General features: G+C 71.1%; 56 protein-coding genes, 1 tRNA gene and 1 pseudogene (2 of these 58 running past the window's edge). 39 read left to right on the top strand and 19 right to left on the bottom strand.

Features of this window, described 5'->3' with window-relative positions; translation table 11 throughout:
- Window positions 1–243: the 3' portion of a sensor histidine kinase gene (locus tag O7608_RS24920; RefSeq protein WP_421361258.1), read on the top strand. 1161 nt of this gene lie to the left of the window's left edge; 243 of the gene's 1404 nt are visible here — the last part of the coding sequence; the start codon falls outside the window, past its left edge; its stop codon occupies window positions 241–243.
- A 1805-nt stretch (window positions 244–2048) separates the two neighbouring features.
- Here O7608_RS24920 and O7608_RS24915 read toward each other — a convergent pair.
- Both O7608_RS24915 and O7608_RS24910 read right to left on the bottom strand, forming a co-directional pair.
- Window positions 2049–2888, bottom strand: a pseudogene (locus O7608_RS24915) (tetratricopeptide repeat protein); the annotation flags it as partial.
- Window positions 2889–2946: 58 nt separating this feature from the next.
- Window positions 2947–3420 carry a MarR family winged helix-turn-helix transcriptional regulator gene (locus O7608_RS24910; protein WP_289211018.1) on the bottom strand — a complete coding sequence of 158 codons (474 nt, stop codon included), beginning with the start codon at window positions 3418–3420 and terminating at the stop codon, window positions 2947–2949.
- Window positions 3421–3470: 50 nt separating this feature from the next.
- Here O7608_RS24910 and O7608_RS24905 point away from each other — a divergent pair, with 50 nt between their 5' ends.
- Both O7608_RS24905 and O7608_RS24900 read left to right on the top strand, forming a co-directional pair.
- A complete protein-coding gene (locus O7608_RS24905) occupies window positions 3471–3992 on the top strand; it encodes a VOC family protein (protein ID WP_289206884.1) in 522 nt (173 codons plus the stop codon).
- A gap of 47 nt (window positions 3993–4039) precedes the next feature.
- Window positions 4040–5017: a hypothetical protein gene (locus tag O7608_RS24900; RefSeq protein WP_289206883.1), complete on the top strand. Its 978-nt coding sequence runs from the start codon at window positions 4040–4042 to the stop codon at window positions 5015–5017.
- Here the strand turns inward: O7608_RS24900 and O7608_RS24895 are convergent.
- The 5 genes from O7608_RS24895 to O7608_RS24875 form a co-directional block, all read right to left on the bottom strand.
- The gene (locus O7608_RS24895) at window positions 4971–5537 is read right to left on the bottom strand and encodes a potassium channel family protein (protein ID WP_289206882.1); all 567 of its coding nucleotides are present in this window, start codon (window positions 5535–5537) and stop codon (window positions 4971–4973) included. The genes O7608_RS24900 and O7608_RS24895 overlap by 47 nt on opposite strands.
- 113 nt (window positions 5538–5650) lie before the next feature.
- Entirely contained in the window at window positions 5651–5830 is a 180-nt protein-coding gene (locus tag O7608_RS24890; protein WP_282226640.1) for a DUF4236 domain-containing protein, read from the bottom strand.
- A 121-nt stretch (window positions 5831–5951) separates the two neighbouring features.
- Window positions 5952–6407, bottom strand: coding sequence for an RrF2 family transcriptional regulator (locus tag O7608_RS24885; RefSeq protein ID WP_289206881.1), 456 nt, complete (start codon window positions 6405–6407; stop codon window positions 5952–5954).
- Complete coding sequence (locus O7608_RS24880; protein ID WP_289206880.1) at window positions 6362–7159, bottom strand: helix-turn-helix transcriptional regulator; 798 nt, start codon at window positions 7157–7159, stop codon at window positions 6362–6364. The genes O7608_RS24885 and O7608_RS24880 overlap by 46 nt, the downstream gene beginning before the upstream one ends.
- A gap of 336 nt (window positions 7160–7495) precedes the next feature.
- Window positions 7496–7927, bottom strand: a complete 432-nt coding sequence (locus O7608_RS24875) for an SsgA family sporulation/cell division regulator (RefSeq protein ID WP_282226643.1) — start codon at window positions 7925–7927, stop codon at window positions 7496–7498.
- 451 nt (window positions 7928–8378) lie between these two features.
- Between O7608_RS24875 and O7608_RS24870 the strand changes: the two genes are divergently transcribed.
- The 4 genes from O7608_RS24870 to O7608_RS24855 all read left to right on the top strand — a co-directional run bounded on the left by O7608_RS24870 (window position 8379) and on the right by O7608_RS24855 (window position 10310).
- Window positions 8379–8810 carry a TIGR02611 family protein gene (locus O7608_RS24870; protein WP_289211017.1) on the top strand — a complete coding sequence of 144 codons (432 nt, stop codon included), beginning with the start codon at window positions 8379–8381 and terminating at the stop codon, window positions 8808–8810.
- A gap of 60 nt (window positions 8811–8870) precedes the next feature.
- Window positions 8871–8945, top strand: a tRNA-Val gene (locus O7608_RS24865).
- A 327-nt stretch (window positions 8946–9272) separates the two neighbouring features.
- Window positions 9273–9731, top strand: coding sequence for an excisionase family DNA-binding protein (locus tag O7608_RS24860; RefSeq protein WP_289206879.1), 459 nt, complete (start codon window positions 9273–9275; stop codon window positions 9729–9731).
- 3 nt (window positions 9732–9734) lie between these two features.
- A complete protein-coding gene (locus O7608_RS24855; protein WP_289206878.1) occupies window positions 9735–10310 on the top strand; it encodes a PIN domain-containing protein in 576 nt (191 codons plus the stop codon).
- 154 nt (window positions 10311–10464) lie between these two features.
- Here O7608_RS24855 and O7608_RS24850 read toward each other — a convergent pair whose 3' ends face one another.
- Window positions 10465–12096 (bottom strand): glycoside hydrolase family 43 protein, encoded by a 1632-nt coding sequence (locus O7608_RS24850; RefSeq protein ID WP_289206877.1) that lies wholly within the window; start codon window positions 12094–12096, stop codon window positions 10465–10467.
- An 86-nt stretch (window positions 12097–12182) separates the two neighbouring features.
- Window positions 12183–14177: an SDR family NAD(P)-dependent oxidoreductase gene (locus O7608_RS24845; protein WP_289206876.1), complete on the bottom strand. Its 1995-nt coding sequence runs from the start codon at window positions 14175–14177 to the stop codon at window positions 12183–12185.
- A 61-nt stretch (window positions 14178–14238) separates the two neighbouring features.
- Between O7608_RS24845 and O7608_RS24840 the strand changes: the two genes are divergently transcribed.
- The gene (locus O7608_RS24840; protein WP_289206875.1) at window positions 14239–14817 is read left to right on the top strand and encodes a TetR/AcrR family transcriptional regulator; all 579 of its coding nucleotides are present in this window, start codon (window positions 14239–14241) and stop codon (window positions 14815–14817) included.
- Window positions 14818–14945: 128 nt separating this feature from the next.
- On the opposite strand, the gene O7608_RS24835 is transcribed toward O7608_RS24840, so the two are convergent.
- Together O7608_RS24835 and O7608_RS24830 are read right to left on the bottom strand one after the other, a co-directional pair.
- The gene (locus O7608_RS24835; RefSeq protein ID WP_289206874.1) at window positions 14946–15797 is read right to left on the bottom strand and encodes a hypothetical protein; all 852 of its coding nucleotides are present in this window, start codon (window positions 15795–15797) and stop codon (window positions 14946–14948) included.
- A gap of 152 nt (window positions 15798–15949) precedes the next feature.
- Complete coding sequence (locus tag O7608_RS24830) at window positions 15950–16318, bottom strand: DUF805 domain-containing protein (RefSeq protein ID WP_289206873.1); 369 nt, start codon at window positions 16316–16318, stop codon at window positions 15950–15952.
- A gap of 195 nt (window positions 16319–16513) precedes the next feature.
- On the opposite strand from O7608_RS24830, the gene O7608_RS24825 reads away from it, so the two are divergent.
- Genes O7608_RS24825 through O7608_RS24815 form a run of 3 tightly spaced genes read left to right on the top strand, consistent with a single transcriptional unit; the run spans window position 16514 to window position 21199 of the window.
- Entirely contained in the window at window positions 16514–17299 is a 786-nt protein-coding gene (locus O7608_RS24825) for a sugar phosphate isomerase/epimerase family protein (protein WP_289206872.1), read from the top strand.
- Entirely contained in the window at window positions 17289–19241 is a 1953-nt protein-coding gene (locus O7608_RS24820) for a heparinase II/III family protein (protein WP_289206871.1), read from the top strand. The genes O7608_RS24825 and O7608_RS24820 overlap by 11 nt, the downstream gene beginning before the upstream one ends.
- The gene (locus tag O7608_RS24815) at window positions 19238–21199 is read left to right on the top strand and encodes a DUF2264 domain-containing protein (protein WP_289206870.1); all 1962 of its coding nucleotides are present in this window, start codon (window positions 19238–19240) and stop codon (window positions 21197–21199) included. Before O7608_RS24820 ends, O7608_RS24815 begins: the two co-directional genes overlap by 4 nt.
- 27 nt (window positions 21200–21226) lie before the next feature.
- Here O7608_RS24815 and O7608_RS24810 read toward each other — a convergent pair whose 3' ends face one another.
- A complete protein-coding gene (locus tag O7608_RS24810; RefSeq protein ID WP_289206869.1) occupies window positions 21227–22324 on the bottom strand; it encodes a LacI family DNA-binding transcriptional regulator in 1098 nt (365 codons plus the stop codon).
- A 167-nt stretch (window positions 22325–22491) separates the two neighbouring features.
- On the opposite strand from O7608_RS24810, the gene O7608_RS24805 reads away from it, so the two are divergent.
- The 5 genes from O7608_RS24805 (at window position 22492) to O7608_RS24785 (ending at window position 27318) form a co-directional block, all read left to right on the top strand.
- On the top strand, window positions 22492–23505 hold the full coding sequence (locus O7608_RS24805; RefSeq protein ID WP_289211016.1) for a hydroxyacid dehydrogenase: 1014 nt from the start codon (window positions 22492–22494) through the stop codon (window positions 23503–23505).
- 78 nt (window positions 23506–23583) lie between these two features.
- Complete coding sequence (locus O7608_RS24800; RefSeq protein WP_289206868.1) at window positions 23584–24846, top strand: ABC transporter substrate-binding protein; 1263 nt, start codon at window positions 23584–23586, stop codon at window positions 24844–24846.
- Window positions 24847–24854: 8 nt separating this feature from the next.
- Window positions 24855–25802 carry a carbohydrate ABC transporter permease gene (locus O7608_RS24795; RefSeq protein WP_289206867.1) on the top strand — a complete coding sequence of 316 codons (948 nt, stop codon included), beginning with the start codon at window positions 24855–24857 and terminating at the stop codon, window positions 25800–25802.
- Window positions 25799–26620 (top strand): carbohydrate ABC transporter permease, encoded by an 822-nt coding sequence (locus O7608_RS24790; protein WP_289206866.1) that lies wholly within the window; start codon window positions 25799–25801, stop codon window positions 26618–26620. Before O7608_RS24795 ends, O7608_RS24790 begins: the two co-directional genes overlap by 4 nt.
- Window positions 26617–27318 carry a DUF624 domain-containing protein gene (locus tag O7608_RS24785; protein ID WP_289206865.1) on the top strand — a complete coding sequence of 234 codons (702 nt, stop codon included), beginning with the start codon at window positions 26617–26619 and terminating at the stop codon, window positions 27316–27318. Before O7608_RS24790 ends, O7608_RS24785 begins: the two co-directional genes overlap by 4 nt.
- Before the next feature lie 61 nt (window positions 27319–27379).
- Here the strand turns inward: O7608_RS24785 and O7608_RS24780 are convergent, their stop codons facing one another.
- Window positions 27380–28660, bottom strand: coding sequence for a hypothetical protein (locus tag O7608_RS24780; protein WP_289206864.1), 1281 nt, complete (start codon window positions 28658–28660; stop codon window positions 27380–27382).
- A 286-nt stretch (window positions 28661–28946) separates the two neighbouring features.
- On the opposite strand from O7608_RS24780, the gene O7608_RS24775 reads away from it, so the two are divergent.
- From O7608_RS24775 to O7608_RS24745, 7 genes are all read left to right on the top strand, one after another.
- Entirely contained in the window at window positions 28947–29888 is a 942-nt protein-coding gene (locus tag O7608_RS24775; RefSeq protein WP_289206863.1) for a ParA family protein, read from the top strand.
- A gap of 35 nt (window positions 29889–29923) precedes the next feature.
- Entirely contained in the window at window positions 29924–30385 is a 462-nt protein-coding gene (locus O7608_RS24770) for a hypothetical protein (protein ID WP_289206862.1), read from the top strand.
- Between the two features lie 17 nt (window positions 30386–30402).
- Window positions 30403–31794 carry a restriction system modified-DNA reader domain-containing protein gene (locus O7608_RS24765; RefSeq protein ID WP_289206861.1) on the top strand — a complete coding sequence of 464 codons (1392 nt, stop codon included), beginning with the start codon at window positions 30403–30405 and terminating at the stop codon, window positions 31792–31794.
- 162 nt (window positions 31795–31956) lie between these two features.
- A complete protein-coding gene (locus O7608_RS24760) occupies window positions 31957–33072 on the top strand; it encodes a helix-turn-helix domain-containing protein (protein WP_289206860.1) in 1116 nt (371 codons plus the stop codon).
- Window positions 33073–33305: 233 nt separating this feature from the next.
- Window positions 33306–33479 carry a hypothetical protein gene (locus tag O7608_RS24755; protein WP_289206859.1) on the top strand — a complete coding sequence of 58 codons (174 nt, stop codon included), beginning with the start codon at window positions 33306–33308 and terminating at the stop codon, window positions 33477–33479.
- Window positions 33476–33760, top strand: a complete 285-nt coding sequence (locus O7608_RS24750) for a hypothetical protein (RefSeq protein WP_289206858.1) — start codon at window positions 33476–33478, stop codon at window positions 33758–33760. Before O7608_RS24755 ends, O7608_RS24750 begins: the two co-directional genes overlap by 4 nt.
- Complete coding sequence (locus O7608_RS24745) at window positions 33757–34932, top strand: helix-turn-helix domain-containing protein (protein WP_289206857.1); 1176 nt, start codon at window positions 33757–33759, stop codon at window positions 34930–34932. The genes O7608_RS24750 and O7608_RS24745 overlap by 4 nt, the downstream gene beginning before the upstream one ends.
- 154 nt (window positions 34933–35086) lie before the next feature.
- Here O7608_RS24745 and O7608_RS24740 read toward each other — a convergent pair whose 3' ends face one another.
- Both O7608_RS24740 and O7608_RS24735 read right to left on the bottom strand, forming a co-directional pair.
- Window positions 35087–35401 carry a transcriptional regulator gene (locus O7608_RS24740; protein ID WP_289206856.1) on the bottom strand — a complete coding sequence of 105 codons (315 nt, stop codon included), beginning with the start codon at window positions 35399–35401 and terminating at the stop codon, window positions 35087–35089.
- Window positions 35398–35793 (bottom strand): type II toxin-antitoxin system RelE/ParE family toxin, encoded by a 396-nt coding sequence (locus tag O7608_RS24735; RefSeq protein ID WP_289206855.1) that lies wholly within the window; start codon window positions 35791–35793, stop codon window positions 35398–35400. The genes O7608_RS24740 and O7608_RS24735 overlap by 4 nt, the downstream gene beginning before the upstream one ends.
- Window positions 35794–36002: 209 nt before the next feature.
- On the opposite strand from O7608_RS24735, the gene O7608_RS24730 reads away from it, so the two are divergent.
- Window positions 36003–37478: an AAA family ATPase gene (locus O7608_RS24730; protein ID WP_289206854.1), complete on the top strand. Its 1476-nt coding sequence runs from the start codon at window positions 36003–36005 to the stop codon at window positions 37476–37478.
- A gap of 10 nt (window positions 37479–37488) precedes the next feature.
- On the opposite strand, the gene O7608_RS24725 is transcribed toward O7608_RS24730, so the two are convergent.
- Window positions 37489–38064 (bottom strand): TetR/AcrR family transcriptional regulator, encoded by a 576-nt coding sequence (locus O7608_RS24725; RefSeq protein ID WP_289206853.1) that lies wholly within the window; start codon window positions 38062–38064, stop codon window positions 37489–37491.
- A gap of 88 nt (window positions 38065–38152) precedes the next feature.
- Here O7608_RS24725 and O7608_RS24720 point away from each other — a divergent pair, with 88 nt between their 5' ends.
- The 3 genes from O7608_RS24720 (at window position 38153) to O7608_RS24710 (ending at window position 40931) form a co-directional block, all read left to right on the top strand.
- Entirely contained in the window at window positions 38153–39067 is a 915-nt protein-coding gene (locus tag O7608_RS24720; RefSeq protein WP_289206852.1) for an SDR family NAD(P)-dependent oxidoreductase, read from the top strand.
- Between the two features lie 125 nt (window positions 39068–39192).
- Window positions 39193–39654: a GbsR/MarR family transcriptional regulator gene (locus O7608_RS24715; protein ID WP_289206851.1), complete on the top strand. Its 462-nt coding sequence runs from the start codon at window positions 39193–39195 to the stop codon at window positions 39652–39654.
- The gene (locus O7608_RS24710; RefSeq protein WP_289206850.1) at window positions 39651–40931 is read left to right on the top strand and encodes a glycosyltransferase; all 1281 of its coding nucleotides are present in this window, start codon (window positions 39651–39653) and stop codon (window positions 40929–40931) included. Before O7608_RS24715 ends, O7608_RS24710 begins: the two co-directional genes overlap by 4 nt.
- Window positions 40932–40952: 21 nt before the next feature.
- On the opposite strand, the gene O7608_RS24705 is transcribed toward O7608_RS24710, so the two are convergent.
- Complete coding sequence (locus tag O7608_RS24705; RefSeq protein WP_289206849.1) at window positions 40953–41576, bottom strand: helix-turn-helix domain-containing protein; 624 nt, start codon at window positions 41574–41576, stop codon at window positions 40953–40955.
- A 225-nt stretch (window positions 41577–41801) separates the two neighbouring features.
- Between O7608_RS24705 and O7608_RS24700 the strand changes: the two genes are divergently transcribed.
- Together O7608_RS24700 and O7608_RS24695 are read left to right on the top strand one after the other, a co-directional pair.
- Window positions 41802–42671 (top strand): amidohydrolase family protein, encoded by an 870-nt coding sequence (locus O7608_RS24700; RefSeq protein ID WP_289211150.1) that lies wholly within the window; start codon window positions 41802–41804, stop codon window positions 42669–42671.
- The gene (locus O7608_RS24695) at window positions 42578–43180 is read left to right on the top strand and encodes an NAD-binding protein (RefSeq protein WP_353850462.1); all 603 of its coding nucleotides are present in this window, start codon (window positions 42578–42580) and stop codon (window positions 43178–43180) included. Before O7608_RS24700 ends, O7608_RS24695 begins: the two co-directional genes overlap by 94 nt.
- A gap of 31 nt (window positions 43181–43211) precedes the next feature.
- Here O7608_RS24695 and O7608_RS24690 read toward each other — a convergent pair whose 3' ends face one another.
- Window positions 43212–44444, bottom strand: coding sequence for an IS110 family RNA-guided transposase (locus O7608_RS24690; RefSeq protein WP_289206848.1), 1233 nt, complete (start codon window positions 44442–44444; stop codon window positions 43212–43214).
- Between the two features lie 276 nt (window positions 44445–44720).
- On the opposite strand from O7608_RS24690, the gene O7608_RS24685 reads away from it, so the two are divergent.
- The 8 genes from O7608_RS24685 (at window position 44721) to O7608_RS24650 (ending at window position 54017) form a co-directional block, all read left to right on the top strand.
- Window positions 44721–44900 (top strand): hypothetical protein, encoded by a 180-nt coding sequence (locus O7608_RS24685; protein WP_289206847.1) that lies wholly within the window; start codon window positions 44721–44723, stop codon window positions 44898–44900.
- Complete coding sequence (locus O7608_RS24680; protein WP_289206846.1) at window positions 44882–45475, top strand: M24 family metallopeptidase; 594 nt, start codon at window positions 44882–44884, stop codon at window positions 45473–45475. Before O7608_RS24685 ends, O7608_RS24680 begins: the two co-directional genes overlap by 19 nt.
- Entirely contained in the window at window positions 45472–45948 is a 477-nt protein-coding gene (locus tag O7608_RS24675) for a thiamine pyrophosphate-dependent enzyme (protein WP_289206845.1), read from the top strand. The genes O7608_RS24680 and O7608_RS24675 overlap by 4 nt, the downstream gene beginning before the upstream one ends.
- Before the next feature lie 7 nt (window positions 45949–45955).
- On the top strand, window positions 45956–46387 hold the full coding sequence (locus O7608_RS24670; RefSeq protein ID WP_289206844.1) for a transketolase C-terminal domain-containing protein: 432 nt from the start codon (window positions 45956–45958) through the stop codon (window positions 46385–46387).
- The gene (locus O7608_RS32210) at window positions 46384–47160 is read left to right on the top strand and encodes an E3 binding domain-containing protein (protein WP_502959141.1); all 777 of its coding nucleotides are present in this window, start codon (window positions 46384–46386) and stop codon (window positions 47158–47160) included. The genes O7608_RS24670 and O7608_RS32210 overlap by 4 nt, the downstream gene beginning before the upstream one ends.
- Window positions 47161–47162: 2 nt before the next feature.
- Complete coding sequence (locus O7608_RS24660; RefSeq protein ID WP_289211014.1) at window positions 47163–48536, top strand: NADP-dependent succinic semialdehyde dehydrogenase; 1374 nt, start codon at window positions 47163–47165, stop codon at window positions 48534–48536.
- A gap of 241 nt (window positions 48537–48777) precedes the next feature.
- Window positions 48778–53037, top strand: coding sequence for a carbohydrate-binding protein (locus tag O7608_RS24655; protein WP_289206843.1), 4260 nt, complete (start codon window positions 48778–48780; stop codon window positions 53035–53037).
- A gap of 149 nt (window positions 53038–53186) precedes the next feature.
- Window positions 53187–54017: an MBL fold metallo-hydrolase gene (locus O7608_RS24650; protein WP_289206842.1), complete on the top strand. Its 831-nt coding sequence runs from the start codon at window positions 53187–53189 to the stop codon at window positions 54015–54017.
- On the opposite strand, the gene O7608_RS24645 is transcribed toward O7608_RS24650, so the two are convergent.
- On the bottom strand, window positions 53956–55917 hold the full coding sequence (locus O7608_RS24645; protein WP_289206841.1) for an AfsR/SARP family transcriptional regulator: 1962 nt from the start codon (window positions 55915–55917) through the stop codon (window positions 53956–53958). The genes O7608_RS24650 and O7608_RS24645 overlap by 62 nt on opposite strands.
- A 106-nt stretch (window positions 55918–56023) precedes the next feature.
- On the opposite strand from O7608_RS24645, the gene O7608_RS24640 reads away from it, so the two are divergent.
- Both O7608_RS24640 and O7608_RS24635 read left to right on the top strand, forming a co-directional pair.
- Entirely contained in the window at window positions 56024–56902 is an 879-nt protein-coding gene (locus tag O7608_RS24640; RefSeq protein ID WP_289206840.1) for an alpha/beta fold hydrolase, read from the top strand.
- A 39-nt stretch (window positions 56903–56941) separates the two neighbouring features.
- A protein-coding gene (locus O7608_RS24635; protein WP_289206839.1) for a type II toxin-antitoxin system VapC family toxin crosses the window boundary here: on the top strand, window positions 56942–57001 show its start. 207 nt of this gene lie beyond the right edge of the window; 60 of the gene's 267 nt are visible here — the first part of the coding sequence; the start codon lies at window positions 56942–56944; the stop codon falls past the right edge of the window.

Below are 57001 nucleotides of genomic sequence, written 5' to 3'. Positions count from 1 at the left end.
ATCGCGGCGGCCGACCGGCAGCGGGTCTTCGACCGGTTCACCCGACTCGACGACGCCCGGGCCCGCGACGCCGGCGGCACCGGGCTGGGGCTGGCCATCGTGGCTCAGCTGGTCCGTCGCCACGGTGGCACCGTCGACCTCGCCGACGCCCAGCCCGACCGCGACGTCGGGTACCGGGGTCTGCGGGTCCGGGTCCGGCTACCGGTCGACCTCGGCGACGTCGATCCGGTCGACGTCGACTGACCAGCGACGGTCGGGGCGGGCGTGGCCGCCGTCGGTCACCTGGCCTGGCCACGATCGGTGCAGACCGGTGCGGCCTGGCCGATCACGTCGGCCGAGTAGACGACCGCGACGGTGAAGCAGTAGTCGATCGACTGGTCCAGCCCGTACGCCACGAAGCTGTTCGACCCGGCGGGCAGGGTCATGAACGCCCGGGGTTCCTGGTCGCTGCTGCCTCCGGAGATGAGCACCTGCCCCTCGGCGCCGGCGGGATAGGTCCAGGTCAACGTCACGCTGTCCCGGTTGTCCCGCATGCCGACCTCGCTGGGCGGGGTGCCGGGTGCCGGTGGGGGCGGTGGTTCGCTGGCGGGCGCGGGCGGCGTACCGGCCGCCGAGGGCGCGGTCGTCGGCGAACCGGTGTCACCGACCAGGCTGACTCCGGCGACGACGGCCGCAGCGCCGAGCAGCACCACCACGACGCCGGTGAGCACGAGCATCGGCGCACGTGGTCGTGGCGGGCTCGGTGCGGGCCGGGGGACCGGCACCAGGTGTCCGCGCTGACGCCGTACCGGTAACCGGCTACGGCGGTCCGGGAGCCGACTGATCTCGCGTCGGGGCAGCCGCGACAGCGTCCCCGACGACGCGGTGCGGCCGCCGGTACCGCTCTCGGCGGCCGCCGATCCGACGACGAGAGACCCGTCGTCGGGCCGTCGGCCGCTGGTGGCGTCGACGTCGGTGCCGTGGCCGTTGTGCCCCGGATCGGCGGTGACCTCGTCGCCGTACGGGCTGGCGGGTGCCTCGGTCGTGGTGGAGGCCGACCAGTGGCCGGCCGAGTGGGGGGCCCGGGGGTTCGGCACGAACGCGGGGACGTCCGGGGGGAACGGTTCAGGCGAGGCACCGCCCCGGTCGGCCGTCGCCGACCCGTCGCCGGCGGGCGGCTCGGTGGGCGCGCCGCCGGTGGCCCGGTAGCGGACCGGGCCGAACGGGCTGACCGGGCCGGACGGGCCGGACTCACCCGCCGTCGGCGGCACCGGCGGTGGTTCGTCGTCGCCGGCGAGCTCCGGCGGCCACCAGGGTTCGTCGAAGAGCCACCGGCCGCCGTCGGCGTCGGGATCCGTGCCGGCGCCGACGTCCGGGCGTTGGCCACCGGGCGGTACGTCGAGCGGCACCCGGGGCGGCGGGATGGTGGCACGGCCGTTCTCGGTCGATTCCGGCCCGAGTTCGTGTGCCGCCGCCCCGGGCTGGTCGGATGCCTCCGACCCAGGTCCGGGCGGTGGGTCCAGCAGGTCCGTACCGTCGTCGGGTCGCTCGCCGGTGCTGCCGGTCGCCGACCCGGCCGGCGCCGCCGCGTCGGAGCGGGTCTCCTCGGCCAACCAGCCGGTGGGCGACCAGACGGGGTCGTCGGCGTCGGTGCGGACCGGGTCCCGTTCGATCCAGCCGCGATGGGCCCAGGGCGCGTCGGTGTCGAACTCGGGCAGCGGCGGTGGCGGGGCCGGCATGTCGAGCCAGGGCGGGTCGATCCGGTGCCGGTCAGCGCCGCGCCCGGACGTGTCGCTGTGGACCGAATCCTGGGCGACCTGGGGTTCGGGCTGCTCGGCCCAGAACGTGGGGGCGAGCGTCGGGTCCGTCAGTTCGGCCGAGGGCGGCTCCGGTTCGATCCAACCGGCCTGCGCCCAGGGCGGATCGGCGTGGGCCCAGGGCGGCTCGTGCCGGCCGGCCGCCTGGCCGTCGGCCGGCATCCGGTCGTCTTCCGCCGGGCGTCCGTTGGCCGCCATCTGGTCGTCGGCTGTCGAGTGACCGCTGGCCGTCGGGTGTCCGTTGGCCGTCGCGGGTGCGCCGACGGTGTGGCCAGGCGGTGGATCAGCCGGGGCCCGGGGAACCGGCGGCCCGCCAGGCCCGCCGACGTCGCCGCCGCCCGGCCCGGGTGCGTCGTCGGGCAGCACCGGCACGTCGTCGTGGGCGGGACCGTCGCCGCCGCAGCGGTGGGTGGCGTCGGAGGGTGACTCCGTCAGCGTGCGTACCTGGTGGGTCAGCGGGTGGTCGGCGGGCAGGTGGGCCCGGCACAGGTCGACGGCGAGGGAGAGACTCATGTCGGATTCGGTGAGCCGGCCGCAGTCACGCTGCATCGCACCGAGCCGGGCGAGCATCCTGATCCCGGCCGGGTGGCCGTCGCCGTACACCTCGCGGTGCAGCTCCCAGGCGTCCTCCAGGCGGTCCCGCGCGATGTCGCACTGGCCCCGGGCGAACTCGACGGTGGCGAGGTCGGCGTGCGCGGCGAGGACCCGCAACGACTCCGGGCCGTCGATCGCGCAGAGTTCGTCGATCACCTCCCGGTACAGGTGGGCGGCGCGGGCGTGGCTGCCGACCCGGTGCAGGACGGCGGCGAGGGTCGCGGCGGCACCGATGGTGCGTTCGTCGGTCAGGCCGTGCATCCGCTGGTTGGCCGAGTACGCGTAGGCGGCCCAACCCCGGGCCGCCGGGGCGTCACCGAGCGCTACCAGCACCCGGGCGAGCAGGCCGGCGGCGTCGGCCTGCTCGGCGCTGGCGTTCGCCGGTCGGGGGTCGGTGTCGGCCAGCGCGGCGGCGAGCAGATTCCGCGCGGCGGGTAGGTCGCCGACGCCGATCAGGCCGTGCGCCTGCGTGGTGATTTCGCCCAGGCCGAGAGACACGTCCCATCGTGCGTGTCCGACGACGGTCAGTACAAGGGTCTGATGTGGGACAGTTCGCTCATGATGGCGGATTGTTACCCGTCAGATGCTTGACTAACGCTTCGCTGATGTTCCGCAGCTGATCGACCTGATCCGGGGTGAGCTGGTCGAACAGGTGTCGACGGACCGCCTCGACGTGGCCGGGCGCGGCCGCGGCCAGGGCGGCGAAGCCCGGTGCGGTCAGCACCGCCAGTTGGCCGCGCCGGTCGGTCGGGCAGTCCTCGCGGCGTACCCAGCCGTTCTCCTCCAGCCGGGCCACGGCGTGCGACAGGCGGCTGCGCGAGGAGTCGGTTGCCTCGGCCAGCTCGCTCATCCGCAGCGTGCGCCCCGGCGCTTCGGACAGCCGTACGAGGATCTGGTAGTAGGCGTGCGGCATCCCGGCCTGGCTCTGCAGCTCCCGGTCCAGGGTCGCGTTGAGGGCGCGGGTGGCGTGCAGGTACGCGCGCCAGGTGCGCTGTTCGTCGTCGTCGAGCCAGCGGGTCATGACGCCCATCATACCGGCAATGGTTGAGGGTTCAACTAAATCGCGCTACTGTTCGTGACATGGGAATCCACCGCCTCAACCACGCCGTACTCTTCGTCGCCGACCTCGACCGCAGCCTGGCCTTCTACCGTGACGTCCTCGGCTTCGCGGTCGTCCCGATGACCCCGGACGGGTTCACCGGCGCCGCCTTCCTCCAGGCGCCCGGGTCCACCAACGACCACGACCTGGGCCTGTTCGAGATCGGCCCGCACGCCGGACCCTCCGGCGCCGGGCGCAGCACCGTCGGCCTCTACCACCTGGCCTGGGAGGTCGACACCCTCGACGCCCTCGACGCGCTCGCGACCCGGCTCGCCGCCGCCGGGGCGCTCGTCGGCACCTCCGACCACGGCACCACCAAGAGCCTGTACGGCAAGGACCCCGACGGGCTGGAGTTCGAGATCGTCTGGCTGGTGCCGGCCGACCAGCTCGACGAGCAGGCACTCACCGCGCGCAAGCGGATCCGACCGCTGGACCTGGGTCGGGAGAAGCAGCGGTACGGTGCCCAGACCCGGGGCGGCGTCGGGGTCTCGGTGCCCGGCTGACCGGCCTGCCGGCAGCGACCGCGAGGGCGGCCGGTAGAACGGTACGCATGACACCCGACCGCTCCGACGCCGTCCACCGCGAACTGCTCGCCCGCCATCTCGGCAGCTGGGTGCCGGCCGCCCTGCGGGAGTCCCGGCGGGCCACCTTCGTCCAGGCGTACCAGGGGGCCGACGGCGGCGCGGCCGACGGGGCGCTGCGGGCGGTGGCCGCCGCCGGTCCGCGCCCCGACCGGCAGCTGACGATCGTCACCCTCGCCGGGGGGACGTCGGACCCGGTCGACCTGCCGACCCGCCTCGGTGCCGCCGAGGCGGACCTGCCCCGGACCGTGGCACTGCACCTGCTGGCCGGCGGCCCCGCGATGATCCCGGTGGCGTTGACCGCGGCGACCGCCGCCTGGGCGCCGCTGTTCTGCCACGTCGACCTGGCCGGTGCACCCGCGCCGGAGCCACCGCCGTGGGCGGCACTGACCGTCGGGCGCCCCGCCGAACTGCTGATCTGCGGCGCGCCACCGTCGGTGTCGCTGCGCGCGACCCTGACCCGGGCGGGGTTCCCGCTGGTCACCGAGGTCGAGATGGTGCTACCGGATGAGCCGGGGCCGGCGGTGCCGCCGGCCCGGGGCGCGACGACGACGCTGATCGCCTTCGCCACCGGGTCGGGCCGGCGGATCGAGGCGTTCAAGGACGCCCTGTGGGGGGCCGGGGCGCTGGCCGGTGCGGCGCTACGGATTCCCGGCGAGCAGGTCGCCGCGCCGGTGCCGACAACCCCCGGCGGGCCAGGGGAGCTCGAACCGCTGCGACGCGTGGTGCTGGACCTGCTGGCCGCCGACGGCCCGCAGACCGTGGCCGAGCTGCGCAGCGTCGCGGTGACCCGGACGGTCTACCGGCCGGCGCACGTCAACCGGGCGCTGGGGGAGCTGCTCGACGCCGACCTGGTCCGGCGGGATCCGGTGGCCGGGCGGCTCGGCGGGGACGTGCGGATCAGCGCGCTGCCGGCTGCCGGTCCGCCCGTTCGATCCAGCGTTTGACCAGCAGCGAGGCGCCGGTGGCGAGGACACCGACGCTGAACAGCATCTGTACGCAGACCGCGGCCCGGGCGACCTGACCGTTGGCGTGCACGTCGCCGTACCCGACGGTGGTCAGGGTGCCGATGGCGAAGTAGAGCGCGTCGGTCTTGGTGGTCATGTTGACGAACTGGCCGGGGTCGCTGAAGGAAATGACCAGGTCGGCGAGGGCGAAGGCGATGACGCCGCCGACCAGGGTGATCGCCAGCCGGGCGAGCCGCATGTCCGACGGGTCGACGGTGATCTGCCGGCGGATCTGGAGCAGCACCATCGTCGCGACCAGTACGACGCCGACGGTGGTGATCACGGCGCGGACGACGCGGTGCACCCCGGAGACGTCGGGTTCGATCGGTACCAGATAGTAGAGCGCGACCATCAGCAGGCAGATGAGGGTGGTGTGCCACACCTCGGCCCGGTGCCGACGTTGCTCGGCCTGCGACGGTTCGGATGCGGGCTCGTCCGCCGTACCGGAGATTTTGGACATAAAGTCATTATTGCCACAGGTGGTCGGGGTGCGGCGAGGAACTCTCGTCACACCCCGACCACCTGCGGCCGCATACCGTCCGCGTCACCGGTGGGGCACCGGCGGACCGGGCGTCAACTGCGGGACTTGTCCTGCTTCCAGGAGAACGGTCCGGGCAGGTCGTAGCGGTGGGCCCGCGCCCGCGAGTTCCACGACCACTTGCCGATCCGGATCGTCCACGAGGAGAAGCCGTTCTCCGTGAAGTTCAACTGCAGCGGACCGAAACGCTTCCGCTTGCGGAACATCACACCCATCGCCCTGCTCCCTTCGATCGCCGACTGCGGATGGCGTCGACAATTCCCGGGCGGGTCGATCGGCAAACGCGTCCTCTGTGCGCGGTCGCGCCAGCCGGTGCCCGCTGAGGGAGAGCGGCCGTCAGCGTGACTCCCAGGCGTCCGGCTTCAACGTCAACTTGCGTACGTGCGCAGGCATCCGGCCACTGAGCACCTCGGCCAGGCTGACCTCGTCGACGACCTCGCGTACCGCCGCCCGTACCGCGACCCACAGCCGGGGCAGGTTCTCGGCGGCACCGTCGTAGCGGGTCTCTTCCGGGCGCAGACCCCGTACCCCCGCCAACGGTCCGTCGACGGCCCGCAGGACCGCCCCGATCGTGATGTCGCGGGGCGGCTGGGTCAACGTGTAGCCGCCCTCCGCGCCGCGCTGGGCGCGGACCACCCCGCCGCGACGCAGGTCCGCCAGGACCGCTTCGAGGAACTTGCGCGGCATGTCCTGCTCGGCCGCGATCGCCTGGGTGGACATCAGCGTCGGGTACGCCGCAGCCAGGATCAGTGCTGCCCGTACCGCATAGTCGCCGCGCGCGGAGATCTGCACGCCCCCATCATGCCGGTTGTCGCGACCAGCTCGGCCACCGGAGGGTGCTCGCCGACTGTCGCGCGGAACGTACCCGGACTGCAGCCGGCCTCGCGTTGAAAGAACCGCCCGAAATTCGTCGGCTCGCCGAACCCCAGCCGCTGCCCGATCTCGGCGACCGGCAGATCGGTGGCGGCGAGCAGTCGTTTGGCCTGCAACGTGACGCGGTCGTCGATGACCTGTTTGGCGGTCCGCCCGGTCACGCTCAGGCTGGCCCGGGTGAGGGTGCGTACCGCGCAGCACAGTCGCTCGGCGTACTCCTCGACCCGTCGGGTCCGGGCGTGGTCGCGTTCGACCTCCACCTGGAAGCGCCGGAAGGTGTCACCGCGCACCGAGGCGTCGCCGACCGGGTCGGCCAACGGGTTCTCGTCGGTGAGCAGGGCGACCCGCAGCAGGATCACCTGCAGTTGGTGTCGCAGCAGGTCGTCGACGACGGGGGAGCGACGCGGTCGGTCGCTGTCCACCACCAGTTGGCTGACCTCGTTGATCAGCGCGTCGGCGTCCTCGCCGACCAGTTGCCAGTACGCGGGCCGGTCCGCCGCCGACGGTTCCGCCGGCCCGTCCACGGTCCACCGCACCACGATCGCGTCGAGCCCGGCCTGACCGCCCGACCGGGTGACCTGACCGGCGCGGGCCCGCAGCAGGGTGCCGGGTCGGCAGGGGTACGGGACGAAATCGATCTCGTGGCTACCGTGACCGGCAGTGACCAGCACCAGCTCCTCGTGGGCCAGAAGTCGAGGTCGCGGTGGCACTTCCGTGTTGCGTGCACTACTGAGGGTAGTTGCGCTGATCTCCCTGCCCAGTGGCTCCGGCGAGTGGGTCGGAGTCCGGCGGGCGGGCTGATCGGGTGGGACCATCGCCTCGACCGTAACCGGCTCGCGCCACCGGCGCATCCGCTGCGACCGGCGGACCGGGCTTCGGCCGGTTCGACGGCGTCGTCGGCCGGCTCGACGGCACCATCGGCGGCGGGAGTACGGCGCATCGCCGTACTCCCGTCACGCGAAACGGCCGGGCTCGCCGCCGTGACCGGCGGGAACCGACCGTTCCGATCACCGTCCGGCGAGTAGCCGGTTGACCGCGGTGTCCACGTCCAGGTGTTCGGACTCGCGGCCGCGGGGCACCACCACGTACGTGCGGCGCAGGAAACGGACCAGGACGCTGCGGGGCACCTCGAACAGCGCGTTGCCGTCCGGCGAGCTCAGGGCGAGCGCGACGTAGTCGCCGCGCGGGGTCGCCCATGGCCAGACCCGGACGTCGCCGATACCGGCTGGTTCGTCCAGTCCGGTGACCAGCAGTTCGCGGGCGAAGGACCAGCTGACCGCCTCGCCGCCGGCCGACTCCGCGTGGAACAGCACGTGGACGGCGTACGGATCGGTAGGTTCATAGCGCAGGCTGGCCCGGACCGGCAGCGCGGTAGCGTCCGGCGCGATGAGCCGCAGTGACGTCTCGACCTCGACGGTCGTTGGTCGGATGACACTCATGGACGTTCTCCCCCCGGCACCGCTGCGGGACGCCCGCCCCGCTTTCCCCATACTCAGGTCCTGCATTTGATTACGCTCCGTCTAACGCTGATCTCACCCAGTAGAGGGAAGCGGCTCCGGGACACACCAAGAATGTCTTGTTTAGGTGGCTTGTCCGGTTCTGCTTGGGTAACTGGATGTGTCCGGCGTCGGGTGGTCTCGGACGTCGACTCACTCCGGTAACGTCCAGTGGTGCCCTGTGGTGACGGGGCAGGCGACAATGAGGGGCAAAATGGCCATAAAACCCTCCTCCGCGAAGCGGATGACCGAGAATTCAGCGCCGGGTCACGCGCAGTACGAACCTGCCGGCGACGCTGAGGGCGAGGCCGGGCCGAAAGGGGTACGCGTGGAACCGGAGTCGCACCCACACTCCAACGGGCACCACAGCGGCGCAGCCTCGGCGGTCGGTGTCGTGGACCGACCGGGTCCGCAGGCCCCCCGTACGCCCACCGGCCTGCGCCACCGGGTCCGGGTGACCCTGGCGCTGATCCGGTCCAACCCGACCGGCCGGATCGCCCTCAAGGTCGGCGTCGGTGTCCTCGGCGCCCTCGTGGTGATCCTCGGCCTGCTGCTCATCCCGTTGCCCGGTCCGGGCTGGCTGATCGTTTTCGGCGGCCTGGCGATCTGGGGCGTCGAGTTCCACTGGGCGAAGCGGCTGCTCGCCTTCGCGCGCCGACATGTGCAACGGTGGACCAGATGGGCCACCCGGCAGACCTGGCCGGTCCGGCTGGGCATCGCCGGCGTCGGCCTGGTCTTCGTCGGTGTCGTGCTGGCGATCTCGCTGAAGGTCGGCCTCGGCATCGACGTGATCGCGAGCTTCCTGCGTTACCTCGCCACGAACTGACCTCCGGTCACCCCGGATGTGCGCCAGGGCGGGACGATCAGGTACAGTCGTCCGCGCTGAGGGCGATTAGCTCAGCGGGAGAGCGCTTCGTTCACACCGAAGAGGTCACTGGTTCGATCCCAGTATCGCCCACCAGTTCAGGGGCCATGTCGATTCTTCGACATGGCCCCTGAGTTTTCGAGCTTCCACGGCTGGTTCCTCGTCGGGTCCGAAGATCTCATCCAAGGTGCGCGCCCCGGTAGCGGGACTGGCCGTAGCTGTGCCGACGAAAACACCGCGCCGGTATCCGACCATCGGTCCTCCGGCACGTTCCCACACCCGTTCTGTCCTGGTCATACGCGCCATGGGCCGTTTGCGAGCCACGCTCCCCGCGATCAGCGGAACGTCGGCGGGAATGCTTGCACTTTTTTCACTTTGAGGGATGATGGTGGTCGGTGCCGGCGGGCAGACGGGAGGGTTTTCATGTCCACGGAAGCGATCATGCCGGGGGATGGTGAACGTCCCTCGTTGACCGAGTTGGCCAGCTTGTTGCACGACGGTGCGGGGGAGTTGGCAGTGCGCCGCGGCGGCGCGCAGATGGAGGTTCCTGTGTCGGTGCGGGACGTGCTGACCAGGATCGCCGATGTGCTGGCCTCTGGCCGTGGCGTGGCGGTCGTGCCGGTCGACCGGGAGTTGACGACCACCGAGGCGGCCGGGTTGCTCGGCGTGTCTCGGCCGACGTTGATCAAGTTGCTGGAGGCCGGTGAGATCGCTTACTCGCGGCCGAACTCCTCCCGCCGGATCCCGCTGGACCAGGTGCTGGCATACCGGGACCGGCGTGGTCAAGCCCGGCGGGCGATCCTCGACGAGCTGACCGCCGACGCAGTCGAGATGGGTATGTACGGGCAGCCCGCACCGGTCGAGACAGATGACGCGGCTTGACACGTGACGACGCTCGCGGTTCTGGACGCCAACGTCCTGATCCCCAATGCATTGTGTGACTTCCTGCTGAGGCTGGCTGAGGAAGAGTTGTACCTGCCGCGCTGGTCACCGGCCATTCTGGACGAGGTCCGACGGCACGTGCCGGTGTCGCCGGCGGCGATCGAACGACGAATCGCGTTCATGAACGTCGCGTTCGAGGACGCGCTGGTCACCGGGTATGAGTCGCTGATCGACCAGATGGGTAACGATCCCAAGGATCGTCATGTGCTGGCTGCGGCGGTAGCTTCCGGGGCAGACTCGATCATCACCTGCAACCTGCGGGACTTCCCGCTTGCCGCCTGCCAACCCCACGGAGTGGTCGCCGAACATCCCGATGCGGTTCTGCTGGGCATGTGGGCCCGTGAGCCGCGGACACTGCTGCGGGTCCTTGGCGAGCAGGCAGCCAGCACCGGTCGTCGCGGTACGCGGCTGACGGTCCATCAGGTCCTCGATCATTTGGCCAGCGCTGGGGCGCGCCGGTTCGCTGCGGCTGCTCGGCAAAGTGTGTCGCCGCTGTCCGGCGTCTCAGATGTGCCGTGACCGCGCCGGATCACTTGAGCGTGGAATTGACCGAAGCCGTCGTTCTCGAGCACGGCGCTACGACGGGCCATTCGTGAGGAAGTGCCTCGCGCTGCGCCCGAGCGTCGTCGAATCAGGGGCGGGGCGACCGTGGGCGCAGTGGTGTCGGAACCACTCAGCTGAGAGTCGGTGAACCATCCTCCGGCCGGTAGTCGAACCAGTCGAACGCGGCACTGCCGGCGGTGACGTACATGCCGACGACCCGTCCGGTGAACCCGGCGGCGACCTCGGTGGACAGGTACCGCCCGTCGAGTTCGGCGAGCACCACCGGGCCGGCGTCACCGGCGATCTCGAAGCTGACCATGTCACTGCCGGCTGGCCGGACCCCGAACGGGGCACCCGGTGCCGCCGCCTCGGCCGCCGACGTCACCGTCGGAGGCAGCAGGTGGCGGGTCCTGGTGGCGATCGTCAGGGTGACGTCACCGGCGGGGACCGGATGTTCGCCGAACGTCTGGCGGAACGGTCCGACCCGGCCGACGACGCGGGCCACCCCGTCGCCGACCTCCAGGTCGTAGTGGTGGGCCTCGTCGATGCGCAAGGTCAGACCGGCCCGGCCGGTGCCGGGGTCGAGCCGGACACTCACCCGGCAGTCGTGGTGCCGCTGCCGGTACGCCATGACGGTCGCGCCGCTGCGGTCCAGTGTCGTGCCGGCGGCGTGCAGGGTGAGCCGGCCCGGGCGTTCGGTCAGTGACCAGCTGGTGGGCGGGCGCTCCCGTAGCGACACCCAGCAGTGCGCCAACCGGGTGTCGTCGAAGTCGTCGCGGTAGCCGCCCGGCTCGGCGCCGCCGACCAGGACTGGCTGGGCGGCCGGGGCTGGCTGGGCGGCCAGGGTCGGCGCGGTGCCGGCGGGGGCCACCATGGTCTCCTCGACCGGGTCGACGACGGGCCAGCCGTCGACCCACCGTACCGGTGCCAGGAAGGTCTCCCGGCCGAGCACGTGGTACGGCGGCCACTGGCCCTTGGCGCGGATGCCGAGCAGCACCATCCACCAGCTGCCGTCGGCGGCCTGGACCAGGTCGGCATGGCCGGTGGCCTGCACCGTACGGTCGGTCCCCCGATGGGTGAGGAACGGATTGTCCGGGCCTGGCGTGAACGGCCCCCGGATGTCGCGGGACCGGGCGATCGAGACGGCGTGACCGGTGTGCGTGCCGCCCTCCGAGACCAGGAGGTACCACCAGCCGTCGATCCGGTACAGGTGCGGTGCCTCCGGGTACTGGCCGCCGCTGCCCGACCACATCGCCACCGGACCCTCCAGGACCGCGCCGGTCGTCGGGTCGATGCGGTACGACTGCACCCCGGAGACGGTCAGCCAGCAGTCGCCGTTGTCGTCCCAGGCCAGCGACGGGTCGACGTGGGGCAGGTCGAAATGGACCGGATCCGACCATGGCCCGGCCGGGTCGGTCGCGGTGACGAGCAGGTGGCGGCCGATGCTCACATTGGTGGTGACCAGCCAGAATCGGCCGTCGTGGTGCCGGATGGTCGGCGCGAACACGCCGCCGGAGGCGTGCGTGTCGGCCGGCAGCCGCAGCTGGCTGGGACGGTCGAGCACGTTGCCGATCTGTCGCCAGTCGACCAGGTCCCGGCTGTGGAAGATCGGTACGCCCGGGAAGTACTCGAAGCTCGAACAGACCAGGTAGTAGTCGTCGTCGACCCGGCAGATGCTCGGGTCGGGGTGGAAGCCGGCGACGACCGGGTTACCGAAGGTGTGCGTACTGGCAGGGGGTTCTGCGGTCACTGCGGCGGTCACCTTTCGTCGGTACGTGGGCCGTCCGAACCGGCCTCCTCGACGATGCCACGTTTTTCATCGACGGTCATCGACGAGGGGGTGGTGGGTTATCCGAGTTGACGCACCGCGTCGAGGCCCAGCGAGCGGTTCAGCCGGCCGGTCAGGCGGGTCACCGCGCCGCGCGGCAGGACGCGGGCGGCCCAGGTGGAGGGACGGTCGGCGGCCCGACCGGGGTAGGACGCGGCGCGGCCCCGGGCCAGGTCGTCAAGGATGCGGGCGGCGACCTGTCGGGCCGGAACGGCGCCGGCAAGGGCCCCCTGGGCCGTGGTGCCATCGAAGAACGAGGTGGCGGTGGCGCCCGGGTGGGCGGCGACGACGCGGACGCCGGTGCCGCGCGTCTCCTCGGTGAGGGCCTCGGTGAAGTGGAGCACGAACGCCTTGGTGGCCGCGTAGACGGCCTGGTAGGGCATGGGCTGGAAGGCCGCTGTGGAGCCGACGTTGACGATGGTGCCGGTGCCACGGGCGATCATGGCGGTGCCGACGGTGTAGGTCAGGGCGAGCAGGCCGTGGACGTTGAGGTCGACGGCGTCGCGGGCGGCGTCGAACGGGCTGGCCAGGAACGGTCCGGCGGGGCCGGCTCCGGCGTTGTTGATCAACAGGTCGATCGGGGTGTCCAACGCGGCGATCACACGGTCGGCGCCGTCGGACGCCGCCAGGTCGGCGGCCACCGACCGCACCTGTACGCCGTGGGCGGTGCGCAGCGTGGCGGCGAGTTCGTCGAGGGCCGCAGCCGACCGGGCGACCAGCACCAGGTCGGCGCCCCGGGCGGCCAACTCCTCCGCCAGGGCCGCGCCCAGACCCTTGGACGCACCGGTGAGCAGGGCGGTGGTGCCGTTGAGTGGTGGGAGGGCCAGGCGGCGTCGCTGCAACTGGTCGGCGAGGAGCGTCCGCAGCGGCCCGCGCGACGCCGGGGACTCGGCGCCGTGGGCGTACTGCGCCAGGCGGTGGCGTACCAGCGCCTGTTCGGCACCGGCGGCGAGGATCTTGTCCCGCCACTGCACCCGCACGGCGCCCACCTCGGCGTCCTGGCCGGCGAGCCAGCGCCGGGGCGCCGAAGGGTCGACGGCGAGGGCGCTGCCGACACCGGCGACAGCGGCGCCGCTGGCGAGGACCTTCTCGACGGCCGCGCGCCGCCGCACCCCGCCGGTGAGCATGATCGGCAGCGGGGCGTCGGCCAGGATTCCGGCGGCGGCCTCCAGAAAGTACGCCTCACGGGCCAGGGTCCGGCCGTCGGCGGGGTGACCGTTGACGGCCAGGCTCTCGACTGAGCCGCCGGAGAGTTCGACCAGGTCGACACCGTGCCGGGCGAGCATCGCGACCACCTGACGGGCGTCGTCCTCGGCGAAGCCGCCGCGCTGGAAGTCGGCGGTGTTCAGTTTGACGGCGACGGTGAAGTCGTCGCCGACGGCGGCGCGTACGGCGTCGACGACGTCGAGCAGCAGGCGTGCCCGGTTGTCGAGGCTGCCGCCCCAGTCGTCGGTGCGGCGATTGGTCAGCGGGGAGAGGAACTGGCTGAGCAGGTAGCCGTGTGCGGCGTGCACCTCGATGCCGTCGAAGCCGGCCTCCCGGGCGAGGGCGGCGGACGTGGCGAACCGCTCGACGGTCTCGGTCAGCTGTGCCTCGGTCATGGGCGTGGGGCGGGGGTAGAGCCGTGACCAGCGTCCGGCGTCGATCGGGACGTCGGAGGCGGACCACGTACGGACGGACGCTCCGGGGACCACCCGTCCGGGGTGGTTGATCTGCATCCAGGCGCGGGCGCCACCGGCCTTCGCGGCGTGCGCCCAGCGTCGGAAGCCGTCGAGCGGGGTGCCTTCCTGCAGCAGGACGTCGCGTGGGTCGGCCATGGCGCGTCGGTCGATCATCACGTGCCCGGTGATCAGGAGCCCGGCGCCGCCGTCGGACCAGCGCCGGTAGAGGCGTTCGAGGCGGTCGTCGGGCAGGTGGCGGTCGCCGGCGAGGAACTCCTCCATCGCGGCCTTGGCGATCCGGTTGGGCAGTGCGGGGCCGTGGGCCAGGGTCAGTGGCGCTGCGGGGTCGGTCATGACGTCCCTTTCTTCGAATGTGTGCGGTGTATACATACGCGATTGTGTGTACAGTGTCAACATGGGTCGGAGCACGTACCACCACGGAGACCTGGCCGCCGCCCTGCTCGCCGCCGGTCTCGACCTACTGGAGACCGACGGCGCCGACCGGCTCTCGCTACGGGCCGTCGCGCGGGCCGCCGACGTCTCCCCGAACGCCCCCTACCGGCACTACGCCGACAAGGACGACCTGCTCGCCGCGCTCGCCTGCCACGGCTGCGACGACCTGCTCGAACGGATCACCGGCGTCACCGGTGACACCGCCCGGGACCGGCTCGTCGGCATGACCCAGCAGGCCGTCCGGTTCGCTCAGGAGCGACCTGAGGTGTTCCGGTTGATGGCCGGCCACCTGTGCAGTCAGCGCCCGGCGGTCGTCGAGGCACTGGGCCGGGTCCGGGTCGCGGTCCTCGTCGCGGTACGCGGCCGCGGCGACGAGCCGGTCACCGCCGCCGAGGAGGCGTTCTACACCGGGCTGTGGGCGCTGATCCAGGGGCTGAGCGCCCTGCTGGTCGAGGGGAGCGTGCACCCCAGGGACGGCGAGGACCTCGACACGTACGTCGCCCGCGTCGTCTCCGCGACCGTCGCCCATCTCCCCGAGTGACGACGGTGGTGCGCTCGCCGGCATCCGGTGCCCGTCGACGCGGCAGTGCAGGATCAGCCGCGGCGTACAGGGTGCGGCCGACCCGACGGGCCGGCCGCACCGGTGATCATCGACAGTGACCGGTCAGGTCAGGTCGCGCAGATCGCGTACGCGCGGGTGTACCAGTTGCCGGGGATGCCGGTCGGGTCCTCCAGCGAGATGTCGACGGCGCTGGTCAGCGTGGCGTCCGGGTAGGTGCCGGTGTGGATGGCCTGGCCCACCCCGCCGTTGGTCTCGGCACCGAGTCCGTGCAGCCGCTTGCCGGCCGGGCACGAGGCACCGACCACCTTGTCGGTGGAGTTCGCCGCCGAGGTCGTGGTGACCAGTTGGAGTCCGGGCAGCGGGTTGGCGCAGACGCCGTACGACCACAGGCTCCAGTTGCCGGCGTAGCCGGCCTCGTCCTCGTAGCCGGTGACCGTGGCGCTGGTCAGCGCCCCGTTCGGCCGCAGGTCGTCGATCACCACGTTGCCGGCACCGTTCAGGGTGCGGGCACCGACGCTGATCAGCTGCTTGCCGGCCGGGCAGCTCGCCGTCGCGGCCTTGTAGCTGTTGGAGTTGCTGGCCGTCTGGAAGCTGACGTACTGCAGCCCGGCCGGGGCCTGGCCGCAGATGCCGTACGCGTGCACCTGCCAGTTGCCGGCGTAGCCGCCGTTCTCCGCCGCACCGGCGGCGAACCGGTCGCTGCTGCCGAGGGCCTGCAGTCGGGTGAACCCGACCTGTCGCCCGCCACCGTTGATGAAGCCGCCGCCGCCGAGGATCCGGGTGCCGGCCGGGCAGACCGCGAGTGCCTCCTTGCTGCTGGTCGAGTTGTTGGCGCTGACGCCGCTGACGAAGACCAGGCCGGGCACCGCCGACGCCGGAGCGGCCACCGCCACCCCGACCAGGGTGCTTGCGGCCACCACCAGCGCGGCCAGCGTGAGTCGTACCAGTCGATTGTTCACTGTGTTCTCCCTTGTCGTGGGATCTGACACAGGTGAGAGCACGACGTGGCCCGGCCGCCAACAACTTTCCGCAAGATCCTTTATGGGCGGCCGAACCCGTCACTGTGGCTGGGCCACCGGACTTCAGGTCGGTGCTCGGTGGTCTCGTCGGCCTACTTCGGGCTGGGACCGAACCGGTTGGGGCCGGGGGATCCCTCCTGAACGGTGAAGATCAACATCGTGAGGGGGCCGATCAGCGGGACTGGCGAGATCAGCACCCACCAGCCGGATCGTTCGGTGTCATGCAGGCGGCGTACGGCGACCGCCAGCGAAGGTAGCGCGATCCCCAGGATGGCGATCATGTAGAAGACGCCGATGCCCTCTCCTTCGAAGCCGGTGCCCAGCGTAACGTCGAGGATCGACGCCACGACGGCAACGATGGCCGTGAAAAGGACGAACCACCAGTATTCCGCACGGCGGGCTCGCCCGCGAAACCCGACGTACCGGGTGAGCGCCGAGCGGACAGCTGCGGTGAACGACATATCGGGACTCCATATTTGGAAAAGTCGAGCAGTGCGGCGTCAGGCTACGCGAAGGTGGCGTCAGGCTGAGAGCCGTGCGCCCGTACCTCGTTCGACGAGCTGGGCCTGCGGCGGTCGACCGTAGTGGTTGCGTTCGCCCAAACCGCTGCTCTAGGGTCTCGCGGAAAGCGCTTGCCGACCCAGCGAGGAGGGCGCGTGCCGGCGACGAGCCCGAAGATCCACAGTGGCATGTGTTCGGTCACCCTGCGGCAGGAGTCGGCGCTCGCCGTACTCGATGTCGCCGCCCGCGCCGGCCTGCACCGCATCGAGTGGGGAGCCGACGTCCACGTACCGCCGGGGGAGGTCCGGGCCGCCGCCGACGTGCGCGACGCCGGCCGGGACCGGGGTGTCACGGTCGCCTCGTACGGCTCCTACCACCGGGTCGGTGCCGACCCGGCCGAGGACTTCCCGGCCGTACTCGCCAGCGCGGTCGCGCTCGGCGCCCCCCGTGTCCGGATCTGGGCCGGTGACCTCGGCTCGGCGCAGGCCAGCGCCGACCAGCGCCGCGCGGTCGTGACCGCCACCCAGGCGGCTGCGCGGCGGGCCGCCGACGTTGGCGTCACCCTGGCCTTCGAGTACCACTCGGGCACGTTGACCGACACGGCCGCGTCGACGCTGCGGCTGCTCACCGAGGTCGATCATCCGGCGGTACGCACGTACTGGCAGCCGCCGCTCGACCTGCCCGACGCCGCCGCCGTCGCCGACCTGCGCCAGGTGCTGCCCTGGGTCGACGCGGTGCACGTCTTCTCCTGGTGGCCGCGCTACGAGCGGCTGCCGTTGACCGCCCGTGACCGGCTCTGGTCCGAGGTCTTCGCGGTGCTGCGCGCCGCCGGTCGCGACTTTGACGCCTTGTTGGAGTTCGTGGTCGACGACGACCCGGACCGGGTCGCCACCGAGACGGCGTCGCTGGCCCAGCTGATCGCAGACCGTCATGGCGGCTGAACCAGGGCCGGCGGCAGCGGCAACGGCCGAGCCGGGGCCGCTCGCCCGCCGATGGGCGGCGCTGGAACCGGGCCTGCGGGCGGCGGCGCTCGGCAGGGCGCGGCAGGCGATCGGGGTCACCACCGGCACCGGCCGGGCGGCCTGGCCGTACGCCGACGACCTGACGGTGCGGGCCGTCGTGGCCGCCGCCGAGGCCGACCGGGGCACCGCCTGGCCCCGGCTGCTGCTGTCGGACTATGCCCGCTACTGGCGCGACGGGGTCCGCACCGCGTACGAGCAGCCCGCCGGTGAGCTGCGGCGGCGTACCGCCACGGCGGCGCTGGCCGCCGCGCTGCACGGCCAGCCCTACCTCGACGAGGCCGCCGACGGGCTGCTGCAGCTGTGTGAGCAGAGCACCTGGTGCTGGGCCGCGCACGAACGGTTCGCCACCGAGGCCGGCCAGGTGGTGCCCGACACCGACCGGCCGTTCCTGGACCTCGGCGCGGCCGAGACGGTGGCCGTACTGGCCTGGGCCGACCTGATCCTCGGCGCGGCGCTCGATGACCTGGTGCCGGGGCTGCGCCAGCGGATCCGCCGGGAGACCCGGGTACGGGTGGTCGAGCCGTTCCTGGGCAGTCGTGAATGGCACTGGCTCGGCCTGGACGGGCACCTGCACAACTGGAACCCGTGGATCCACGGCCACCTGCTGGCCGCCGCGCTGTTCCTGGTCGACGATCCGCCGACCCGGGACCGGGTGGTGGATCTGGTCGTCGACGGACTCGACCGCTACCTCGGCTCGCTGCCCGCCGACGGCGGCTGCGACGAGGGGTACGCGTACTGGTGGAACGGCCCGGCCCGGCTGGCCGAGACCCTCGACCTGCTCGACCGGGTCCTCGACGGACAGTTGGCCCCGTGGCGGTGGCCGCCGCTGCCGCAGCTGGCCCGCTACCCGCACCGGATGGCTCTCGGTGACGGCTGGTACGTCAACGTCGGTGACGGGCCGGCCCGGCCGAGCGCCGCGCAGCCGTGGCAGGTGCTGCACCGGTGGGGTCGGGCCACCGGCGACCAGCAGGTCGTGGCGCACGCCGCCAGCCACCGGGTTCCGGGTGAACCCGCCGTGACGGTGGACGCCGGGCTGGGCCGGGCGGTGCTCGGCCTGACCGATCCGCAGTGGACGACCCCGCCGCCGGCCGTACCGCCGCTGGCCAGCCTGCCGCCGGCCGCGTCGCCGCTGCCCGCCACCACCTGGCTGCCCGACCTGCAGCTGCTGGTCAGCCGGGAGCGGGCCGGCAGCCCACGCGGGCTGGCCGTGGCGGTCAAGGGCGGGCACAACGACGAGAACCACAACCACAACGACGTCGGCTCGTACCTCGTCGCGCTCGACGGCACCCCGGTGCTGGTCGACCTCGGCCAGCCCACCTACACCGCGATCTCCTTCACCGACCGCCGCTACGAGCAGTGGGTCACCCGCAGCGAATGGCACAACCTGCCGGTCGTGGGCGGCCACGGGCAGGCCCCGGGCCGCACCTTCCGGGCCTCGTCGGTCGTCGTCGACACCGACGCCGACGCCGACGCGCTGCGGCTCGACCTGGCCGCCGCGTACCCGCCGGAGGCCGGCTGCCGGTCCTGGCGGCGGCAGGTACGGCTGGACCGCCTCCTGTCGACGGTCGCCGTCACCGAGCGGTGGCGGGTCGACGACCCCGCCGACCTGCGGCTGCACCACGTCGTCGCCGGTGCACCGCTGACCCACAGCGCCGGTCGGCTCGCCGTCCGGGCGCTCAACGGCGCGGTGGCCGTGCTGGGCTGGGATCCGCGGCTGGGCACCGGCGAACTGCAGCGGCAGCCGGTCGACGACCCACTGCTGCGCGAGAGCTGGGGCGACGCGGTGCACCGGCTGGTCCTCACCCTGCCAGCCCGCCCGAGCGGGTCCGTCACCGTGACCATTTCCGGAGGCTCCGCATGATCACCGAGGACCGGCGGCTGTCGCCGTACAGCGGTTACACCCGCGCGCACTGGGCGGCGGCCGCCGACCGGATGCTGCTGGCGCTGCGCCCGTACGCCTCGCCCGACCACGCCCGGATCGACCTGCCCGGCCCGGCCAGCGCGTACGGACCGGACAGCGACTCGCTGGAGGCGTTCTCCCGGTCGTTCCTGCTGGCGGCGATCCGGCTGCGCGGTGAGGCCGGCGCCGACCCGCACGGGCTGGCCGACTGGTACGCCGCCGGGCTGCGCGCCGGCACCGATCCGACCGCGCCGACCGCCTGGCCGCGCCCGGACCGCCTCGACCAGGCCAAGGTCGAGGCCTGCTCGATCGCGCTCGGCCTGCACCTGACCCGGCCGTGGCTGTGGGACCGGCTCGACGAGGCGACCCGGCAACGCACCGTCGACTGGCTGGCGACCGTCGTCGGTCAGCCGTACCCGCCGATCAACTGGGTGTGGTTCCAGATCGTCGTGGAGACGTTTCTGCGTTCGGTCGGCGGCCCCTGGTCGGCGCAGGACATCGAGTCGGGGCTGGCGGTGCACGAGTCGCTGTACCGGGCCGACGGCTGGTACTCCGACGGCCCGGAACGGTCCTACGACCACTATGTCGGCTGGGCGTTGCACGTCTACCCGCTGCTCTGGGCGGATCAGGCCGGCGACGGATGCCCCGACGACCTGCGCCAGCTGTGGCGGTCACGGCTGTCGGCGTACGTCGACGACGCCCTGCGGCTGGTCGGCGCCGACGGTGCCCCGCTGATGCAGGGCCGCAGCCTCAGCTACCGGTTCGCCGCCGCCGCGCCGCTGTGGGTGGCGGCGATGACCGGTGCGACCGAGGCCCCGCCGGGGCAGTTGCGCCGGGCGGCCAGCGGGATGCTGCGGTACTTCCACGGGCACGGGGCACCGGACCGGCGGGGGCTGCTGACGCTGGGCTGGCATCACGAGTGGCCGGCGATGGCTCAGTCGTACTCCGGTCCCGGGTCGCCGTACTGGGCGGCGAAGGGGATGCTGGGGCTGGCCCTGCCGGCCGATCATCCGGTGTGGACGGCGACCGAGGAGCCGTTGCCGGTCGAGCGGGCGGATCTGCTGGTGGCGGCACCGACGCCGGGCTGGTTGATCGCCGGCACCCGCTGCGACGGTGTGGTCCGGGTGGTCAACCACGGCACCGACCACTCGGTGCCGGGTGACGAGCGGGCCGACTCGCCGCTGTACGCCCGGCTCGGCTACTCGACGGCGACGATGCCGCCGCTGACCGGCGAAACCGTCGGCGACCCGTCGGACAACTCGGTCACGCTCGTCGACGCAGGCGGCCGACGCGGCCACCGCAACGGGTTCGTGGCCCTCGACTGCCGGGTGGTCGACGGGGTCGGCCAGGCGGTCTCCCGGGCCGCGACGCGCTGGGTCGACACCGCCGACGACACCGGCCCGGACCACGGCTCCGGCCGCGCCGGACCGGTCCGCCGGGGCCCGGTGGTGACGATGGCCTCGGTGGTGCGCGGAGCGATCGAGGTACGGCTGGCCCGGCTCGACTCGACCGACGGCATCGACGACGGCACCGTGCTGGAGTTCAGCGGCTGGCCGGTGGCGGATGCCGTAGCGCCGTCGGCGCGCACCGGCGTCGACCCCCCGACGTGCGTCGTGGCCGGTGCCGCGGTCACGTCCCGGCTGGTCGGCCTGGCCGGCTTCACCCATGCACTGGTACGCCGGGAGCGGTCCACCTCGCCGTTGGGTGACCACGTGGCGGTGCCGGTGCTGCGGACCGCCACGCCGCCGACCGTCGGCCAGGTGCACGTCGCGGCGGTCCTGCTGACCGGCGTGCCGACGGACACTGCCGGCCCGCTGCCGGCCGTGACGGTGACCGCCGGCCCCGACGGGGACACCGTCGCCGTCCGCTGGCCCGACGGGCACACCTCGACCCTGTTGCTGCCGGCCGCCCCCCGCTGAACCGTCCGTGCTGTCGACGGCGCGGGGTCAGCGGGCCGGCCGGGGCGTGGACGAGTCACGGATCACCAGGTCGGGGGTGATCAGCACCCGTTGTGCCGGCCGGCGGCGGCCCTCCACCAGCCGGGCGACCATCAACTCGACGGCGACCCGGCCCACCTGGTGCTTCGGCGGCCGTACGGCGGTCAGCGCCGGCTCGGCCAGGTGCGCCACCTCGTCGTCGTACGACACCAGGGCAAGCTGGTCGGGGATGGCCAGCCCCTGCTCGGCGCAGTACTGGGCCACCGACATGGCATCCGGGTCGCCGTGCACGATCAGCGCGCTCACCCCTTCGCGTCGGCAGCGCCGCAGTACGTCGCCGATGATCGTGCGGTGGCCGGGGGCGTCCAACGCCACCGCCTCCCGGATCACCAGGTCGGCGGGGAGGCCGAGGTCGGCGCAGGCCAGCTCCCAGCCCTGGGCGAGGTGTGCGGAGGTGGGGCTGCCCTTGGACAGCACCAGCCCGATCCGGCGGTGGCCGTGGGCGTGCAGGTGACGGACGGCGATCTCCAGCCCGAGGGCGTGGTCGCTGCGGACCCATTCGAGCTGCTGGCGGGTCGGTGTCCAGCGGGGAGTCTGCCGTTCGACCAGGATGGTCGGCACCGGCAGGTCGCCGATCCAGCGGATCATCTCGGCGGCGCCGTCGCCGTCGAGGCTCGGCGCCAGCAGCAGCCCCTGCACCTGCTGTGCGTCGATCAACCGGCTGATCTGCCGGCGGTCCTCGGCCAGGTCGTAGCTGGATCCGCGCAGCTGGATGTGGACGCCGAGGGAGGCGGCCGCGCTGCGGGCACCGGTGACGATCTGCGGCCAGTAGTAGTCCAGCGACGGCACGACCATGCCGATGGTGAACCGGGTCGGTGCCACCCGGGGGCGTCGTGGCGCGGGCCCCAACTGGGTGGGCAGGGTCGCGCCGCCGTGCACCTTGGTCAGCAGGTGGCTCTCGGCCAGGGCGGCGATGTCCCGCCGTACGGTCAGTTCGCTCACGCCCAGCAGCGGTGCCAGGTCCTTGACCCGTACCGCGCCGTGGCGGCGCAACTCCTCCAGCAGCCGTTCGCGTCGCTGCAGGTTGAACATCCGGTCCGCCGGCACCGTACCGCCTCCCGTCGATGTTCGTTTGCGATCGTTTCTGAACAAGTAGGAACGACTGCTAGCGACCCTGTTCGGCGAAGGTTAACCATGTCACATCGGCGAATCCAAGTGGTTCTCACGACGACAACCGTCGGCCGGAGATTCGTCATCGAGGAGAAACGTTGCCGGTGCAGCCCTCGCCGCAGGCCCTCGTCGTGATGGACCGGGACTCCTACCGGGCCCACTTCGACGGGCCCCGCCTGCAGCGGCTCGGCCAGCTCGTCGACCTCGCCGAGCCGGTCTGGGTCGACGAACTCGACTCGCCGTCGGCGCGAGCCCGGCTGGCGACCGTCGAGGTCCTGCTGACCTCGTGGGGGGCACCCCGGTTGACCTCCGACCGACTCGCCGCCGCGCCGGCGCTGCGGGCGGTCTTCCACGCCGCCGGCAGCGTCCGGTCACTGGTCAGCGACGAGGTGTGGCACCGGGGCATCCGGGTCAGCACCGCAGCCGACGCCAACGCCGTCCCGGTGGCCGAGTACACCCTCGCGGCGATCATCTTCGCCGGCAAGAAGGTGCCGTTCATCGCGGCCGACCCCGACCGGGCGTACCGCGGCTGGAGCCACCACCACGGCCACGGCGACCTGTCCAACTACCGCCGCACCATCGGAGTGGTCGGTTTCTCCCGGATCGGCCGGCGGGTGGTGGACCTGATCGGCTGCCTCGACACCGCCCGCTGCCTGGTCGCCGACCCGTACGCCGACCCGGCCGAGGTCGCCGCCGCCGGCGCGACCCTGGTCGACCTGCCCGAGATGCTGCCGCACAGCGAGATCCTCACCCTGCACGCGCCGGAGCTGCCCAGCACGTACCGCATGATCGGCGCGGCCGAACTCGCGCTGCTGCCCGACCACGCCACGGTGATCAACACGGCCCGGGGGAGCCTGGTCGACCCGGCGGCGCTCGCCGCCGAATGCCGATCCGGCCGGCTGTACGCGATCCTCGACGTCACCGACCCCGAGCCGCTGCCCGCCGACGCCGCCCTGCGGGCGGCCCCGAACGTCATGGTCAGCCCGCACCTGGCCGGATCGCTCGGTACGGAGATCCGCCGTCTCACCGACCACACCCTCGACGAACTCGCCCGGTGGACCACCGCCCAACCGCTGCACGCCGAGGTCACCGCCGAGGCGTTCACGCTGCACGCCTGACCGCCACCCGCACCCGTCCCGTCCACCCGACTCACCCCCGCACCCCGCACCCCCCCCCGCAAGTTAAGGAGTCACCACATGAACCGACGCATCACCGCAGCGGCAGCCGCCGCCGCCCTGCTTCTGGCCACCGCCGGCTGCGGCGGCGGCGACGAACCGGCCGTCGGCAGCGACGGCCGGCAGATCCTCACCGTCGCGCTGTGGAACTACGACAGCACCCCCGAGTTCGCCGCGCTGATCGACGGGTTCGAAGCCGCGCATCCGGACATCGACGTGCAGCCGGTGGACATCCTCGCCGACGACTACGCCGAGAAGGTCACCACCATGCTCGCCGGCGGTGACCAAACCGACGTACTCACCATGAAGAACGTCACCGACTACTCCCGGTACGCGCTGCGCGGCCAGTTGGCGTCGGTGGCCGACGAGGCCGCCGCCCTCGACGAGAGCAAGTACCTCGGCCTGCAGCCGTTCGACATCGACGGGGACTACTTCGCGCTGCCGTACCGGCAGGACTTCTGGGTCCTGTACTACAACAAGGCCATGCTGGCCGACACCGGCGCCGACCTGACCAACCTCACCTGGACCGAGTACGCCGACCTGGCCAAGCAGCTGACCAGCGGCAGCGGCCAGGACACCGTGTACGGCACCTACCACCACACCTGGCGCTCCATCATCCACTCGACGGCGGCGGCGCAGAGCGGCGGTGACCTGATCGGCGGCGAGTACGGGTTCCTCAAGGACCGCTACCAGATGGTGCTCGACCTGCAGGCCGCCGGTGCCACGATGCCCTGGGCGACCGCGTCGACGCAGAAGGTCCAGTACCACACGATGTTCTCCACCGGCCAGGCCGCGATGCTGCCGATGGGCACCTGGTACGCCGCCCGGCTGATCGAGGAGAAGAAGGCCGGCAGCATCGACGTCGACTGGGGCATCGCCCCGCTGCCGCAGGTCACCGAGGGCGGTCCGGTCACCACCTTCGGCTCGCCGACCGCGTTCGCGGTCAACAACAAGGCCCGCAACGCCGACGCCGCCCGGACCTTCGTGGCCTGGGCCGCCGGCCCCGAGGGCGCGGCCGCGATCGCCAGCATCGGCGTCTACCCGGCGTACTCCGACGAGTCGATCACCGAGACCTACTTCGGCGTCGAGGGCATGACCAACGACGAGGTCGCCCAGGCGGCGTTCCAGCCCGACGAGGTGATGCTGGAGATGCCGGTCAGCGAGAAGTCCTCCGACGTGGACGTCATCCTCACCGAGGAACACGAGCTGATCATGATCGGGGAGCGGGAGCTCGACGCCGGACTCGCCGAGATGGGCAAGCGGGTCACCTCCGAGGTCGACTGACCCCCACCATGGCGATCCACACTCCGATCGACACCGTACGCACCCCGGTGCCCGGCGGTTCGCCGCCGGGCACCGGGGCGGCCCGTCGGCTGCGCCGACGCAACACCCTGGCCGGCTGGAGCTTCATCCTGCCGAACTTCATCGGATTCGCCGCGCTCACCCTGGTGCCGGTGGTCGCCGCCCTGGCGCTGGCCTTCATGGAGTGGAACTCCTACAGCAGCCCCGAATGGGTCGGGCTGGACAACTTCCGCCGCATGGTGGGCAGCGAGACGTTCTGGACCGCGCTGTACAACACCACCTACTACGCGGTCGGGCACATCCCGTTGACCCTGGTCGCCGCGCTCGGCTTCGCCGTACTGCTCAACCGGGCGATGCGCGGCGTCCGGTTCTTCCGTACCGCGTTGTTCTTCCCCTACATCACCGCCCTGGTCGCGGTGGCCGTGGTGTGGAACATGCTGTTCAACCCCGACGCCGGGCCGGTCAACCAGCTGCTGCGGGCGATCGGCATCGACAACCCACCCGGCTGGACCACCTCGACGACCTGGGCGATGCCGGCGGTCATCATCACCAGCGTCTGGCGGGACATGGGCTACTACATGGTGCTCTACCTGGCCGGGCTGCAGACCATCCCGCCCGAGCTGTACGAGGCGGCCCGCACCGACGGGGCCTCGGCCTGGCAGCGGTTCCGGCACATCACCGTGCCGTCGCTGCGGCCCACCACCTTCTTCGTCCTGATCATGTTGACCATCTCCAGCTTCAAGGTGTTCGACCTGATCCAGGTGATGACCGAGGGCGGTCCGGGCCGCGCCACCCTGGTGCTGTCCCAGTTGATCTTCCGCGAGGGCATCACCCAGGGCCGGTTCGGCTACTCGTCGGCGATCGCCATGGTGCTGTTCGTCATCGTCCTGGTGATCACCGTGGTCCAGTTCCGGCTGCAGCGAAGGGGTGAACAATGAGCCTCACGCTGCTGCGGCGGGCCGTCGGGCAGATCCTGCTCACCGTCCTCGGCCTGGCCGTCCTGGTGCCGTTCGCCTGGATGCTGGTCTCCTCGGTCAAACTGGACTCGCAGGTGCTGACGGTGCCGATCCAGTGGATCCCGCAGGAGTTCCACTTCGACAACTACCTGCGCATCTGGGACCGGATCCCGCTCGGCACCTACCTGTACAACTCGATGTTCCTCAGCGTCACCATCACGTTCCTGCAGGTGCTGACCGGCAGCTTCGCCGCGTACGGCTTCGCGAAGATCAGTTTCCCGGGCCGCGACGTGCTGTTCCTCGCCTACATCGCCACGATCGCCGTGCCGTGGCAGGCGTACATGGTGCCGCAGTACATCATCATGGAACGGCTCGGCCTGGTGAACACCCACCTGTCGCTGATCCTGCTGCAGGCGTTCGGCGCATTCGGCGTGTTCCTGATGCGCCAGTACTACCTGACCATCCCCGACGAGCTGACCGAGGCCGCCCGCATCGACGGGCTCAGCGAGTACGGCATCTGGGCGCGGATCGTGCTGCCGTTGTCCAAGCCAGCGCTGGCCAGCCTGGCGCTGCTCACCTTCGTCAACACCTGGAACGACTACATGGGACCGTTCATCTACCTGACCAGCAACGACCTCTGGACCGTACAGATCGGGCTACGGACCTTCATCGGCCTCTACGAAGCCGAGTACGCCATGATCATGACCGGCTCGGTGCTGTCGATCCTGCCGATCCTGGTCGTCTTCCTGCTCGGGCAGCGCTACTTTGTGCAGGGCATCGCCACGAGTGGGTTGAAGTGAGCGCGGCCGGGGTGCGCCAACCGCTGCGGCCGTCGCTGGCCGCGCGGGTCAACGTCGGCGCGGACACCTGGTCGGTCATCTGGTCGCTGGTGCACCGGGTGCTGGTGGTCAACCTCGGGCTGGCCATCACCAACCTGCCGCTGCTGGTCGCGCTCGCCGTCGTCGCCCAACCGTGGCGCTACCCGGTCTTCTTCGGGCTGCTGACTGTCGGCGTCGGGCCGGCGGTCGCCGCCGCGTTCGGCTACCTGCGGCAGGCCGAGGACGACGACCGGGCACCGGTACGTGAGTACTTCCGCGCGTACCGGCGGAACTTCGCCGCAGCGACGCGGCGCTGGTCGGTGGCGACGGCGCTGGTGGCGGTCCTGGTGACCGACATCGTCTGGCTGCACGACGCCGGTGCTGCGGCGGTGCTCGTACCGCTGCTGGTCGTCACCGCCGTCGTGGTTCTGGCCGCGACGGTCCTGCTGCTGGCCCTGGTCGAGCTGGCCCCGGGCCTGGGCGTGCGCGCGGCCGTCCGGACCGCGATCTGGTCGGCGGTACGGCGGACACCGTTGAGCCTGCTCAGCCTGGTCGTGCTGCTGGCCGCCCTGCTGTCGGTCAACCAGGCGCCGCTGCTGGCACTGTCAACACTGCCCGGCTGCGCGCTGCTGGTCGTCTGGGTCAACAGCCGCGCCGCACTGTCCGATGCCCTGCAGTAGCCCTAGTGATGAGAACGGCGTCACCGCTGTGCAAAGTGGTGACGCCGCCCTCGGCGGATGATCAGGACGTGGCGATGGTGGCCCCGTACTCGGCGAGGCTGTCCATGATGTCGACGTACCAGATGACGCTGGAGCCAGCAACGGTGCCCTGGTAGATGGGGCAGACGGTGTCGAGCACCCCGGCGCTCAGTGTGCCGCGCGCATTGACGGAGTAGCCGTCCTCCCGCACGGTGTAGACAGGGCCGCCGAGCCGGTCCGTGGTGAACACACACCCGCCGTCGGACTTCTCCGCTCGGACCAGCGGCCCGATCAGATAGCCGATGTCGACGTACTCGCCGGTCGCCTGCACCTGCATGTCGCAGAACTCGTCGTACTCACGCATGGTGCAGACGTAGTTGCCGACGTGACTGCCGTATGCATCGTGGACCCGACGGCCAGCCGTGCCGCGAGGCCAGTACATGAGGTTCTGGGGCCGCCACGATTCGACGAGCAGGAGGTCCTTGGCCTTGTTGGTGCCGAAGATGTTCCCGTGGGACATGTAGCTCACCGTCGTCTGATCTCCGTCATCACCGCACTGGCCGGAACTGACGATGTGCTTGTTGCTTCCGTAGTTGACGGTGAAGCCGAGAGTGCAGCTCCGTTGCGCGTCGACGTTCCGGAACTGGAAACCGCCGCCGAACGGCGGCATTGTCGCAATGCTGTTCGAGGGTTCGTCGCCGGCTGCCGCCACACCGGCCGTCACCACCTGTCGGCTGTCGCCGACGATGCCGCTGCCATCTGCTCGCGGTGCGGCCGACGTGAGCCGGCCCTCGGTGACCGCTTCCCGGGCCAGGGCGGACAGCTCCGCCTCGGTATGGCGCGCCGGCCGGATCTGGACCGGCACCAGTTGATCCCGTGCGAGGCTGTGCACCGCTGAAGGCACCGACCCCTTCCAGTAGAGGTGGACCGCGCGGTCGGCCGGGTCGGCGGTGACGCCGGCGTAGCCGGTGCCTTCTGTGTCTCGCAGGGCCTGCAGAGCGTCCGCTGCGACGTTGAGCCTGTCCTGCATGGTGAACAGCTCGGCCCAACTGGCGAAACCACCTGGGATGTCCATTGCCCTGACCGCAGTGGGCCCGATGTCCTCCGCAACCTGTGGGTGGGCCGCCGCCGGTGCTGGCGCTGCGGCGAGCAGTGCGGTGATCGTCAGGACAGCGGTCAGCCGGCCCGATCCGAACGTGCGTGGTGCGGCGCTTCGGTGACCTCGCATTGATCGTCTCCATCGACAAGGGATTCGGCGAGCACATCCACCATATGTGCGTATAGTGATCACATCAACACTCAATGTCGTCCCACTGTGGATCATCGAACGTGGCCTGCATGGAAAGCGTGCGGACCGGATCGTCGGCCCTTGAGCTCCGCGAGGAGATCTTTCCGGCGAAGAGTTGCCCGGCCGGACCCGGTCCTCAAACGTGTGTTCTAAAGTCCTGCTCAGTCGCTGTCCTGGCGGTTGATTGACGGGGTCGTGAACCCTCTCGCCAGCGTCGATGTGACAACTAGTTGGCAATTTACGTGAAGCTCACGGGCATTTGTTAATGACGGCACTCCTGGTATTGTCGCCGGATCTGCTTGTCGATCGACGGGAGCACTCCGTGCAGGTCATCGCGATCATGAACTACAAAGGTGGTGTCGGCAAGACGACACTAACGGCAAATCTGGGTGCCGATGTTGCGAGTCGTGGGCACAAGGTGCTACTGATCGACCTTGATCCGCAAGCGAACCTTACCTTTTCTTTCTACAGCGTCGACCAGTGGCGGGAGGAGCTCAGCAAGGACGCGACGATCATGCGGTGGTACGAGGGGGAGATGCCGGGCCGTGAGGTCGAACTGCAGGATCTCATCGTTACGCCGCCTCGGGTCAACGCGGAACTGGAGGAGTCAGGGGGTCGACTCGACCTGATCTCCTCGCACCTGAAGCTCATTGACATCGACCTGCGACTCGCTGCGCGCCTCGGCGCCGGTACCACCCTCGGTGAGTCCAAGCGTAAGTTCCTCGACCTGCACGGATGTCTTGCGCGTGCGCTCCGGCACGAGGAGTTCGAGCGGTACGATCTCGTCCTCATCGACTGCGCGCCGAACTTCGGCCTGGTCACCAAGACTGCGATTGTCGCCAGCGACCATGTCCTGGTGCCGGCCAGGCCCGACTACCTGTCCACGCTCGGCATCCAGTATCTGGCCAGTAACTGTGACGAGCTGGTCGCAGAGTACAACGATTATGTCAATCACGGCGCCGCAAAGAATGACAGTGACAGGGCTATCCGGACCAGGTATCTCGGGGTGGTCTTCACAATGGTGAAGTTCCACGCCAAGAAGCCAATCGGTGCCCAGCGGTACTACATGGAAGATGTTCGACTCAACAGCGACATCCTGCCGCTAAACGGCATGATTCGGGACAGCCCTCGATACTTCGGCGACGCAGGGGAAGGTGGCGTACCGGCCGTGCTGCGTGCGCCGGTCACCGACGATGTGGTCGTCGAGTTCCGCAAGCTGACCACGGAGATCCTCGACTCTGTCGGAACGGGGGCGGCACGGTGAGGGACATCGAGCTGCTGCTGCGAGCACAGGCGAGCATGGCGACGTTCCTCGCCGATTTGCCGAGCGACCGGCTCCTCGCCCTGGTAGAAGGGCGTGCCCGCCTGGCGCTGCTGGACCTTGTCAGCGACGCGGCGCCGACGACCGCCGAACCGCCACCTGCCGTACCCGTCGCCGCGCCATCGGTCGAGCCTGTCGCCGTACCGGCGGCTGAGCCCGCGCCCGCGCAGGTCACCCGGCGGCCGCCGGGCAGTCGCAAGCAGACGCTGCCGGACGAACTGTTCGACGCCGGTGCGGTGGTGACGCAGCTTCGCGCCTGCCAGACGATCGACGAGGCCACCGAACGGCTCGCGGCACTCAAGCTCAAGAAGACTCGGTTGCAGGAGATCGCCAAGACGCTCAACGTCCCGTCGAGCGGCAGGATGGACGAGGTCGCCAAGCGGATCCTCAACCTCCTCGTCGCCGGTCGTGGCAAACATGCCAACCTGCGGCGAGGCTGACGGGGCGGATGAACGGAATGAGCGACAGCCAGTGGGAACCCCGCGTCGGCCCGACCCAGCGAACGACCTATCTGCTGGGCGGTCGTCGGGTTCGGGTGAGTGACCTGCTGCGCGCCGGTCTGCTCCGGCCAGGTGCGCGGCTACGGTTCGTCCGTCGGCGGGTCGGTGAGACCTACCACGCCGAGATAGTCGACAACAGCCGCATCCGGCTTCCCGACGGCCAGGAGTTCTCCTCACCGTCGGGAGCAGCGATGGCCGCCGCCGGGATGCGGGCGGTGGACGGCTGGCTGGCCTGGACAGTCGAGGAGAACGGGCGCCCGCTGGACGCATTGCGCCAGGAACTGCTCGACCGCGCTGCGGCGGGTTCGCCTGATGAACCAGGTGTCGAGGGATTCGACCGGCGGGTGCACCAACGTCTCCGGGAAGCACGCCAGCGGGCGGAGGAGAACCAGCCGGAGCAGTTCTCGGTTCGTGAACTGCTGTCATTGTGGGGCGCCAAGGATCGTGGTGACCAGATCGGCCGGATCGAGGACGACCTGGCCAACCATGGGCTGGTGACCTCGCCGAGCTTCCGCAAGGTGACACTGGACTCGACCGTACGACTGGTGGTGGCACCCGGCGACACAGACGACTCACCGGCTACGGAAGCAGGTCCCGTAACGGCGGCAGGGCCCGGGGACGACCTGGACGACGACCCGATCGGGCTGACCGTCGGCAACCTGCCGTCCGCATTGGGTGGGCTGAAGCACGTCGCGCCCAACGCCACCTTCGACGAGGCCATCACCAAGATGCTCCTCAACGGCTACTCGCAATTGGCCGTGCTCAACGGACCACGCAACCTTCGGGGCGCAGTAACCTGGCAGTCCATCGCCCACGCCCGTCATGCCGACCCGAACGCGAAGCTGACCGACGCGATCGATCCCGAGGCCGTCGCCGTACGCTACGACCGCGAGTTGATCGACGTGCTGCCCGATCTGCGGCGTAGCGGCTACGTGTTCGTCCGCGCCGAGGACAACGTGGTTGCCGGCATCGTCACGACCGCTGACGTGGTGCAGGCGTACGGCGAGATGGCAATGCCCTTTTTTCAGATCGGCGAGTTGGACCGGAGCCTGCGTCGGATCATCACCCGTCGGGTCGACCTCGATCAGGTGGGCAAGCTGTGTAACCGTTCGGTCAACTCCTTCGACGACCTCAGCATGGGTGACTACCTGCGGGTCCTGGACGACACGAGCGTCTGGAGCACGTTGGGTTGGCCGCTCGACCGTCGGACGTTCATCGACCGACTGCACGAGATCCGGCATATCCGCAACGACGTAATGCACTTCAACCCGGACCCGCCACCGCCCGACACCATCGACAAGCTGCGCAAGGTCAACAGCCTGCTGCGGCATTACGGTGAGCTGGCCTGACCGACGTCACCGCTGGCCCTGGGACAAATGCCGCTCCGCTGACGTGGTCCCCTGACAGAATCGTGTGTCGCAAGGGGATTGGGCCAAGAGAGAGTACGGTCGGACGTGGTGGCGCTCGGTTCGACCGCGCCCCTCCACGCCGCCCGCCAGGGAGCCCCGACGATGATCATTGTTGATCCACGCTGGCCGAGTACGCTGCGTGCACTGCGTCAGCGAGCTGGTCTCTCCTATCGGGAGCTCGGACGACGTGTCGCCTACTCGTCGAGCTATCTGTGCGAACTCGAGGCTGGCCGCAAGACGCCGACGATCCAGGTCGCCAGGCATCTCGACGTCGCTCTCGGCGCGAGCGGCCGGCTGGCGCAACTCGTGGTCGACGACGCCGGGCAACTCGACGACGACCAGCGTTCTCGTCTCGCGGCCGGCGACACTAGTGCCGCCGCCGCAGAGGCGCTGGCGGTGATTCTCGCCCAACACCGTCATCTCGAAGATGCCGTCGGATCGGCTGCGGTCGTCGACGCCGCAGCCGCGCACCTCACTGCAGTCCAGCAGTTGGCTTCCAACGCCACCGGGGTTGGCCGGGTCAGGCTGCTGCATCTCGCCGCACAGTCCGCCCAACTGGTCGGATGGTTGCAGATGACACTGGGTCGGTACGCGCAAGCCCGTCGAGTGCTCGCTCAGGCCGAATCGGCGGCAGTGGCTGCGGGGGACGTCGACCTGACGGCTCTCGTGGTCAGCTTCCAGGGACATCTGGCGGAACTGTGCGGGCGTCCGACGGAGGCTGCTGAACTGTCCCGAGCGGCGCTTGCTGGCGGCACCGAGGTCTATATCGGTGAGCGGGTCTACGACACACTTCAGCTCGCTCGGGCCGTGGCGCACGTGGACGGCCGGCGCGCAGCGACTGAGACAATCCGAGAAGCTGATGAACTCGGGGCGGAGTTCGAGATCAGCGGCGACGACCCGCCGCCGTGGCACTACTACCGGTCGTCTGCCTTCCTGACAATGGAACGCGGCCTCGTACACGCGATCCATTCCGGCGTCGACCGGCATGCCGCCGATGCCGCGATCGCCGACCTGACCGCTGGTCTTGCTGCCCTCCCAGATGAGCAACGGCACGCGGAGTGGGCCGGTGACTACCTACTCGCGTTGGCCGACGTGCATTCGGCGATCGGCGACCGGAAAGCGGCGAGCCAGGCGTTGGACGAAGTCGCTGTGGTCGCCGATGCCACTGGGTCGGCACGTCTGCGTCAAGCTGTTCGCAAGCGGCCGGCGAACGGCTGAGCAGTAGACCTCACTGAACGTGCCGGGCAGGCTACTTGCAGAGGTTGCGCCGTCGCCTCCCACATCGGGGTTGTGAGTTCGGCGGCGGCGCGGCCTCGCATTAGCTGGGCCCGACGTCGCATCCCGTGATCGCCCTTTTCGCGCGTCGGGCCCGCCTGTCGGGCGGCGGCTCGGGGTCGACGTGGAGAGCCACCTCGGGTCGCCGCCCTTCCAACACTCGTTGAGGGGGCAGCGTGCTCGGGAAGTGGTTTCAGCGTGCGGACGTACCGGTGGACGTGGTCTATCCGGTGCCGGGCCGGCGGCGGTACGCCGACCGCACGGTGCCGCCGTCGGACCGGCGGCCGGCGACCCGTACCGACCGGGCGCAGCGCCGGGGCGGTAACGCCGGCCGGCACTACCTGCCATGAGGACACCCGCAACCGGCATGGAGCCGGTGCACGAGCCGGCGCGGCCGTCGTGGTGCTGCGCGGTCTGTCCGGACGGGACGCCCTGGCCGTGTCCGCCGGGCCGGACGCAGTTGGCGGAGGCGTACGTCGGGGAGCCGGTCGCGTTGTCGGTCGACGTCGGCGAACTGCTGACCCTGGCCGCCGAGGAGGCCGGCATCACCGACCCGGCCGAGCTGTACGAACGCTTCGTCTCCTGGACCTGGATCGACGGTACCGGGATCGACGCGGGTGGGCGGCCGTGAGCGTGGCGGTGGGGCGTCGGGTCGCCCTGTGGCGGGTACGCCGGCAGATGACCCAGCAGGTGCTCGCCGACCGGATCGGCCGGTCGAAGAGCTGGGTGGAGAAGGTCGAGCGTGGTGTCCGGCGGTTGGACCGGTTCTCGCTGATCCGGCAGGTCGCCGAGGTGCTGCGGGTCGACCCGGCGGAGTTGATCGGCCCGGCCCGGCCATCGGAGCATGGCGGGGCGGTCGACGGGGTGGCGGCGGTCCGGGCGGCGCTGGCCAGCTACGAGGTGTTCACCGCCGCCGACATTGGACCGGCGGTGGAACGCGAGGTCACGCAGCGGGTCGAGCACGCCTGGTCGACGTACCAGCACGGCGACTATCCCCGGCTGCTGCGGATGACACCGGAGCTGCTGGACGCCGCCCGGCGGCTGCACGCCACCCGCCCTGGGCCTGGGGCGGAGTTGTTGGTGCGCGCGTACCGGATCATCGCGCTCGTGCTGGTCAAGGTCGGCGAACCCGAGCTGGCCTGGTTGGCGGCCGATCGGGCGCTTGCCGTGGCCGGCGGTGATCCGGTGCTGGCCGGGTCGGCGGCGGTGCCGCTCGGGCAGGCGCTGCGCGGGCTGGGCCAGGATCGGTTGGCGATGACGACGACGGTCGCCGCCGCCGACCGCATCGCGACGACATCGGTCGAGTGCGGCCCGGTGTACGGGACGTTGCTGCTGCAGGCCGGGTTGGCCGCTGCCGGCTGCGGCGAAACCCGCAGCGTCGACGAGCTGCTCAGCCGGGCCGCTGACGTTGCTGGCCGCATCGGCGACGGGCTTGACTACCGTACGGCGAGCTTCGGCCCGGCGGCCGTCGAGCTGGCGCACGTCGTGGCGGCCGTGGAGTCGGGCGACGCCCGGCAGGCGGTACGCCGACACGAGACGGCCACCCGGCAGCTGACATGGCGCGGGCTGCCGGCCGAGCCCCGGGCGGCGTACCTGGTGGACGCCGCACGGGCGTACCTCGACGTCGGTGACTTCGCGGCGGCGGGACGGTGGCTCGTCGAGGCGGACCGCGTCGCACCGGCTGAGATCCGCTGCCGGCCCTCCGCCCGTACGGTCGTGGCGGAGATCGCCCGGTGCGGGCCGGACACCGCCGGCGTCGCCCGGCTGGCGACGGCGCTCGGGCTGACGACCAGCGTTTCGTAACGAGGGAACCTGTATGAACCTCAACCCGCCAGTTTTACGACAATGCAGGTTCCCTCGTCGGCGTCAGCCGGCCCGCGTCACCGCGTCGGGTCAGCGGGTGAAGGCGGCGTCGGGGCCGTAGCGGGCCACGGTCCGATGGAGCCGTCTGCTGGCGTCAGGCGATCTGGCGAAGGTCGTTGCCGTAGTCGAAAATGATCCGCATCCGCGCGCCCAATGCTCGTGCGTACCGACTCAGGGTGGCGACCTCGTTGACGTCGAGGTCGCCGTTCTCGATCTGGCTGATCCGGCCCGGGGTAACCCCCATCAACTCGGCGACCTGCCGTTGGGTGAGTCCGAGCCGCTGGCGTTCCTCGGCGAGGTGGAAGGCACTGATCCATGCCTCGGTACGCGCGCGTTCCGTCGCCAGCGAGGCGTCGTCCCCATCGTGTAGTTCGCTGCGGACGTCGTCCCAGTCGTGGAACTCGGTCATTGCCCCTCCCGCCTCTTCCTTTCGAAGGCCAGCCAGCCTTCGTACGCGACCTCCGCCGCCGGAATCACCATCTTGTACCACTTTGACCAGTTGCCGGCCTTGTTGCCGGCGACCAACAGCACCGCTTGCGACCAGGGATCGAAGACGAAGAGAACCCGGATTGCGACGTCGCGCCCGGACCTGGGTCGCAACTCCTTGAGGTTGCTGATACTTGAACCTTGCAGTGTGTCAACCAGTGGGCGCCCCAGCCCTGGACCAATCTCGGCCAGCATGTCGATCGCAACGTTCACCGATCGGCATGTTTCCGGGTCGGCTTGGCGAAGCGTGCGCAGCCAGTCGCGGACATCGGCCGTTGTCCGGATTGCCCATCGCCGGGCCGGTTCGGGAGACACGCAGTAACTATAGCTCGAACTAAACACCCGTGCGGGAGCGGGACGGACCGGGCGCTGCCGACGCCGCCCGGCTGGCGACCGGATGCTTAAGTCCAGGGAACCTGTGCGGCTCTTCTATCGGCGGGTCAAGGGGTAGGTCATACCGGGGCGTGCAAGATGTAAGTATAGTTATAGGAACTACGCTTACACTAGCGTGACGGGGTGGTGGGGTGGAGAAGCCGGCGGAGATCTTCGACCGTGACGTCGAGTGGGACGAGTTGGTCAGGTTCGCGCGCCTGCCGCAGGGTGGGGCGATGCTGGGAGTGGTCTCCGGCCGTCGTCGTCAGGGCAAGACGTTCCTGCTCGACGCATTGGTACGGGCGGCTGGCGGGTTCATGTTCACCGCCACGGAGTCGTCCGAGGCTGACGCGTTGCGCCAGTACGGTGATGCGCTCGGCGGCTATCTGGGTGAGGCGACGCCGCTGCGGTTTGTGAACTGGGACGAGGCGGTCACCCGGACGATGACACTCGCCCCTGCCGGGCCACTTCCGGTGGTGATCGACGAGTTTCCGTTCCTGGCCCGAGTCAGTCCGGCGCTGCCCTCGATCATCCAGCGGGCTCTCGACCCGGCAGGACAGCGGTCGAACACCCAGGTGCGGCTGCTGCTGTGCGGTTCGGCGCTGTCTTTCATGGGCGGCCTGCTGTCCGGCACCGCGCCGCTGCGCGGACGGGCCGGCCTGGAGTTGGTGGTCCGCACGCTGGACTACCGGGCCGCGGCCCGGTTCTGGGGGATCGCCGATCCGCGCACCGCCCTGCTGGTCAACGCGATCGTCGGCGGTACCCCCGCCTACCGGCACGAGTTCACGCAGGACGATTCACCGGCCGGGCCGGACGATCTCGACGACTGGGTGGTGCGTGCCGTGTTGAACCCGGCCCGCCCGCTGTTCCGGGAGGCCCGCTACCTGTTGGCGGAGGAGCCCGACATTCGCGACCCCGCGTTGTATCACTCGGTGCTGGCGGCGATCGCGGACGGTCGTACCCGCCGAGGTGAGATCGCGAACTTCCTGGGCCGGCAGCCATCCGACCTGGCCCACCCGCTGGGTGTGCTGGAGGACGTCGGCCTGGTCGTGCGGGAGGACGACGCGTTCACCAGCAACCGGGGCGTCTACCGGATCGCCGAGCCGCTGCTCGTCTTCTACCACGCCGTGATGCGGCCGGCCTGGGGCGATCTGGAACGTACCGGCCGGTCGCGGCAGGTCTGGCCCCGGCAGCAGCGCACGTTCCTGAGCAAGGTCGTCGGCCCGCGCTTCGAGACGATCTGCCGCGAATGGACCCGCTGGGAAGCCGATCCGGACGCTCTCGGCGGTTTTCCGACCCGGGTGGCTGCCGGTGTGGTCAACGACCCCGCCGCCCGCACGCGACATGAGGTGGACGTGGCGGTCTTCGGCCGCGACGAGCAGGGCAGCGAGGAACTTCTCGCGATCGGCGAGGCCAGATGGCAGGCAACCGTCGGGACCGGCCACCTGCAACGCCTGGCGCACATCCGTAGCCTGTTGCGTGGCCGCCAGGGGGTCCGGGCCGACCGGTGCCGGCTGCTGCTGTTCAGCGGCGGCGGCTTCGCCGACGGCCTCCGAGCCGTGGCGGCCACGGACCCCGGCGTCCAGCTCGTCGACCTGGACCGCTTGTACGCGGCGGACCGATCCTGAGCGAACGACGTCAGCTCGACTGTCCGGCCTGACGCAGCACCCGGAGCAGGTCCTCGACCAGGTCCTCGGCGCTGGCCCGGCCCTTTCCGTCGGCCGCGAGGTGACCGGTGATGGACAGGTCGGCGGCGCCGTGCGCCAGCGCGCGGACCAGGGCGGCGGCCCGTTCCGGGTCGCCGGCGGGCAGCGCCCCGGCGGCCTGGGCCTCGGCGGTCAGCTCGACGAGTCGCCGCCAGGTGGCGCCGGCCCGCTCATGCAGGTCCGCTGAGGCGTTCATCGACCACCCGTAGACCAGCGCGAACCGTCGCGGGTGCTGCTGCGCCCAGCGTACGTAGTCGAGCATGACGCGACGCAGCAGCGCGGCGGCCTCGGACCGTGGCGTCGGTGTCGCCGTCATGACCCCATCGAGCCGGTCGAATTCCTGGATGGCGACGGCCTCCAGCAGGGCCTGCTTGTCGGTGAAGTGCTTGTACGGCGCGTTGTGCGACACGCCGGCCCGACGCCCGACCTCCCGCAGGGTGACCCGCTCCGGGCCGCCCTCGTCGAGTAGTGCGGTCGCTGCGGCGACCAGGTCGTCCCGGGTGCTCATCGTCCGATCCTAGATCAGGTTGACGCTGTCAACCTGGACGACGTAGGGTCGGGGTTGACAACGTCAACCTGTCGAAGGGTTCACTCTGATGAGAACCGTCGTCATCACCGGGGCCACCACCGGCCTCGGACTGCGCGTCGCCGGGCGGCTCGCCGCCCAGGGCTGGCACGTCGTGCTCGGCCACCGGTCAGAGAGCCGGGGGCAGGCGGCGGCCCGGCAGATCCGTCGCCGGACCCCTGCGGCGAGCCTCGAACTGCTCCGGATCGACCTGGCCGACCTGCGATCGGTCGCCGACGCGGCCGGGGCACTGCGCCGGTCCGGGCAGCGTCCGCCGCTGCACGCCATCGTCGGCAACGCCGGCATCCAGGTCATCGACGGGGTACGCCGGTCCGCCGACGGCTACGAGCTCACCTTCGCCACCAACCACCTCGGTCACCATCTGCTCGTCACCGGACTGCTCGACGAGTTGGCCGCCGGGGCCCGGATCGCGATCGTCAGCAGCGGCACCCACTGGCGGGAGAAGAGCATGGGCTTCCCGGAGCCGCGCTGGACGAGCGCCCGCGAGCTCGCCGACCCGTCCGACGCCGACGCCACCCCGACGGCGGGCCGGGTCCGCTACTCCACCTCGAAGCTGGCCAACATCTACTTCGTCTACGAGCTCGCCCGCCGACTGGACGGGCGGCCGATCAGCGTCAACGCGTACGACCCGGGGCTGATGCCCGACACCAGCCTCTCCCGCGACTATCCGGCGCTCGCCCGGGCCGGCTACCGGGCGGCCGCCCCGCTGATCAGCGCGCTACTGCCCGGCGCGCGCAGCTCCCGGGCCTCCGCCCGGCACCTGGCCGACCTGGTCAGCGACGCCCGGTTCGACGGCACCACCGGTGCCTACCTGGAGGGTCCGAAGATCGCCCCGTCCTCACCCGAGTCGTACGACGTCGCCCGGGCCCAGCAGCTCTGGGCCGACAGCGAGCAACTGATCGACCAGGCACTCGCCCGCCGCTGAGCTGAGTAGGACCGCTGCGGATCGCGCCATCAGCAGCCGTGTTACCGTTGACGTTCGGGAAGTACTGAACGTTCGTGATGATGATGTCCCGTGGCGGGGCGTCCCCGGCGACGAAGGAGATGCGCGTGGACCCGGACGCCGGGCGGCGGTACGCCGAAGAGGTCGGGGTCGCCCTCGCTGCGATGGGCACCACCCCTGCGTTCGGCAAGCTGCTCGGCTGGCTGCTGATCTGTGACCCGCCGGGCCAGACCACCGCGCAACTGTGCCAGGCGGTCGGGCTGTCCAAGGCCTCCGTCTCGGCCGGGATGCGGGCCCTGGAGCAGTCCGGCATGGTGCGCCGGGTGCCGACCAGCGGCCGGGGCCACGCGTACGAGATACAGCCGGACGCCTTCGCCCGGGTGATCGACCCCACCGACAAGATGCGCACCTTCGCCGATCTGATGCAGCGGGGCATCGATCTCGTCGGCGACGCGGACGCTCCGGAGGCGGACCGGCTCCGGCACAGCCGCGACTTCTACACGTTCATGATCGAACGGGTGCCGGCCCTGATGGAGGAGTTCCGGCGGCAGACCGGAAGGAGCGTGTGACGGTGCGGGTCCTGATCGTCACCGTCGGATCGCGCGGCGACGTCCAGCCGTACCTGGCGCTCGGCACCGGGCTGCGGGCGGCCGGCCACGACGTCACCTTGGCCACCTGCGCCAGGTTCCGGTCCTTCGTCACCGACCACGGCCTGACGTACGGCCACCTCGGCGACGAGATCCTGCAACTGCTCGACTCGGCGGCGGGCCGCACCGCGATGGAGGACACCACCGGACTTCTCGGCTCGATCAGGACCAACATCAGGCTGGCCCGGCAGGCGAACCCGATCAACCGGGGGCTGCTGGCCGACGTCTGGCAGGCGGCCCGCCAGGCCGACCCGGAGGTGATCGTCTACCACCCCAAGGCGCTGGCCGGCCCGCACGTCGCCGAGAAACTCGGCGTGCCGGCGGTGCAGGCGGTGGCCGTACCGATGTCCGTGGCGACCGGCGACTTCCCGATGATCGGCATGCCGGCGCTGCCGCTGGGCCGCCCGTACAACCGGCTCACCTACCGTCTCGCCGGTGCCGGCTACCGGATGTACGACGGCATGGTCAACACCTTCCGGCAGGAGACGTTGGGGCTCGCCAGGACCAGCGGCGCGGCCCTGGCCACCCGGCTGCCCGACGGGCGGCCGATCCCGGTGCTGCACGCCATCAGCGGCCACGTCCTGCCGCGCCCCGCCGACTGGCCCGGGCACGCCCAGCTCACCGGATACTGGTTCCTCGAGAGTGCCACCGGTTGGCAGCCACCGGCCAAGCTGGTCGACTTCCTCGACGCCGGCGACCCGCCCGTGTACGTCGGCTTCGGCAGCATGGCCGGGCGCGACCCGCAGCGCCTCACCCGGGCCGTCGGCGACGCGTTGCGCCTGGCCGGCGTACGCGGCGTCGTCGCCACCGGCTGGGGCGGGCTGGACGCGGCGGACCTGCCGGACAGTGTCCTGCCCATCACCCAGGCGCCGCACGACTGGTTGTTTCCCCGGGTGTCCGCCGTGGTGCATCACGGCGGTGCCGGCACCACCGCCGCCGCGCTGCGCGCCGGCAGACCGTCGGTGATCTGCCCGTTCATCCTGGACCAGTTCTTCTGGGGTCGTCGGGTCGCCGCGCTCGGTGCGGGCAGCGCCCCGGTTCCGCAGGCCACGCTCACCGGGCAGCGGCTCGCCGCCGCGATCCGGCAGGTCACCACCGACGCCGACGTCCGGGACGCGGCGGCCGGGTTGGGGCGGCGCATCACGGCCGAGGACGGCGTCGCGAGCGCGGTCGCGCGGATCGAAGCCGCCGTGGCGTGACCGTCCTCAGGTTGTCGACGGTCACAGTCCGGAGTCGGGTCTGGGGCGCACGATGAACCAGATCGCGTGCACGTCCTGGTCGCTGCGGTTCTCCAGCAGGTGCGGGCGGGACGAGTCGAACACCATGCTGTCCCCGGTGCCGAGCACGACCTGCTGGAAGCCGACCTGGCAGGTCAGCTCACCGGCCATGATGTAGGCGTGCTCGTGGCCGGTGTGCCGTTGGAACCGGCCAGACACACTGGACTTCGCGCCAGGCGGGTAGGTGACCCGCAGGAACTCGGTGCCGGATCCGGTCGCCGGGCCGAGCTGCTCCCAGACGACACCGCTGTCCATTTCGATCCGTCGGCCCTGGTCACGGCGTACGACCGCCACCTCGGAGTCCAACCGGGCCTCGATGGTGGTGACGGCGGCGACCGGTGTCGAGCCGTTCGGCGACGGCGGGGTGTCGAACAGGTCGACCATCGACATGTCGAGGGCCTCGACGATGGCGTACAGCGTGCTCACCGAGGAGCGGGACCGGCCCGTCTCCACCAGTGAGAGCATGCTCGCCGAGACACCGACCTTCTTGGCCAGCGCCCGCAGCGACATGCCGCGCGCCTGGCGGGCGGCGCGGATCCGCCCACCCAGGTCTTCCGCCTCAGACAATGTCAAGCCACCCCAAACAGCCCAATTAGCCGAACCCTGTGAATCTACCCGATCACGTCCGGGATCGGCTAGCTGATGCCGGCGCGGTGATGAGTGGTGTTGAACGACATGTTGACTGAGGCTTGATATCGGCGTGGTGTGCGTCTCATCCTTGTCGGACACATTTCCTGCACGAGTCACCTGGGTTTCAACGAGGTTCACGTATTTCGACGAAGGGCGGCACCGATGACAGGCAACGTCCTGCTCGCGGGAGGAATAGTTGTCACCTGCGCCGGGCCAGACGAGGTGCTCTGGCCGGCTGACGTACTGATCGACAACGGCGTGATCGCGGCCATCGGCCGTGACCTGCCCGCTGGCGACGCGCAGCGGGTGGACGTGTCCGGGCGCATCGTCATGCCCGGTCTGGTCGACACCCACCGGCACACCTGGCAGGCGGTGGTCCGCAACATCGCCTCGGACTGGACCCTGGACCAGTACCTGGTCGGCCTGCACGTCGGGCTGAGCCGCTACTTCCGGCCCGAGGACACCTACGCCGGACTCCGCGCGGTGTTCGCCCACGGTGGCGGCGCGCAGCAGTGGGGCGGCGTGATGCCCTCACCGGTACCGCACCCCGAGGCCGATGTACGTCGGCTGCGCGCCGGCCGGTTCGTCGACAACACCGGCCTGGTCACCATGGGGCTGGCGCTGCGCGGACCGCAGTTCAGCACCCTCGAGGTCACCAAGGGCGACTTCCAGCTCGCCCGCGAACTGGACCTGCGGGTCTCGGTGCACGTCGGCGACGGACACTGGGGCAAGATCAAGCCGATTCACCAGATGAACGGCGAGGGCCTGCTCAGCGACCAGGTCACCTACGTGCACTGCAACACGCTCGCCGACGACGAGCTGCGGCTGTCCGCCGACACCGGCGGCACCGCGTCGATCGCCCCCGACGTGGAGATGCAGATGGGGCACGGCTGGCCGGCCACCGGGCGGCTGCTCGACCTCGGCTGTCCTGCGCCGACGTGCTGCGCTTCGCCACCATCGAGGGCGCGCGGGCCAACGGACTCGGCGCGGTCAACGGCTCGCTGGAGGTCGGCAAGGCGGCGGACATCGTGATCCTGGCCGGCGACACGCTCGCCACGATGCCGATGAACAACCCGGTCGCCTCCATCGTCTACGCCGCGCACCCCGGAATGGTCCGCGACGTGCTGGTGGCCGGCCGGTTCGTCAAGCGCGACGGCAAGCTCGTCGGGGTGGACCTCGACCGGCTGTGGGGCCTCGCCGAAGCCACCGACCGCCGGGCGTTCCTCGACTTCCTCGGCAACGCCGTCGTCGGCTCCGAATGGGTGCGCCAGCGTACCCCCGATCTGGCCGACCAGGACTGGACGCCCACCTTCACCGGCGTACTGCTGCGCAAGGACCTCGACCTGGGCCTGGCCGCCGCCCGCGAACACGAGGTGCCGATGCCGGTGGTGTCCATGGTGCACCAGTTGGTGCAGCAGGCCATCGGTCACGGGCACGGCGAGCGGGACCTGCTGGCCCTCTACGAGATCCAGGCCGCCGCCGGCCTGGCCGACCACCAACCGCTGGCCGAGCGTCAGCCGCCGTCGCTGGACGAACCCTAGCCGCACGAAAGACATCCCAGGAGCTTGAATGTCAAGCAGCAGCCTTGCTGAGGTGATGCGACCACGCGGTCGCCTCGTCGTAGACGGTGCCGGTCTTCAGGCATCCGTGCAGGATGCCGACGAGCCGGTTGGCGAGTTGGCGCAGCGCGGCGTTGTAGCTGGCGCCGCGGGCACGTTGCCGGTCGTAGTAGGCGCGGGCACCCGGCGAGGCCTTCAACGCGGAGAACGCCTGGGTCATCAGGGCGTCGATGAGCCGGTCGTTGTGGACGAACCGGGCCGCGACGGTCCTCTTCTTCCCGGACGCGCGGGTGATCGGGCTGGTCGCGGCGTAGTTCTTCCGGGCCTTCGCGGTGGCGTAGCGGTCGTGGTCGTCACCGAACTCGGCGAGCACCCGGGCGCCGAGGACGGCACCCAGTCCGGGCTGGGACAGGATGATCTCAGCGTCCGGGTGCCGGCCAAAATGGTCCTCCACCTGCCCTTGCAGGGCCTTGACCTGCTCGTTGAGAGTGACCAGCAGGGCGACCAGGGCGCGCACCGACGCGGCGTAGGCGGTGGTGACCACGGCCGGCTGGCCGAGGTGCTCGGCACGCAGCACCGCCTGGATCGACGCGGCCTTGGCCGCGACGTCACGGCGCCGGGCCCGTTTGAGAGCGGCGCTGATCTGGCTGATACTCAGCCGGGCGGCGCTGGCCGGATCAGGGGCCTTCGCGAGGAGTTGCAGGGTGTCAGCGGCGTCGAGGTCCTCGAACGCCTCCAACGCCGCAGGGAAGTACTCCCGCAGCGCGTGCCGCAGCCGCTGCACAGCACGGGTGCGTTCCCAGATCAGCGTCTTGTGCATCCGGGTGACGACCTTGACCGCCTCGGCGTCCGCCGAGTCTCCGGCCATCGGGCTCAGTTGGTGCGAGTCGGTGTGCACCATGTCGGCCAGCATGTGCGCGTCGGCGGCGTCGCTCTTGGCCCGGGACACCGCCAGACGTTCCCGGTAGCGGGCCGCCTGCAACGGGTTGACCGGGTACACCGTGTACCCGGCGGCGACCAGCGCCTGCACCCACGGGCCCCGATCGGTCTCGATACCGATCTTTACCTGAGCAGCAGCAGCGTCGGCGTCGATGTCGTCGCCGAGCGCCGTGCCGATCATCGCGTGGAGCCTGGTGATGCCGGCGATGCCCTCGGGCAGCCTCGCCTTGGCCAGCCTGCGGCCGGAGGCGTCCATGAGCTCGACGTCGTGGTGGTCCTCCGCCCAGTCATCTCCTATGAACAGCAACGTCTCTCCCGCCTATTGAGTCGATCACCGCTGGTAGCCAGGAGGAGAACCATCAGCGACCTAATGAAGCAGTGCTCACGCCGCGACCGGGCGGGCACGACATCCCATCAGCGATCAACTCTCCACACCGACCAGCCGGGGCACGATCTTTCGTCAGGACTCGACGTCCAGGAACCCGGAGTGCTCACCGGCTGGCGGCTACCTACCCACCAGGAGTTTGCCGGATGGCTCACTCCCAGAACTCATTAGGAACACCTGCTGACCACCGCCGCGTCGATGGTCGACGCCGCCTACGACGACCTGTACGCGTTCCTGCGCCCCGGCGTGCGGGAGAACGAAACCGTCGGGCTGGTCGCCAAGAAGCTCTACGACCTCGGCTCCGAACACGTCGAAGGGTCAACGCGATCTCCGGGGAACGCTGCTCGCCGCACCCGCACGTGTTCAGCGACCGGCTGATCCGCCCCGGCGACCCGGCGTTCTTCGACATCCTGCACAGCTTCATGGGCTACCGCACCTGCTACTACCGCACCTTCGCGGTGGGCAGCGCCTCCCGGGCGCAGGTCGACGCCTACCAGCGGTGCCGCGACTACATGGACCAGGCGATCGAGCTGGTCAAGCCGGGCGCGACCACCGCCGACATCGTCTCGGTCTGGCCGACCGCACAGGAGTTCGGCTTCGCCGACGAGGAGGCCGCGTTCGGCCTGCAGTACGGCCACGGCGTCGGACTGTCCATCTGGGAGAAACCGATCTTCAGCCGACTCGTCTCACTGGAACACCCCGAGGTGATCGAAGAAGGCATGGTCTTCGCGTTGGAGACCTACTGGCCGGCCGCCGACGGCTGGGGCGCCGCCCGGATCGAGGAGGAGCTGGTCGTCACCGCCGACGGCGCCGAAGTGATCACCAAGTTCCCGGCCGAACAGCTGCTCGTCGCCGGCCAGCGCTACTTCACCACCGGCGGTGCACTGCCGCTGCAGCGGCACAGCCAGTCGCACATCAACAACCGGCCCGGCGAGGACGGAGCCCACCGATGACCCTGCCACTGCAGCACCACCCGTACGGTGAACACGACGCCGTCCTGCCGCCGGGCGACGTGACCCGGCACGACAGCGCACCGATCGACCTGGACACCCGGCTGCACCTGTACCGGCGTCAGCAGGAGATGCGCCAGTTCGAGAAACGGGCGTACGACCTGTTCATGCAGCAGCTGGTGAAGGGCACCAGCCACCTGTCGCTGGGGATGGAAGCGATCGCCGCCGGCTTCGGCGTGGCGATGCGCGCCGACGACTACAGCTTCGCCACCTACCGGGGCCACGCGCACACCCTGGCCCGGGGCGTCGGGATGACCCCGGTGCTGGCCGAACTGCTCGGCCGGGCCAACGGGCTGCTCGGCGGCAAGGGCGGCTCGATGCACCTGACCAGCGTCGAGCACGGCATGATGGGCTCGTACGCGATCATCGGCGCGCACCTGACGATCGCCAACGGCGCGGCCTGGTCCGCCCAGTAGGGCCGAGGTGCCCGACGGCGAGATCGTCGACACCCTCGGCACCGCGAAGATCCGCCGGCCGGGCCGGGACGCGACCGTCGCCGCCCTCGGCCTGATGGTGCCCCGGGCGCTGCGGGCCGCCGACGAACTCGCCGGGCGGGGCATCGACGTCGAGGTCATCGACGTCCGGTCACTGGTGCCACTGGACGTGACCACCATCCTGGACTCGGTGCACCGCACCGGGCGGCTGTTCACCGTCGAGGAGAACCCGCGGCTGCTCGGCTGGGGTGCGGAGATCGCCTCGATCGCCGCCGATGAGGCGTTCTGGGACCTGGACGGACCGGTCCAGCGGATCACCACCCCGCACATTCCGCTGCCGTCCGCCGATTCGCTGGAGGACCTGGTCATCCCGTCGGTGGAGAGCATCGGGCAGACCATCGAGAAGGCGCTGCAGTCGTGACCCGCCAGCAGCACAGCCCTCGGGTGCGGCGGCTCGCCGGCGAACACGGCGTCGACCTGGCCGGCCTGCGTGGGACCGGGCCGGCCGGTCGGGTCCGACCCGCCGACGTGCTCGCCGCCGCCGCGCAGCCGGTCACCCCGTCGGCAGCTGCGGCCGCCGCCGTACCTACCGCCGCCACCGTGCTCCCGGCAGGCTCCGGCCGTACGGTGGCCGCCGCGCTGGTCGAAGCCCAGCTCGGCGCCGTCGACGACCGTCCGGTCGGGCCGCTCGCCGCCGTCGCACTGTTGCGGGCGCTGCGTCGCACCCCGCTGGCCGACACCGACGGGCGGCACCTGGCGGTGCTCGTCAACGGCGCGGACGGCAGGCGCGGCGTACGGGTGCTGCGCGACGCCGGGGACCTCAACCCGGCGGCCGTCGCCCGCCGTCTCGCCGACCCCGACGGTCTCGCCGAGGAACCATCCGGCACCGCCGGCTCAGCCGGCGACGGACCGGCACCTGCGGTCGCGCTGTGCGACAGCGCCGCCGCCGGCCTGCTGCACGAGGTCCCGCAGCTGCCAGCCGGGCTGGCGGCGGTGGTCAGCGTCGGAGCGCCCGTCGAGCGACCCACCGTGGTGCGCCACGACGGTCAACCGATGCTGGCCATCGGCGCGGTCAGCACCGTCGGCATCGTCCACGACCCGGCGCGGATCACCCCGGCCGCCGCCCACGCGCTGCTCGGTGCGGTACGCGCGGAACTGGAAACCCTGCGCTCGACGACGAACAGGAGCGGATGACCATGCCCATCGCCACCGTGAACCCGGCCACCGGCGAGACCGTACGCACGTACCCGTCGATGAGCGACGACGAGATCGAGCAGGCCCTCGCGGCGGCGGCGGCCGCCCGGTCGCCGATGCGGGCCGCCGGCTTCGCCCAGCGGGCGTCCTGGCTGCGGGCCGCCGCCGACCTGCTCGACGCCGACGCCGACGTCCTTGCCGCCACCATGACCCTGGAGATGGGAAAACCGATCGGTGCGGCGCTGGCCGAGGTGCGCAAGTCGGCGGTCGGCTGCCGGTTCTACGCCGACCAGGCCGAACGGATGCTCGCCGACGAGCCGGTCGACCCGGCGGCGGTCGGCGCGCGAAGCGCGTATGTGCGCTACGAGCCGCTCGGCGTGGTGCTGGCCGTGATGCCGTGGAACTTTCCACTGTGGCAGGCGCTGCGGTTCGCCGCACCGGCGCTGATGGCCGGCAACGTCGGCCTGCTCAAGCACGCCTCCAACGTGCCGCAGACCGCGATCTACCTCGGGGAGCTGTTCACCCGGGCCGGGTTCCCGGCCGGGGCGTTCCAGAGCCTGCTGATCGGCGCGTCGGCGGTGGACCGGGTGATTCGCGACGACCGGGTGGCGGCGGTGACCCTGACCGGTAGTGAGGCGGCCGGCCGGGCGGTGGCCGCCGCCGCCGGGCAGGCGCTGAAGAAGACGGTGCTGGAACTGGGCGGCTCGGATCCGTTCGTCGTGCTGCCGTCGGCGGACGTGCCGCAGGCGGCGGCGGTCGCCGCCCGGGCCCGCTGCCAGAACAACGGGCAGTCGTGCATCGCGGCGAAACGGTTCATCGTGCACCGGGCGGTGCTCGACGAGTTCACCGGCGAGTTCGTGGCCCGGATGGCCGCCCTGGTGGTCGGCGACCCGGCCGACCCGGCGACCGAGGTCGGGCCGCTGGCCACCGCGCAGACCCGGCAGGACGTGGCCGACCTGGTCGACGACGCGGTGGCCCGGGGAGCGACCGTGCTGATCGGCGCGAAACTGCCGGACGGGCCGGGCTGGTTCTACCCGCCGACGGTGCTGACCGCCGTCGACCCGACCATGCGGCTGTACGCCGAGGAGGCGTTCGGCCCGGTCGCGGTGATCTACCCGGTCGACTCCCTCGACGAGGCGATCGAGGTGGCCAACGGCACCGCGTTCGGGCTCGGCTCGGTGGTGTGGACCGACGACCCCGCCGAGCAACGTCGCTGCGTCGACGAGCTGGCGGCGGGCAGCGTGACGATCAACGGGATGACGGTGTCCTACCCGGAGCTGCCGTTCGGCGGCATCAAGACCAGCGGGTACGGCCGGGAGTTGTCGGTGCACGGCATCCGAGAGTTCTGCAACGTCAAAGCGGTCTGGCAGGGCTGACCGGGCCTGCTTCTATTTGATCGTTTCTGCTTCTTTCTGACCACTTCGGCCGGTGGTGCCCTGCGGCGGGCTCGGCTTTTCGGCGTCTGGGTGGATAGGCGCATGGGTGACCTGGTCGATTGTGATCACAGGCGATCGGATCCGATCTTTTCGTGTCGTTGACGGGCATCTACGACCGATTTACTGTCGCGTGACCAGTCGTGCACCTGACTGAAACATCGGGTCAGCAGAAGGGTCACCCATGAGACGCAGACGCCTTGCGACAGTCACCGCTGCCCTGCTCGCCTGCGTGATGGTCACGCCGACACCACTGATGGGCGCTACGCCAGCGGCCGCCGCGGCCGTTGCGGCCGTCGAGGTCACCGTGGACGCCCGGGACATCGCCGCCGACAACGTCAACGGCCTGACCTTCAAAGGGTTCGGCGTACTGAGCGCGAACAGCACCAGCGCGGTGCTGATGGACTACAAGGCCCAACACCCCGAGGTGTACGCACGGCTGCTGCGGGTCCTGTTCGGCGGCGACCGCCCCATCATGAGCCACGTAAAGATCGAGATGGGCAACGACCGGAACAACTCGACCGGTTCCGACCCGGCCACCATGCGCTGGGAGACCGAACCGGCGAACGTGACCCGGCACCCCGGCTTCCAACTGGCCGCCGACGCCAGGAAGGTCAACCCCGACCTCAAGGTCAGCATCCTGCGGTGGAACGCGCCAGCCTGGGCGAACACCAACGCGAAGATCTACACCTGGTACAAGAACACCATCCTGGCGGCCTACCGCGAGTACGGCTTCATGGTCGACTACGTCAACCCCGGCGTGAACGAGCACGCCGCCGACCTGACCTGGACCAAGCAGTACGCGCACCAGGTGCGCACCGACACCACCGGCTACGTCAGCGACGACCCCGGGCTGGCCGGCTTCCGCCCCGGCGAGGCGGAGCTCTACCGCCGGATTCAGCTCGTCATCTCCGACGAGGTCGGCGTCGGCACCTTCGGCGGCGCGATGGTCGGCGACGCCGCCCTGCGCGACGCGGTCGCGGTCGCCGGCTACCACTACAACACCGACGACGACGGGCAGCACAACTTCACCCGGCTCGCCGAGCAGTACGACAAGGAGATCTGGAACAGCGAGGCGCAGGCCACCTTCAGTAACTCGTCGTTCCGGCCGAACAACAACACGGCTGACCCGACCGTGCCGGGCACCGGCCTCGGTGGGACGGGCAGCGCGCTGGAGATGGCCAACACCATCGTCAAGGGCTTCGTCAAATCGCGGCGGACACACTTCGTCTACCAACCCGCCATCGGCTCGTTCTTCGAAGGCGGCCAGTACTCCTTCAAGGAACTCGTCTCCGCCCGCGACCCGTGGTCGGGTTGGCTGCACTACGACGCCGGCCTGGCCGTACTGCAGCACTTCACCAGCTTCGCCCGCACCGGCTGGGAGAACGACGCCAACACCGCCGGGATCTGGCGGGTCGTCCCGCAGGCCAGCGCCTCCACCGCCACCGGCACCAACCCGGTCGTCGGGCGCAACGGTCAGCCCAACTACCTGACCATGGCGGCACCGGACGGGTCGGACTTCTCGACCGTCATCGTCAACGACTCCGAGTACGCCAGGACGTACGACATCACCCCGGTCGGCTTCGACCTCGACGCCGACCCGACCCTTGCCGTGTGGCAGACCACGGCGGCCGGCGCGGGCGAGGCGTTCAACGCCCACCACAAACGGCACGTCGCCGACGTCGCACCGGGTGCCGCCGGTGCCTACTCGATCAGCGTCGCGCCCTACTCGATCGCCACCGTCACCACGCTCGACGTCACCGGCGACCCGGAGTGGACAGCTGCGCTGCCGGTCGAGGGTGAGCGTACGGTGCTCGACGCCGACCCGGCGCACGGCGTGCTCTGGGCCGACGACTTCGACTACACCGGCCGGACCGTGCCGGTGATCGGTCCAGGTGGCGTCGTCACGAGCCGGACCGAGAGTTTCATCGACTCCCGGGGCGGCGACACCGGTGCCATCCCGCTCTACACGTGGGACCGCAACGGCGCCTTCGAGACCGTCCGCTCCGGCGACGGGAACCGCGTCCTGCGCCAGCAGGTCGACCGGGCGGCGACCGGGGTCGGCGGCGCCTGGAACAGCGCCGACCCCATCACCGGCGTCGGTGACCTGCGGTGGACCAACTACCAGGCGGGCGTCGACGTACGGTTCGAGCGGGCACCGGCGGCCGACAACTACGCGGCCATCGGCGCGCGGTCGACCGGCGGCGGCAGCTCACACAGCCTCAGCGGTACGCCGTACGCGCTGCGGCTCGGCTCGGACGGCACCTGGCAGTTCCGCCGCACCGGGACGGTGATCGCCGGTGGGACCGTCGCCGGGTTCGACGCCACCGCCTGGCACCGGCTGGCGATCCGGGTCGCCGGTCCCCAGATCATCGGTTTCGTCGACGGCGAGCAGGTGTTCGACTGGACCGACGCCACGCCGTACCTGTCCGGCCGGGTCGACCTCGCCAGCGGCTTTCACCACACCGGGTTCGACAACCTGACGATCGAGCGGGTGCCGGGTCACCTGCCGTACTACCGCGAACTGCTCGACAACCTGGAGATGACCGACCTGGCCGACCCGCCGGCTACCGCGCTCGGCTACGACGGGAGCTGGCGGCACGCCAACGGCGGCGGCATGTACGAGTACCAACGGTCGTCGTCGACCAGCCAGGCACCCGGTGCCACCCTCGCGTACACGTTCACCGGTTCCGGGATCGACGTCACGGGAGCCAACGACGGCAGCGCCCGGCTCGACGTGCGGGTCGATGGGGAACTCGTCGCGACGAACCTGCCGACCCGGTCGGCCACCAACTTCCAACAGACCGTCGCCGTACGTGGCCTGCCGTGGGGTCGGCACACCGTGACCCTCGAGGTGATCGCCGGACGGCTGGTGGTCGACGCCGTCGGTGTCCTCGGCGCGCCCCCCGCCGAGCCGGCGTCGAGCGCCGCCGTCGGTCAGGCGCTGGCGGCCGCCTCGCGGATCGAGCGCACCGCGGACTTCACCGACCAGGACTGGGCGCTGCTGCAGACCACCATCACGATGGCCGGCCGGGCGGTCGCCGACCCGGTGGGCTACCGCCTCGACGGCGAAGGCGCCGGGCAGCTCGTCTCCCGACTCCAGTCGGCCAGCTACCCACTGGCGAACCGGGTGGCCGCACTGCCGCAGGTCTGGCGGGCGACGTACCTCGGCCAGGTGCCGGACGACCTTCCGGCGACGCTGCCCGCCCGGCTGACCGACGGCAGCACCAGGGACCTCGCGGTGACCTGGGACCTCGCCGGACTCGACGTCACCCGGCCCTGGACGACGGTCGCGGTCCGGGGCAGCCACGGTGGCGCCACCACGACGGCCTGGGTCGAGGTCGTGCCGAGGGGGTTGCGCTACTTCGCCGACGTCAACGGCACCGCCGCCGGCACCCTGGGGTACGACTCGCCGGCCTACTCCGCAGTCGCCGATCTGCTGGGCAACGACCTGCTCAACGCCGTACCCGATCAGCTGTTCGACGGCGGCTCGACCTGGGGCCTCGATGCGCGCAACGCCGCCGGCGTCCGCGACATCCAGTACAAGGGGATCGTCGCCGGCGACTACAGCAAGACCACCACCACCGGCGTCTTCACGGCCAACCAGGTGGGGGCGACCCTCAGCTACACCTTCGATCTGCCGGCGGGCCGCCACGCGATCGTCGCGGGCAGCCACTCCTGGTGGCCCGGCAACAGCCGCGGCTACGACGTCTTCCTGGACTACGACGGCACGGCCCATCAGGTCGACTCGCAGGTCACCCTCGACTCCGCCACTCCGTCGCGGGTGTTGAGCTACGACATCGACCTGGCCGCTGACGGACCGGTGACGATCCGGCTGCGGGCGACCACCAACCAGTCGCCGATGCTGTCGTGGGCCGCCGCCGTCGAAGGTGTCCACTCCGTGTCGTACGACCTCAACGGCGGTATCGGCGCGGTGCCCGAGGCCCGCAGTGGCCTGTTGTGGTCCGATGCCGGCCTCGACGTGCGGGGAACCGGTCTGCACCGGCCGGCGTACGCGTTCACCGGCTGGAACACCGCCGCTGACGGCAGCGGCACCACGGTGTCCGCCACGACCGCGGCCTCGGCGCTGGCCCGGACGTCGGCGACGCTCTACGCGCAGTGGGCGCCGGCCGTACCCGCCTGGGAGGCGTCGCAGGTCTACACCGAGGGTGACCTGGTGCACCACGCCGGCCGCGTCCACCGGGCCCAGTGGTGGACGAGGAACCAGACGCCGGGTAGCTCGGCGTGGGGCGCCTGGGCCGAGCTCGGCGCCCACCGGGACTGCGCCGGCGATTTCCATCCGGAGTGGACGTCGTCGTGGATCTACACCGGCGGCGAGACCGTCGTGCACGCGGGGCAGCTGTGGACCGCGCGGTGGTGGACGCGCAATCAGCAACCTGCCGCCGCTGCGGGGAGTCCCTGGACGCGGCTCGGCCGCTGCTGACGGCGTCCCGCGCTGCGCGCGTCGGTCCTGGCGGACCGGTACTGTACTACAGCAGTATTCCTCTGAGGAATGATTATTCCTCAGAGGAATACTGTCCGGACCGATATCCCGATAGGTGTCGGTCACGCGCAGTGACGGTTGGAGGCACAGTGAAGGTCCACCACCTCAACTGCGGGACGATGCGACTGCCCGGCGCGCCGCTGGTGTGTCATGTGCTGCTCCTCGAGACCGACAACGGGCTGGTCCTCGTCGACACCGGCCACGGGCTCGACGACATCGCCGACCCGGGGCGCCGCATCGGTCCGGCTCGGTTCGTCGTACGGCCCGTGCTCGACCCCGACGAGACTGCCGCGCGACAGGTCGAGCGCCTCGGCCTGCGACGTGACGACGTACGGCACATCGTCGTCACCCACTTCGACGCCGACCACATCGGCGGCCTCTCCGATTTTCCACATGCGACCGTGCACACCACCGCCGACGAGGTACTCGGTGCCCTGACCCCGCCGACCTCACGCGAGCGTCGTCGATTCCGGCCCGCCCAGTGGGCGTACGGTCCACGCATCGTCGAACACGGCGCGACGGGCGAGCCGTGGCGGGGCTTCGCCGCAGCGAAGCCCCTGGACGAGATCGCGCCCGGGATCGTCCTGATTCCCCTGCCCGGTCACACCCGGGGCCACGCCTGCGTCGCGGTCGACACGGGCGACCGCTGGCTGCTGCACGCCGGCGACGCGTTCTACCACCCGGGCAGCATCGACGGCAGTGGCGGCGTGCCGTTCGCCCTGCGGGCGCTGGAGACCCTCATCGCGTACGACCGGGTGCGGGTGCGGGACAACCACACCCGCCTCGCGGCCCTGCGGGCCCGCGCGGACGCGGACCTGACGATCTTCTCCGCCCACGATCCGGAGGCGTTCGCGCAGCTCAGCGCCGGCGCAGAGCCGCGTCAAGGTGGTCGAGATGGTGGGCGACCGGGCCGACGGTGAGCATGCCGCTGCCGGCCCCGGCCAGCTCCCCGGCCGCCGGCGCGAGCGCGCTGCGGGCGCGGCGCATCACCGTACGGTCGTCGAGCGCGATCGCGGCCCGGGCGGTGAGGCACCACAGGGCCTCGAACAGCAGGTCGCGCGGCGGTTCCGGGGTCTGTCGCAGGGCGGCGGCGGCCTCGGCCGGACGCCCTGCGGCCAGCAGGACGAGCGGGCGGGACCACGGCCCGTAGGGTCCCCGGTCGGTGTCGTCGTCGACGCCGACCGGGTCACCGTGCCAGACCCGCAGGCACAGCAACGCCAACGGGAGCAGGCCCCGGTCGACGCCGGGCATGCCGGCGGTGGCGAGCAGCGCCGCCGCGTCCCGGTAGGCGGCCTCGGCGGCGGCCGGCGACGACCCGGTCGCGGCCAGTCGCAGCGCCCGGTACCACCGGGTGAACACGCCGACGAGCGGACGGTCGTGCCGCTGCGCGAGCCGGTCCGCCGCCGCCGCGTGCGCGTCACCGGCGGCGAAGTCCGCGAGTGCGCCGCTGGCCTGCATCCGGACGAGGTGACCCAGGATCTCGTAGGACGCCAGAGCGTGCCGGGAGCCGACCGCGACCAGTTCGGCGCCGATCCCGTCGCGCTCGGATGCCAGACCTGCCCGGTGGAACGTCTGCATGAACACGCCGTTGAGCGCGAACGCCAGCAGGCCCGGGTCACCCAGCCGGCGGGCGATCCGTTCGGCTTCGCAGGCCGCCTGCGGCCCCCGGGTTCCGCCCACGCCACGCGACTCCACCGCCACCGTGGCCAGCAGCCGGGCCCGGGTGGCGTCGGACAGGCCGGGACCAGCCGTGGCCAGGGCCCGTTCGGCCGCCGCGACGATCTGCGCCGCCTGCGCCGGGTCGTCCGACCGCGGCCAGATCGCCGGTACGTCGTACCCGCCGATCACCTGGGCGGTGAGCTCGGGATCGGCCAGCTGCTCAGCCACGGCGATGGCCGTCATCCGCTGCCGGCGCGCGGATTCGAGGCCGCCGGCCCCGGTCACGGCGAGGCTGCGCAGCAGGCCGACCGTTGATTCCAGCCGGGACCCGGAGCTGGCCGGTGCCGCCCGGTCGTACGCCGCCGCAGCCTGGGCCCAGAGCCGGTGCGCTCCGGCTGTCCGCTCCTCGACCTGCCCGCTCTGGCGCAGGATGTCGGCCTCCAGCTGCCGCAGACGCGGGCCAGGATCGACGCCGAGCTGCTCCGACAGCAGGTCACGGGCCCGGCGGAGGACCGCGAGCGCGTCGCCCTGGCGTCCCGCCCGGTACAGCGCCAGGGCCAGCAGCCGCCACGCCTCCTCCCGCCACGGATGCCCGGCCACGTGGGCGTCGAGATCCGGTACGGCCTCGGCGGCCCGCCCGAGCTCCAGCAGCGCGGCGGCCCGCTGCTCGACCGCGTCGAGCCGGAGCTGGTCGAGGCGGGACCGTTCGACCCGCGCCCACGGTTCGTCGTCGAATCCGGCGTACGCGGGCCCACGCCACCAGCCCAGCGCACGGTCGAGCCGGTCGAGCGCCACGTGCGGGGCCGCCGTGGCCGCAGCCACGACCGTGTCGCCGAACCGCCAGGCGTCGACGGCGTCCGGCGCCGGCCGCAGCGCGTACCCGGGGCCCTCGGTGACCAGCAGCCGGGCCGGCTGACGTGGTGGCCGGTGCGGCTCCAGGGCGCGCCGCAGCGCCGCCACGAAGGTACGCACCGCGCTCACCGTGCCCGCTGCGGGCGCCGGCCACAGGTCGTCGACGAGGCGGTCGACCGGCACGACCCGCCCCCGGGCGACGACGAGCCGGGCCAGCACCGCCCGGTGCCTCGGCCCTTTCAGGTCGATCGGCGTGCCGACGTCGTCCCAGGCCGTCACCGGCCCCAGAACACCGAAGCTGACCTGCACCGACTGGACCGCCCTTCTACGCCTGTGGTCAACGTATCGCGCTCATCGGTTGCTCATCGGCCGCCGGCACGCTGGCCTGGTCCACCGATGAGAAGAAGGAGCAGTCGTGACTGTTGTCATTCCTGAGTTCGACTACCAGCGCGTCGCGGTCGCCGACGACCTGGCACTGAACGTCGCGGTCGGCGGTACGGGCAGCCCGATCGTGCTGCTGCACGGTTTTCCGCAGACCCACGTCATGTGGCGGCACGTCGCCGTCGACCTGGCCGTCGACCACACCGTGATCGTGCCTGATCTGCGCGGCTACGGTGCCAGCGACAAGCCTGAGGCGGTCGACCGGGCCACGTACGCCAAGCGGACCATGGCCGCCGACGTCGTCGCGCTCGCCGGCGCACTCGGCCACGAACGGTTCGCCCTGGCCGGACACGACCGTGGCGCCCTGGTCGCCATCCGGGCCGGCCTGGACCACCCCACCCGGATCAGCCACCTCGCCTCGCTCGACGTGCTGCCGACCCTGGACATGTGGGACGTGCTGCATGGCTCCACCGCCGCCGTCGCGTTCCACCTGTACCTGATGGCCCAGCCGCCCGGCCTGCCCGAGCAGATGATCAGCGCCAGCGCGGACGACTTCTTCGGCTACTTTCTCGACCTGTGGGTCCGCGACCCGCAGGCCATTCCCGCCGACGTACGGGCGGAGTACCTGCGGGCCTCACGTGAGGCGGTGACCTCGATCGTCGCCGACTACCGCGCCTCGGCCGACATCGACATCGAGCACGACCAGGCCGATCGGGCGGCCGGCAACCGGCTGGCCATGCCGGTCACCGTCGTGCAGCAGGACTGGGGCGCCGCGCTGGGGTTCGACGCGGCCGCGCTGTGGCGGACCTGGGCCGGCGACCTGGAACACCGCACCACCTCGGCCGGTCACTTCATGGCCGAGGAGGCACCTGACGAGATCATCAAGGTGCTGCGCTCACTGCTCACCCGGTGACCAACCGCCGTCGCCCGATGGCCCTGCCATATCAGGGTCGTGGCGCAGGCCTGGCGCGACCCCCGGCGACAGGCCCAACTCGGCCGGTTCCTGCACAGC

It is taken from the genome of Solwaraspora sp. WMMA2056 (assembly GCF_030345095.1).
GTDB lineage: Bacteria > Actinomycetota > Actinomycetes > Mycobacteriales > Micromonosporaceae > Micromonospora_E.
The sequence above is the reverse complement of the archived record's forward strand: the minus strand, read 5'-3'. Positions and strand labels throughout refer to the sequence as shown.

What these genes read in the sequence shown, in the direction of transcription:
- O7608_RS24750 (WP_289206858.1), top strand. Translation starts at nt 33,476, where the DNA reads ATGAGGACACCCGCAACCGGCATGGAGCCGGTGCACGAGCCGGCGCGG.
- O7608_RS24875 (WP_282226643.1), bottom strand. Translation starts at nt 7,927, where the DNA reads ATGAGTGTCATCCGACCAACGACCGTCGAGGTCGAGACGTCACTGCGG.
- O7608_RS24840 (WP_289206875.1), top strand. Translation starts at nt 14,239, where the DNA reads ATGGGTCGGAGCACGTACCACCACGGAGACCTGGCCGCCGCCCTGCTC.
- O7608_RS24740 (WP_289206856.1), bottom strand. Translation starts at nt 35,401, where the DNA reads ATGACCGAGTTCCACGACTGGGACGACGTCCGCAGCGAACTACACGAT.
- O7608_RS24910 (WP_289211018.1), bottom strand. Translation starts at nt 3,420, where the DNA reads ATGGGCGTCATGACCCGCTGGCTCGACGACGACGAACAGCGCACCTGG.
- O7608_RS24720 (WP_289206852.1), top strand. Translation starts at nt 38,153, where the DNA reads ATGAGAACCGTCGTCATCACCGGGGCCACCACCGGCCTCGGACTGCGC.
- O7608_RS24725 (WP_289206853.1), bottom strand. Translation starts at nt 38,064, where the DNA reads ATGAGCACCCGGGACGACCTGGTCGCCGCAGCGACCGCACTACTCGAC.
- O7608_RS24780 (WP_289206864.1), bottom strand. Translation starts at nt 28,660, where the DNA reads ATGATCCACAGTGGGACGACATTGAGTGTTGATGTGATCACTATACGC.
- O7608_RS24820 (WP_289206871.1), top strand. Translation starts at nt 17,289, where the DNA reads ATGGCGGCTGAACCAGGGCCGGCGGCAGCGGCAACGGCCGAGCCGGGG.
- O7608_RS24765 (WP_289206861.1), top strand. Translation starts at nt 30,403, where the DNA reads ATGAGCGACAGCCAGTGGGAACCCCGCGTCGGCCCGACCCAGCGAACG.
- O7608_RS24900 (WP_289206883.1), top strand. Translation starts at nt 4,040, where the DNA reads ATGACACCCGACCGCTCCGACGCCGTCCACCGCGAACTGCTCGCCCGC.
- O7608_RS24845 (WP_289206876.1), bottom strand. Translation starts at nt 14,177, where the DNA reads ATGACCGACCCCGCAGCGCCACTGACCCTGGCCCACGGCCCCGCACTG.
- O7608_RS24890 (WP_282226640.1), bottom strand. Translation starts at nt 5,830, where the DNA reads ATGGGTGTGATGTTCCGCAAGCGGAAGCGTTTCGGTCCGCTGCAGTTG.
- O7608_RS24815 (WP_289206870.1), top strand. Translation starts at nt 19,238, where the DNA reads ATGATCACCGAGGACCGGCGGCTGTCGCCGTACAGCGGTTACACCCGC.
- O7608_RS24895 (WP_289206882.1), bottom strand. Translation starts at nt 5,537, where the DNA reads ATGTCCAAAATCTCCGGTACGGCGGACGAGCCCGCATCCGAACCGTCG.
- O7608_RS24760 (WP_289206860.1), top strand. Translation starts at nt 31,957, where the DNA reads ATGATCATTGTTGATCCACGCTGGCCGAGTACGCTGCGTGCACTGCGT.
- O7608_RS24660 (WP_289211014.1), top strand. Translation starts at nt 47,163, where the DNA reads ATGCCCATCGCCACCGTGAACCCGGCCACCGGCGAGACCGTACGCACG.
- O7608_RS24770 (WP_289206862.1), top strand. Translation starts at nt 29,924, where the DNA reads ATGGCGACGTTCCTCGCCGATTTGCCGAGCGACCGGCTCCTCGCCCTG.
- O7608_RS24800 (WP_289206868.1), top strand. Translation starts at nt 23,584, where the DNA reads ATGAACCGACGCATCACCGCAGCGGCAGCCGCCGCCGCCCTGCTTCTG.
- O7608_RS24905 (WP_289206884.1), top strand. Translation starts at nt 3,471, where the DNA reads ATGGGAATCCACCGCCTCAACCACGCCGTACTCTTCGTCGCCGACCTC.
- O7608_RS24790 (WP_289206866.1), top strand. Translation starts at nt 25,799, where the DNA reads ATGAGCCTCACGCTGCTGCGGCGGGCCGTCGGGCAGATCCTGCTCACC.
- O7608_RS24830 (WP_289206873.1), bottom strand. Translation starts at nt 16,318, where the DNA reads ATGTCGTTCACCGCAGCTGTCCGCTCGGCGCTCACCCGGTACGTCGGG.
- O7608_RS24655 (WP_289206843.1), top strand. Translation starts at nt 48,778, where the DNA reads ATGAGACGCAGACGCCTTGCGACAGTCACCGCTGCCCTGCTCGCCTGC.
- O7608_RS24860 (WP_289206879.1), top strand. Translation starts at nt 9,273, where the DNA reads ATGTCCACGGAAGCGATCATGCCGGGGGATGGTGAACGTCCCTCGTTG.
- O7608_RS24700 (WP_289211150.1), top strand. Translation starts at nt 41,802, where the DNA reads ATGACAGGCAACGTCCTGCTCGCGGGAGGAATAGTTGTCACCTGCGCC.
- O7608_RS24795 (WP_289206867.1), top strand. Translation starts at nt 24,855, where the DNA reads ATGGCGATCCACACTCCGATCGACACCGTACGCACCCCGGTGCCCGGC.
- O7608_RS24675 (WP_289206845.1), top strand. Translation starts at nt 45,472, where the DNA reads ATGACCCTGCCACTGCAGCACCACCCGTACGGTGAACACGACGCCGTC.
- O7608_RS24685 (WP_289206847.1), top strand. Translation starts at nt 44,721, where the DNA reads ATGGTCGACGCCGCCTACGACGACCTGTACGCGTTCCTGCGCCCCGGC.